The organism is Streptomyces sp. NPDC127098 (genome assembly GCF_042722465.1).
Lineage (GTDB): Bacteria > Actinomycetota > Actinomycetes > Streptomycetales > Streptomycetaceae > Streptomyces > Streptomyces millisiae.
Window position 1 is genome coordinate 1 of sequence record NZ_JBHXFJ010000064.1, and the last position, 45,310, is coordinate 45,310.

Annotated in this window: 40 protein-coding genes; 18 read left to right on the forward strand and 22 right to left on the reverse strand. The window is 74.3% G+C overall.

Features of this window, described 5'->3' with window-relative positions; genetic code table 11:
- Positions 1–103: 103 nt before the first annotated feature.
- Entirely contained in the window at positions 104–1,006 is a 903-nt protein-coding gene (locus ACFWI8_RS29415) for an NAD(P)-dependent oxidoreductase (protein WP_387097709.1), read from the reverse strand.
- A 168-nt stretch (positions 1,007–1,174) separates the two neighbouring features.
- On the opposite strand from ACFWI8_RS29415, the gene ACFWI8_RS29420 reads away from it, so the two are divergent.
- Positions 1,175–1,552 carry a winged helix-turn-helix transcriptional regulator gene (locus ACFWI8_RS29420; protein ID WP_387097814.1) on the forward strand — a complete coding sequence of 126 codons (378 nt, stop codon included), beginning with the start codon at positions 1,175–1,177 and terminating at the stop codon, positions 1,550–1,552.
- On the opposite strand, the gene ACFWI8_RS29425 is transcribed toward ACFWI8_RS29420, so the two are convergent.
- The 4 genes from ACFWI8_RS29425 to ACFWI8_RS29440 all read right to left on the reverse strand — a co-directional run bounded on the left by ACFWI8_RS29425 (position 1,539) and on the right by ACFWI8_RS29440 (position 5,590).
- Positions 1,539–2,021 (reverse strand): peptidylprolyl isomerase, encoded by a 483-nt coding sequence (locus ACFWI8_RS29425; protein WP_387097816.1) that lies wholly within the window; start codon positions 2,019–2,021, stop codon positions 1,539–1,541. The genes ACFWI8_RS29420 and ACFWI8_RS29425 overlap by 14 nt on opposite strands.
- Positions 2,022–2,379: 358 nt before the next feature.
- Entirely contained in the window at positions 2,380–3,684 is a 1,305-nt protein-coding gene (locus ACFWI8_RS29430; protein WP_387097712.1) for a hypothetical protein, read from the reverse strand.
- Positions 3,685–3,702: 18 nt separating this feature from the next.
- Positions 3,703–4,212 (reverse strand): SigE family RNA polymerase sigma factor, encoded by a 510-nt coding sequence (locus tag ACFWI8_RS29435; RefSeq protein ID WP_387097715.1) that lies wholly within the window; start codon positions 4,210–4,212, stop codon positions 3,703–3,705.
- A 130-nt stretch (positions 4,213–4,342) separates the two neighbouring features.
- Positions 4,343–5,590, reverse strand: coding sequence for a hypothetical protein (locus ACFWI8_RS29440; protein WP_387097718.1), 1,248 nt, complete (start codon positions 5,588–5,590; stop codon positions 4,343–4,345).
- 215 nt (positions 5,591–5,805) lie between these two features.
- Between ACFWI8_RS29440 and ACFWI8_RS29445 the strand changes: the two genes are divergently transcribed.
- Entirely contained in the window at positions 5,806–6,507 is a 702-nt protein-coding gene (locus tag ACFWI8_RS29445; protein WP_387097721.1) for a DedA family protein, read from the forward strand.
- 41 nt (positions 6,508–6,548) lie between these two features.
- On the opposite strand, the gene tatA is transcribed toward ACFWI8_RS29445, so the two are convergent.
- Together tatA and ACFWI8_RS29455 are read right to left on the reverse strand one after the other, a co-directional pair.
- Positions 6,549–6,839, reverse strand: coding sequence for a Sec-independent protein translocase subunit TatA (gene tatA / locus ACFWI8_RS29450; protein WP_311596546.1), 291 nt, complete (start codon positions 6,837–6,839; stop codon positions 6,549–6,551).
- Between the two features lie 148 nt (positions 6,840–6,987).
- Complete coding sequence (locus tag ACFWI8_RS29455; protein WP_387097724.1) at positions 6,988–7,428, reverse strand: ATP-binding protein; 441 nt, start codon at positions 7,426–7,428, stop codon at positions 6,988–6,990.
- A 219-nt stretch (positions 7,429–7,647) separates the two neighbouring features.
- Here ACFWI8_RS29455 and ACFWI8_RS29460 point away from each other — a divergent pair, with 219 nt between their 5' ends.
- From ACFWI8_RS29460 to ACFWI8_RS29500, 9 genes are all read left to right on the forward strand, one after another.
- On the forward strand, positions 7,648–8,409 hold the full coding sequence (locus ACFWI8_RS29460) for a hypothetical protein (protein ID WP_387097727.1): 762 nt from the start codon (positions 7,648–7,650) through the stop codon (positions 8,407–8,409).
- A gap of 170 nt (positions 8,410–8,579) precedes the next feature.
- Positions 8,580–9,353 (forward strand): YcnI family protein, encoded by a 774-nt coding sequence (locus tag ACFWI8_RS29465; RefSeq protein ID WP_387097730.1) that lies wholly within the window; start codon positions 8,580–8,582, stop codon positions 9,351–9,353.
- 76 nt (positions 9,354–9,429) lie between these two features.
- Positions 9,430–10,095, forward strand: a complete 666-nt coding sequence (locus tag ACFWI8_RS29470; protein WP_387097733.1) for an SCO family protein — start codon at positions 9,430–9,432, stop codon at positions 10,093–10,095.
- On the forward strand, positions 10,092–10,535 hold the full coding sequence (locus ACFWI8_RS29475) for a copper chaperone PCu(A)C (protein ID WP_387097736.1): 444 nt from the start codon (positions 10,092–10,094) through the stop codon (positions 10,533–10,535). Before ACFWI8_RS29470 ends, ACFWI8_RS29475 begins: the two co-directional genes overlap by 4 nt.
- 11 nt (positions 10,536–10,546) lie before the next feature.
- On the forward strand, positions 10,547–12,538 hold the full coding sequence (locus tag ACFWI8_RS29480; protein WP_387097739.1) for a copper resistance CopC/CopD family protein: 1,992 nt from the start codon (positions 10,547–10,549) through the stop codon (positions 12,536–12,538).
- A gap of 32 nt (positions 12,539–12,570) precedes the next feature.
- Positions 12,571–13,794: an iron uptake transporter deferrochelatase/peroxidase subunit gene (gene efeB / locus ACFWI8_RS29485; RefSeq protein WP_387097742.1), complete on the forward strand. Its 1,224-nt coding sequence runs from the start codon at positions 12,571–12,573 to the stop codon at positions 13,792–13,794.
- A gap of 102 nt (positions 13,795–13,896) precedes the next feature.
- Positions 13,897–14,856, forward strand: coding sequence for a prephenate dehydratase (pheA, locus tag ACFWI8_RS29490; protein ID WP_387097745.1), 960 nt, complete (start codon positions 13,897–13,899; stop codon positions 14,854–14,856).
- Between the two features lie 487 nt (positions 14,857–15,343).
- Positions 15,344–16,645, forward strand: coding sequence for a serine--tRNA ligase (gene serS, locus ACFWI8_RS29495; protein WP_387097748.1), 1,302 nt, complete (start codon positions 15,344–15,346; stop codon positions 16,643–16,645).
- Positions 16,642–17,496 carry an HAD family hydrolase gene (locus tag ACFWI8_RS29500; RefSeq protein ID WP_387097751.1) on the forward strand — a complete coding sequence of 285 codons (855 nt, stop codon included), beginning with the start codon at positions 16,642–16,644 and terminating at the stop codon, positions 17,494–17,496. Before serS ends, ACFWI8_RS29500 begins: the two co-directional genes overlap by 4 nt.
- 90 nt (positions 17,497–17,586) lie before the next feature.
- On the opposite strand, the gene ACFWI8_RS29505 is transcribed toward ACFWI8_RS29500, so the two are convergent.
- The 6 genes from ACFWI8_RS29505 to ACFWI8_RS29530 all read right to left on the reverse strand — a co-directional run bounded on the left by ACFWI8_RS29505 (position 17,587) and on the right by ACFWI8_RS29530 (position 22,745).
- Positions 17,587–18,135 carry an RNA 2'-phosphotransferase gene (locus ACFWI8_RS29505; RefSeq protein ID WP_387097754.1) on the reverse strand — a complete coding sequence of 183 codons (549 nt, stop codon included), beginning with the start codon at positions 18,133–18,135 and terminating at the stop codon, positions 17,587–17,589.
- A gap of 71 nt (positions 18,136–18,206) precedes the next feature.
- Positions 18,207–18,929, reverse strand: a complete 723-nt coding sequence (locus tag ACFWI8_RS29510) for an ABC transporter permease (protein WP_387097757.1) — start codon at positions 18,927–18,929, stop codon at positions 18,207–18,209.
- Between the two features lie 14 nt (positions 18,930–18,943).
- Positions 18,944–19,861: an ABC transporter ATP-binding protein gene (locus tag ACFWI8_RS29515; protein WP_387097760.1), complete on the reverse strand. Its 918-nt coding sequence runs from the start codon at positions 19,859–19,861 to the stop codon at positions 18,944–18,946.
- 3 nt (positions 19,862–19,864) lie between these two features.
- Positions 19,865–20,755, reverse strand: coding sequence for an ABC transporter permease subunit (locus ACFWI8_RS29520; RefSeq protein ID WP_387097762.1), 891 nt, complete (start codon positions 20,753–20,755; stop codon positions 19,865–19,867).
- Positions 20,752–21,708, reverse strand: coding sequence for an ABC transporter ATP-binding protein (locus ACFWI8_RS29525; protein WP_387097818.1), 957 nt, complete (start codon positions 21,706–21,708; stop codon positions 20,752–20,754). The genes ACFWI8_RS29520 and ACFWI8_RS29525 overlap by 4 nt, the downstream gene beginning before the upstream one ends.
- Positions 21,709–21,818: 110 nt before the next feature.
- Positions 21,819–22,745: an LLM class flavin-dependent oxidoreductase gene (locus ACFWI8_RS29530; RefSeq protein ID WP_387097765.1), complete on the reverse strand. Its 927-nt coding sequence runs from the start codon at positions 22,743–22,745 to the stop codon at positions 21,819–21,821.
- Between the two features lie 125 nt (positions 22,746–22,870).
- Between ACFWI8_RS29530 and ACFWI8_RS29535 the strand changes: the two genes are divergently transcribed.
- A complete protein-coding gene (locus tag ACFWI8_RS29535; protein WP_387097768.1) occupies positions 22,871–23,764 on the forward strand; it encodes an HAD hydrolase family protein in 894 nt (297 codons plus the stop codon).
- A 24-nt stretch (positions 23,765–23,788) separates the two neighbouring features.
- On the opposite strand, the gene ACFWI8_RS29540 is transcribed toward ACFWI8_RS29535, so the two are convergent.
- From ACFWI8_RS29540 to ACFWI8_RS29550, 3 genes are all read right to left on the reverse strand, one after another.
- Positions 23,789–24,868 (reverse strand): hypothetical protein, encoded by a 1,080-nt coding sequence (locus tag ACFWI8_RS29540; protein ID WP_387097771.1) that lies wholly within the window; start codon positions 24,866–24,868, stop codon positions 23,789–23,791.
- A gap of 198 nt (positions 24,869–25,066) precedes the next feature.
- Entirely contained in the window at positions 25,067–26,038 is a 972-nt protein-coding gene (locus ACFWI8_RS29545) for a metallophosphoesterase (RefSeq protein ID WP_387097774.1), read from the reverse strand.
- 126 nt (positions 26,039–26,164) lie between these two features.
- A complete protein-coding gene (locus ACFWI8_RS29550; RefSeq protein ID WP_387097777.1) occupies positions 26,165–27,400 on the reverse strand; it encodes a LacI family DNA-binding transcriptional regulator in 1,236 nt (411 codons plus the stop codon).
- A gap of 325 nt (positions 27,401–27,725) precedes the next feature.
- Here ACFWI8_RS29550 and hisC point away from each other — a divergent pair, with 325 nt between their 5' ends.
- The 6 genes from hisC to ACFWI8_RS29580 all read left to right on the forward strand — a co-directional run bounded on the left by hisC (position 27,726) and on the right by ACFWI8_RS29580 (position 37,844).
- On the forward strand, positions 27,726–28,844 hold the full coding sequence (gene hisC / locus ACFWI8_RS29555) for a histidinol-phosphate transaminase (protein WP_387097779.1): 1,119 nt from the start codon (positions 27,726–27,728) through the stop codon (positions 28,842–28,844).
- Positions 28,845–29,003: 159 nt separating this feature from the next.
- Positions 29,004–30,512 carry a cytochrome ubiquinol oxidase subunit I gene (locus ACFWI8_RS29560; RefSeq protein ID WP_387097782.1) on the forward strand — a complete coding sequence of 503 codons (1,509 nt, stop codon included), beginning with the start codon at positions 29,004–29,006 and terminating at the stop codon, positions 30,510–30,512.
- A 12-nt stretch (positions 30,513–30,524) separates the two neighbouring features.
- Complete coding sequence (gene cydB / locus ACFWI8_RS29565) at positions 30,525–31,520, forward strand: cytochrome d ubiquinol oxidase subunit II (RefSeq protein WP_387097785.1); 996 nt, start codon at positions 30,525–30,527, stop codon at positions 31,518–31,520.
- 13 nt (positions 31,521–31,533) lie between these two features.
- A complete protein-coding gene (gene cydD, locus ACFWI8_RS29570) occupies positions 31,534–35,502 on the forward strand; it encodes a thiol reductant ABC exporter subunit CydD (RefSeq protein ID WP_387097788.1) in 3,969 nt (1,322 codons plus the stop codon).
- A gap of 13 nt (positions 35,503–35,515) precedes the next feature.
- The gene (locus ACFWI8_RS29575; protein ID WP_387097791.1) at positions 35,516–37,066 is read left to right on the forward strand and encodes a GAF domain-containing protein; all 1,551 of its coding nucleotides are present in this window, start codon (positions 35,516–35,518) and stop codon (positions 37,064–37,066) included.
- A 25-nt stretch (positions 37,067–37,091) separates the two neighbouring features.
- On the forward strand, positions 37,092–37,844 hold the full coding sequence (locus ACFWI8_RS29580; protein ID WP_387097794.1) for an SDR family NAD(P)-dependent oxidoreductase: 753 nt from the start codon (positions 37,092–37,094) through the stop codon (positions 37,842–37,844).
- Here the strand turns inward: ACFWI8_RS29580 and ACFWI8_RS29585 are convergent.
- From ACFWI8_RS29585 to ACFWI8_RS29610, 6 genes are all read right to left on the reverse strand, one after another.
- Complete coding sequence (locus ACFWI8_RS29585) at positions 37,841–38,791, reverse strand: hypothetical protein (RefSeq protein WP_387097797.1); 951 nt, start codon at positions 38,789–38,791, stop codon at positions 37,841–37,843. The two genes, ACFWI8_RS29580 and ACFWI8_RS29585, sit on opposite strands and share 4 nt — an antisense overlap.
- Positions 38,791–39,879: a glycosyltransferase gene (locus ACFWI8_RS29590; RefSeq protein ID WP_387097800.1), complete on the reverse strand. Its 1,089-nt coding sequence runs from the start codon at positions 39,877–39,879 to the stop codon at positions 38,791–38,793. Before ACFWI8_RS29590 ends, ACFWI8_RS29585 begins: the two co-directional genes overlap by 1 nt.
- Entirely contained in the window at positions 39,876–40,634 is a 759-nt protein-coding gene (locus ACFWI8_RS29595) for a polysaccharide deacetylase family protein (RefSeq protein WP_387097803.1), read from the reverse strand. Before ACFWI8_RS29595 ends, ACFWI8_RS29590 begins: the two co-directional genes overlap by 4 nt.
- Positions 40,624–42,627, reverse strand: coding sequence for a lipid II flippase MurJ (locus tag ACFWI8_RS29600; RefSeq protein WP_387097805.1), 2,004 nt, complete (start codon positions 42,625–42,627; stop codon positions 40,624–40,626). Before ACFWI8_RS29600 ends, ACFWI8_RS29595 begins: the two co-directional genes overlap by 11 nt.
- On the reverse strand, positions 42,624–43,979 hold the full coding sequence (locus ACFWI8_RS29605) for an O-antigen ligase family protein (RefSeq protein ID WP_387097808.1): 1,356 nt from the start codon (positions 43,977–43,979) through the stop codon (positions 42,624–42,626). The genes ACFWI8_RS29600 and ACFWI8_RS29605 overlap by 4 nt, the downstream gene beginning before the upstream one ends.
- Positions 43,979–45,310 (reverse strand): exopolysaccharide biosynthesis polyprenyl glycosylphosphotransferase (locus ACFWI8_RS29610; protein WP_387097811.1); only part of this gene is annotated, 1,332 nt, incomplete at its 5' end. The genes ACFWI8_RS29605 and ACFWI8_RS29610, both read right to left, overlap by 1 nt.

Here is a 45,310-nt window from a genome sequence, read left to right on the forward strand (position 1 = left end):
CCCCTGGTGGGGGCGTTTTTGGCCCCCCCGCGGGTTGGCGGGGGCCGGGGGGGTTGGGGGGGGGGGGCGGGGCCCCCCCGGGGGCCCCCGCCCGCCGGCGCGTTCAGCGGCGCTCGGTGCGGAGCAGGGTGCCGAGGGCCGGGACGTCCCGGTCGCCGTGGCCCTCGGCGACCGCCCGCCGCAGCAGCTGCTCCATGGGCCGCAGCAGCAGCGGGTCGACGCCCGCCGCCTCGCTGGTGTCGAACAGGTTCCCGAAGGCGGCGGCCTGCATGGCCAGGTTGGAGTTGGCGGAACGGGAGTCGAAATCGCCGGTGTCGAGCTGGCGGGCGAACTCCGGCACCGAGGCCATCATGGCCTGGAGCCAGGGGAACAGCAGCGTCGAGGTGAACTCGGTGGCCCTGCCCTCCCCAGGGCCGACCAGGGCGATGGCGTGCAGCGCGCCGCCGAACAGGCCGTACATGGCGCTGAGCAGGGCGATGTCGTAGAGCGGCGCGGCCCCCGGGTCCTTGTCGAGGTAGGCGGCGACGCCGAACCGCTCCAGGGTCCGCTGGTGGGTGTCGAAGGCGGCCCTGGAACCGCTGTAGAGCAGGGTGGCGCCGGGGTGGCCGATCATCGGCGGGATGGCCATGATGCCGCCGTCGAGGTAGTCGGCGCCGTGTCCGGTCGCCCAGGCGGCGGTCTCCCCGGCCTGGGCGGGGGTGCCGTTGGTGAGGTTGACCAGCGTGCGGCCGGCCAGGGCGGCGGCGGCCGGCTCCAGGGTCTGGCGTACGGCCGCGTAGTCCAGCACGCAGACGATCACCAGGGGGTTGGCGGCGGTCGCCGCCTCGGGGGTGTCGGCGACCGTGGCACCTTCGGCCGCCAGCGCCTCGGCCCTGGCCCGGGTCCTGTTCCACACGGTCACCGGGTGGCCGGCGGCCAGCAGTGTCCTGGCCAGGGCGGTGCCCATGGCGCCGAGCCCGAGCACGGTCACGCCTCCGGCCGCGTCGGCGGATGTGCGCTCACTCATCGTGTTCTTCTCTCCTGCTTCGCTCTGCGTCGTTCGGAACTGAGGGGTGAACGCGGGCCCGCGCCGATGTCCAGACTTCTCCAGCGCTTTACGATCGGCAAGTACCGACAAAAAAGTGCGTACTGACCTACAGGTCAGTACGGGCGAAGGGAGGTTCGGGCCGTGGGCATGGCGAAGGGCCCCTACACGTGCGGCATCGACGCGGCCATCGACGTCGTCGGGGGCAAGTGGAAGGTGTTGATCCTGTGGGCGCTGCACGAGCGGGCGTGGCGCTTCGGCGAACTGCGCCGGGAGCTGCCCGGGGTCAGCGAGAAGGTGCTGATCCAGCAGCTGCGGGAGTTGGAGGCCGACGAGATCGTGCACCGGGAGGTCTACCGTGAGGTGCCGCCGCGGGTGGAGTACTCGTTGACCGAGTTCGGCACGTCGCTGAACGACGCGCTGCGCCCGCTCGGCGCCTGGGGCAGGGAGCACATGGCGCGGATCGTGCGGATCCGCGCCACGGCGGGCGACGCCCCGGAGGAGGCGGAGCGGGTCAGCCGACGCTGACCGACTCGATGACCACGTCCTCCACGGGGCGGTCCTGGGCGTCGGTCTCGGTGGTGGCGATGGCGTCGACCACGGCCCGGCTCTCGTCGTCGGCGACCTCGCCGAAGATGGTGTGCATGCCGTTCAGCCAGTCGGTCGGGGCGACGGTGATGAAGAACTGCGAACCGTTGGTGCCGGGGCCGGCGTTGGCCATGGCCAGCAGGTAGGGCTCGTCGAAGGTGAGGTCGGGCACGATCTCGTCCTCGAACTGGTAGCCGGGCCCGCCGGTGCCGGTGCCCTCCGGGTCGCCGCCCTGGATCATGAACCCGTCGATGACGCGGTGGAAGATGGTGCCGTCGTACAGCGGCGTCTCCTCCTGCTGGCCCAGCCACTCCAGCGAACCGTCCGCCAGGCCCACGAAGTTGGTCACCGTGAGCGGCGCCTGCTCTGGGAAGAGGGTGACCGCGACGTCGCCCTCGCTGGTGTGGATGGTGGCGCTGGTGGCGTCCGAGACCTCGGCGGCCGCGGGCCCCGCCGGTCCATCGGCGGGCGTCTCCTCCGCACCTTCGGCGTCCTCGGCCGGCTCGGTGACCTCGGCCGCGCCCTCGGGCGCCGCCGTGCTCTCCTCGACGCTTTCGGAACCACAGGCCGTCAGTGCGAGCCCGAGGCAGAGCAGTGCGGTCGCGAGGCGCCGGGAGGAGCGGGTCATGTCAGATGCCTTTCCGTATGCCCGTATGCGGAATCGCAAGCAGCCACATCATGCCCCACGGACACCACGAATGCTCCCCCGCCCACCGCACTAGGGGAGGCGGGGGCGGGGGAGGCGGATCGGTGGCCGGTGGCGGCCGTCAGCCGAGCAGGTCCAGCCACTCCTGGCTGCCGGCGATCTCGCTCAACTCGTCGGCCGTCAGGGGCGACTCGGCCCCGTCGGCCGGGTAGACGCTGATGTCGACCGAGGAGCCGCTGGCGTGGTACACGTCCGCGTAGAGCTGGGGTTCGTAGTCCTCGGTCGCCAGCCAGTCGCAGAGGTAGACCCGGGTGTCCTCCCCGAAACCGTCGACCGGGTCGCACTCCGGGTCGATCGGGCCGTCGCTGTAGTCGTAGGAACCGGTGGCCCAGGTGTTGATCTCCACCAGGGCGGACACCTCACCGGCGCTGGCCTGGAAGGTGACGGACCCCCGGGACTCGTCGGCGATCTCGCCGATCTCCAGGCCGGTGGGCGCCAGCTCGTCGAAGAGGGCGCGCAGTTCCTCGGCGGGGATGGCACTGGACATGCTCATCTCGTCGATGGACTCCTCGGGCGCACCGTGCTCGGCGTCCGCGGCGGCCAGCACCTCCTGCCAGACGGACGCCCGCGCGATCTCGGCCAACTGGCCTTCATCGAGCGGGGGTTCGAAGTCCGGGTCGAGAGGCTCGTCGGTCATCGAGGTCACCGTGGCGTTGATCTGCCACAGCCCCTCCTCGCCCGGGCCCCAGCTGGCCGGCATCGCGAGCTGTGCGTTCCAGGACGCGAAGTAGGTGTCCCCCCACTCCTCCACGTCCTGGAGGTCGGACTCGGCGAACTCCGTGCCGGGGTCCACCACCGGCGACTGGTCGTACCGCACGCTGCCCACCGAGAGCACCGAGCCGTCCTCCAGCTCGGTCTCCTCGCACCGGTCGGAGTCCTCCCAGTCGTACGAGCCGCAGCCGACGGCGGAACGCCAGTCCTCGGCCTGCCAGCGCAGCATGGACACGTCGAGGGTGAGGGAGTCATCGCCGGTGCCGAGCGTGAGCGAGACGCCGGGGTCGCCGCTCTCCTCCGGCGTGATGGCGTAGGAGTCGGTGCCGGAGACGCCCTCGGGCAGCATGGCGGTCAGGGTCGCGATCAGCTCCGACTGGCTCCGCGGCGCGTCCGCGACATGGAGCGCGTCGTCGCCCTCCCCCCCGCCGCCCCCGGGCAGTTGGACCGCGGCCACGGCGACGGCCGCCACCGCGGCGGCGCCCGTGACCATGGCGGCTCTCCGCCGCCACAGCCGGACCTTGCCGCGCCGCAGCCCTGCCTCGGCGAGCGCCTGGCTGTCCGGCTGGAACCCCCCGCCGGCCTGACGGAGCATCGCGCCGAACTGCTGCTCGAACTCGGTGGGCCCGTCTATGTCGTGCATGTCGTGTGTCATCGGGATCCTTCCCCTGCCCTAGGCCCTGGTGAGTTCGGCGAAGCCCGAGCTGCCCAGCATGGTCCTGAGCTTGGCGAGGGCACGGCTGGATCGGGAACGGACGGCGCTCGAACTCGTCCGCATCGCGTCCGCGGTCTGCTCGATGCTGAGGTCCTCCCAGAACCGCAGCACCAGTACGGCCCGGTCCTTCGGCGGCAGCTCGCCGAGGGCCTGCAACAGCGTGACACGCAACGAGGAGTCCGCCATCTCCACGGGCCGCTCGGGGAGCCGCAGCGCCGGCTGCTCGCCGCTGCTGCGCCGCCGACGGTGGGTCAGGTAGGCGCGGACCAGCACGGTCTTGGCGTAGGCATCCGGATTGTCTATGCACTTCCTCTTGTGCCACACCGTGTACATCCGGCTGAGGGTCTCCTGCACCAGATCCTCCGCCAGGTGTGTGTCCCCGCTGGTCATCAGGCACGCCGACCGGTAGAGCGCCGCGCTCCGGCTCACGGCGAACTGCCGGTACGAATCCTCGTCGCGCCGTCCCATCCGTCCCCCTCGAATCCGCTTGAAGCCCCCCGCACTCGTTCAGACGCGCGAGTGGGTCGAGATTGTCGCACCGGGCGGTGCCGCACACCTGTGCGGCACCGCCCGCGCGGTCAGATCAGCGAACCGCCGATCAGCCGAAGAGCGCGCGCCACTCGTCGGCGGTCGCTATCTCGGCCAGCTGCTCGCCGGTGAACGGGGCGTCGGCACGGCTCGGCTCCGCGTCCCAGTCGGCGACGTTGTACGCCGTGATGTCCAGCGAGGAGCCGTCGGGGTAGGTGACGACGGCCCAGTTCATGGCGGTCGGGTCGTCCTCACTGGCCGGCCAGTCGCAGACGCTCACCACGGTGCCGTCCTCCAGGGTGGTGTCCTGGCAGTCGGGGCCGTCCGCGACCTCGCCCTCCGCCAGGGCCACGCCCTCGTCGAAGGCGTACTCGCCGCTCAGGAAGCCGTCCTCGCCCTCGGACCCGGTGGCCTCATAGGCGGTGATGTCCACCAGGCCGGCGCCCTGACCGTCGTCCACGCTGAGCTGGGCCCAGCCCGTCTCCTCGGTCTCGACGTCGACGATCTCCAGGCCCTCGGGGGCCAGCGCGCGGAAGGTGTCCCTGAGGTCGGAGGCCGGGATGTCACTGCTGGCCGGCACCTCCTCCTCCCACTCCTCGGGGCCGCCGTACTCGGCGTCCGCCGCGTCGAGCACGCTCCCCCAGACCGGCGCCTGGACGACCTCGGCGAGCTGGTCGAGGTCGAGCGGCGGGGTGTACGCGTCCGGGTCGGCCGCGTCCGTCAGGTCCTTGGACTCGGTGAGGACGACGGCCCGGCCACCGGGCTGCTCCAGGTCGGAGCCGCCGGGACCCTCCAGCCAGACCTGCCAGTCACGGCTGCGGTAGGTCTCCCCCTCCTCGTCCTCGTACTCGTACTCGCTGGTGACCAGCGAGAGGATGGAGCCGTCCTCCAGGGTGGTGTCCTCGCAGGTGAAGCCCTCCTCCGGCTCGCCGAAGCCCTGGCAGCCGGCGATGTCGTGCCAGTCGTCCGTGGCCCAGCGGGAGACGCTGAGGTCGAGGGAGACGCCGCCCGCGCCGTCGTCCGCGACGAGCGAGACCGAGGTGTCGGGCCCCTCCTCCAGGCCGGTCGCGTAGGACTCGGTGACCTGGAGGCCGCCGGGGAGGAGGCCGGTCAGCGCCTCGATCAGCTCCTGCTCCGTCCGCGGGACGTCCGCCGCGTCCGCCGCGTCGGCGGCGCCCGAGGTGGCCGCCGCGGTCGGCTCGGCGTAGCTCGGCGAGGCCGCGACCATCGACGCCATCGCCGCGGTGGCGATCGCGGCGGTCAGCCCGATCCGACGCTTCCAGAGCGGCCGGTTCGCCTCGCCCTTGCGTGTGCTCATGTCTGCTTTCCCCTTACTTCGGCTCGGGCCCCGCTGGGGGCCCCGGCGAGCCGCGTCCCCCGCGTTCTCGCCCCGTCACAGATAGGGATGCGTGAGCCCCCGAGGGATGTCGCAGACTTCTTCGAAGAATTTTTTCCCGGCCGGGTCGGAGCGGATAGCCTGGCGGTAACGCCCGGGCGGCAGGCACTCGGGCCGCGCCTCAGGAGTCCCCCTTCATGGAAGCTCTCGCTCTCGGGCCCAGCTGGCTCGACCCGGAGTACCTCATCCAGAGCTTCGGCCTCGTCGGGATCCTCGCGGTGGTCTTCGCCGAGTCCGGCCTGCTGATCGGCTTCTTCCTGCCGGGGGACTCGCTGCTCTTCACCACCGGGCTGCTGGTGGCCACCGACCAGTACCTGCACTACCCGCTGTGGTTGGTGTGCCTGCTGATCGTGCTGGCCGCGGTCGCGGGCGACCAGGTCGGCTACCTCTTCGGGCGCAAGGTCGGCCCGGCCCTGTTCAGGCGGCCGGACTCCCGCCTCTTCAAGCAGGAGAACGTGGAGAAGGCGCACGCCTTCTTCGAGAAGCACGGCCCCAAGTCACTGGTGCTGGCCCGCTTCGTGCCGATCGTGCGCACCTTCACGCCGATCATCGCCGGCGTGAGCACCATGCGTTACCGCTCGTTCGTCACGTTCAACATCGTCGGCGGGGTGCTGTGGGGGGCGGGCGTGACCCTGCTGGGCGCCGCGCTCGGCCAGATCGACTTCGTGCACGAGCACATCGAGCTGATCCTGATCGCGATCGTGCTGCTGTCGGTCGTCCCGATCGTCATCGAGTACCTGCGGGCCCGAGGCTCCTCGGCCGGGGACGGCCAGGCCGGCGCCCCCGCGTCCGGCGGCGCGGCACCCGCGCGCGGGCAGGGCCGCCACGCCAAGCGATAGGCGGTGGCGGCCCGGCCCAGGCCGGCGGCGTCGGGCAGCGCTCAGCCGCGCGGAGCGGCGTCGTGCGGCTCCTGGGCCGGACGCACGGTGCTGACGTCGACCGGGGCGGCCTTGATGGTGCGGGGCTCGGAGCCGGCCTGCTGGGGCTCCGGCTGCGGCTGGGCGGGCGGGTTGGCCGCCGCGCCCTCGGCCTTCATCGCGGCCGCCTCGCTCTTGAGGATGCGCGCCGACTTCCCGAGGGAGCGGGCAAGGTCCGGGAGCCGCTTGGCGCCGAACACCAACAGCACGATGATCGCCAGGACCACAAGCTCTCTTAGCCCGATCTGACCCATGGTTTCCACCTCCAGAGGGAACGTCCGGGTGCATCCCCCTCAGAGCGCCACGGTACCGGGTCCCGAGTAAAGAGCCCAGAAGTAAATTCCTGGGAAATCCCAGGCCAAGGCCGGGGCGCCGGGGCCCCCCTCCGGTCGGCAGTGGTGGCTAGGAGGCTCTGAGCAGCGCCGCGTCCTCGCGCCATTTGAGGATCTTGTCGAAGGTGACGACGGCTCCGCCGCTGCCCGGTTGGTTGCCGATGCGGAGGCGGTCCGAGAGGGCCTCGATCAGCCGCAGGCCGCGCCCGCCGGGCAGCAGCTCGCGGGGCTCGGCCATCGGGATGTCGGCCCCGTCGGGGAATCCCGGGCCGCAGTCGGTGACCTCGATCCGGCACATGTCGCCCAGGATCGAGGCGGTCACCCGGTAGACCTCGGAGCGGTCGCCGCCGTGCTGGACGGCGTTGGCGCAGGCCTCGGAGAGGGCGATGGAGAGCTCGTGGGAGATGTCCGCGTCCACCCCGGCCGTCTCCATCGCGCCGAGCAGCAGGCGCCGGGCCAACGGGACGCTGGCCGCTTCCCGGCGCAGTTGGAGAGACCACCAGATGCTCATGCTCCAGCCTCCTGGCCGCGGCTCGACATATCTGTAGGTATTGCCTACCGGCACGACCGGTAAGCGCGGACGCCACCCAACACCCCCCGTTCAGCGGATGTATCAGGACACGGGCATCGATATGGCGACACCTCGGCACGAGTGAAGGTACGTATTCGCGTGCGAGAATCCGGCCCCGCGCCCATGCGGCGGCGGGGCCGGTGAGATGATGACGCCGCCATGCGTGCCGGAGCCGATCTGCGACTGCTGCGAGCCGCGGTCTTCGCCGCGGCCTGCGCCACGCTGGCCGCGGCCGGTCACCTCTCGGCCGGCGGTCCTGCGATAGCCGGCTGGGCGCTGGCCGCCGGCTGGCTCGCCGCCTTCGCGTTCGCCGCGCCACTCGCGGGCCGCGAACGCCGTTCCTTCCCCGCCATCGCCGCCGCGCTCGGCGCCGGGCAGCTCGCCCTGCACGCCCTCTACGGCCTCGGCCAGCACGGCTCGACCGGCGGCGGACACGCGGCCGGCGGGAGCGCCGTCGAGCAGGCCAGGCGGCTGCTCTGCAACGACCAGCTGATGGCCCTCACCGAGGCCAGGGCGACGCGGATCGTCTCGGCCGCCGGCCTCAGGACCGACGCGCACCCGGGCGGCGCGGCCGTGGCGCACGACTGGCTGCCCTCCTGGCCCATGCTGCTCGGCCACCTGGTGGCCGCCGTCCTCGCCGGCTGGCTGCTGCGCCGCGGCGAGCGGGCGCTGTGGCGGCTGATCGGCCTCGCCCGGTTCGGCGGTGCCGCACTCGACGTGCTCGCCCCGCCGCTCAGGCGCGCGCTGCGCCTCGCCCGGCTGCTGTGCGCCGGCGCGCTGCCGCAGCCGCCCGCCGCGCGCCGCCCGCGCCCAGGACACCGTCCGCAGCCCGCCGTCACCGGCATCACGCTGCCGCCCGCACTGACCAGGCGCGGCCCGCCGCGCGCCGGGGGCGCGGCGGAACTGGCGCTCGCGGCCTGACGCACTCCCCGGGAAGGACCGGGCAGGGTGCGCCGACGCCGTGCGCCCGGGGCCGCCCACCACCGCGCGCGTCGCGCGGGTCACGCCCCCTCGCCTGCGCCTGCTCTCTCCTTTCCTTCCTTTCTCACTCTCCGCGCCCCCGTGGCGCGGGGACTCACCGTGGAGTGCTCATGAAGCGCACGCGCATGGCCGCCTGCTCGGCGATCGGCGCGGCGGCCGTCGTCCTGACCGTCGCCGCCCCCGCCGCCCAGGCCCATGTCAGCATCGACCCGAGCGAGGCCGAGCAGGGCGGCTACGCCGTCCTGACCCTCCGGGTGCCCAACGAGAGCGACACGGCCTCGACCACCAGGCTCGAGGTCCACCTCGACCCCGAGCACCCGCTCGCCTCGGTCCGGCCGCAGCCGGTCCCCGGCTGGGACGTCGAGGTCCAGACCGCCGAGCTCGACGAGCCGATCGAGCTGCACGGCGGCCAGGTCACCGAGGCGCCCACCACCATCGTCTGGAGCGGGGGCGAGATCGAGCCCGGGATGTTCCAGCAGTTCCCGATCTCCGTCGGCCCACTGCCCGAGGACACCGACCAGCTCGTGCTCAGGGCGCTGCAGGAGTACGACGACGGCGAGGTCGCGCGCTGGATCGAGGAGCCCACCGAGGACGGTGTGGAGCCCGAGAACCCGGCGCCGGTCCTGACGTTGACGCCGGGCGAGGGCGGCCACCACGGCGCCGAGTCGGGCGACGGGGCCGACGCGGCGGCCGCCGACGCGGCGGCGCACGACGCCGCAGAACAGGCCACGGCCGACTCCTCCGACGAGGCCGGCACCGACACCACGGCCCGGGTACTGGCCGGCGTCGGCATCGCGGTCGGCGTCGCCGGCGTCGCCTTCGGCGTCCTCGCCGGCCGCCGGCGGAGCGCCGGCGACGGCGCGGAGCGCACCACCGCCCCCTGACCATCCGAACCGTGAGACCACGCGGGGCGGAGTCGTCCTCCGCCCCGCGCCACGACCACCACACCAGGAACACTCGATGCACCTGCGCAAGATCAGCACCACCGCCGTGGCCCTCGGGGCCGCGCTCGTCCTGGCGGCCTGCGGCGGCGACTCAACGGGCGGCGACGGCGAGGGCGACGGGGCCGCCGCCGAGGTCCACGGCGCCCAGGCCGCGGACGAGGGCACCGTCCTCGACACCCCCTTCGACAAGCCGGAGCTGGTGCTCACCGACACCAACGGCGAGGAGTACGACTTCGTCGAACGCACCGCGGGTCGGGCCACGCTCCTCTACTTCGGCTACACCCACTGCCCCGACATCTGCCCGCTCACCATGAGCAACATCGGCATCGCCAGCGCCGGCCTGACCGAGGAGCAGCGCGACCGGCTGGACGTCGTCTTCGTCACCACCGACCCGGAGCGCGACACCCCGGAGTCGCTCGGTCCCTGGCTGGAGTCCCAGGGCCCCGACTTCACCGGGCTCACCGGCGACTTCGAGACCATCCAGGAGGCCGCCCGCTCCCTCGGCGTCCACATCGAGCCGTCGACCGAGGACGAGAACGGCGACATCGTCTCCACCCACGGCACCCAGGTGGTCGCCTTCCTGCCCACCGACGACCGGGCGCACGTCGTCTACACCGAGGGCGTCACCAGCGACACCTTCGCGCGCGACCTGCCAGGACTGATCGAGGGGGAGCTGCCGTGACGCGCCGGTCGGCGGCGGCCCTCCTCGCCGCCGCGCTGACGCTCGGCCTCGCCGCCTGCTCGGACGGCGAGGGGAGGCCCGAGCTGCGGGCGAGCGGCGCCTACGTGCCGCAGCCGCCCACCCAGGAGGTCGCCGGCGCCTTCCTGACCATAGAGAACACCGGGGACGCCGACGACACCCTCGTCTCGGTGCGCAGCGACGTGGCCGGCACGGTCGAGATCCACGAGACCGTGGACAACCGGATGCGGCAGGTCGACTCGCTGCCCGTGCCCGCGGGCGGCCGGCTCGACCTCGCCCGCGGCGGCAACCACGTGATGCTGCTCGACCTCTCCCGCCAGCTCGTCGAAGGCGAGACCGTGAGCCTCGAACTGCGTTTCGAGACCTCGGACCCCCTCACCGTCGACGTGCCGGTCGAATCGGCCACCCACACCGGGGAGTGAGACCTGACGCCATGAGAGCCACGACCACCCTTCCCCGCCCCCTCGTCACGCTGCTGCTCGGCGCGCTGGCCACGGTCGCCGCGCTCGCCGGCCTGCTCGCCGGCGCCGGCCCCGCCGCGGCCCACGCGGCGCTCGACGACACCACGCCGGGGGACGGGGAGGTGGTCGCCACGGCACCCACCGAGGTCTCCCTCACCTTCACCGAGGGCGTCTCGCTCGCGCCGGACGCCATCCGGGTTCTCGACCCGGACGGCGAGCGCGCCGACGCCGGCGAGACGACCGGCTCGGGGCGCACCCACACCGTGTCGCTGCGGCCCGGACTCGCCGACGGCACGTACACCGTGGCCTGGCAGGCCGTCTCGACCGACAGCCACCCCATCTCGGGCGCCTTCACCTTCTCCGTCGGCGCCCCCTCCGAGACGTCGGTCAGCCCGGCGGAGGTGACCGCCACCGGCGACGACGGGCTCGTCGGGCTGCTGTACGACGTCGGGCGCTACGCCGCCTACACCGGATTCCTGCTGCTCGTCGGCTCCTGCGTCTTCGTTCTCGTGTGCTGGCCGGCGGCCGCCGGCCGAAGGGCCGCGCAGCGGGTGACCCTGGCCGGCTGGATCGTGCTGACCGGCGCCACCATCGCGCTGCTGTGGCTGCGCATCCCCTACACAGGCTCCGGCGAGCTGGCCGACGCCCTCGACGCCGGCGGCCTGCGGGACGTCGTGGCCACCAGGACCGGCACCGCGCTGGTCACCCGGCTGCTGCTGGCCGCGGCGGCCGGGCTCTTCATCGCGCTGCTCTACGGCTCCTACGCCCGGCTGCGGACCGCCGCACGGGGGGAGGCGGAGGACGCCGAGGACACGGAGGACGCCGAGGACCGCGCCGCGCGGCTGCGCGACCTCACCTTCGGTCTCGGCATCGGCGGCGTGATCATCGCCGTGGGCCTGGCCGCCACCTGGGCCACCTCGGAGCACGCCGCCAGCGGACGACAGACGGCCCTGGCCATCCCCGTCGACGTCGTCCACCTGCTGGCCGTCGCGACCTGGCTCGGCGGCCTGGCCACCCTGCTCGTCCTCCTGCACCGCTCGCCCGGCGGGCCGCCGCGGGCCGCCGTCCGCCGCTACTCGGCGCTCGCCTCCGGCAGCGTCGTCGCGCTCGCCGGCACCGGGCTCTACCAGTCCTGGCGGCAGGTCGGCCTGTCCTGGACGGCGCTCACCGACACCTCCTACGGGCGCCTGCTGATGGTGAAGGTCGGGCTGGTCGCCGTGCTGCTCGCGGTCGCCGTGGCCTCCCGGCGCTGGACGGCCCGGCTGGCCGACACCGCGGAGACCACCGAGACCACCGAGACCACCGGGACGACGGAGACCGCCGAGCCCGTGGCGGTGGGCGCCGGCGACAGCGGCGAGGCCGCCGAGGGCACCGACCCGGCGCGCGCCCGGCAGCTCGCCAGGCAGCGCGCCGCCGTCGAGCGGACGGCCCGCCTCCGGGCCCGCGACGCCGACCAGGGCCGCTCAGGACTGCGCCGCTCCGTGCTGGCCGAGGCGGCCGTCGCCGCCGTGCTGCTCGGCGTCACCACCGCGCTCACCACGACCACCCCGGCCCACACCGCGGCCGCCCAGGCGGCCGCGGACGACGCGACCGGCGGCGGCGCCGAGGACCGGCCGGCCGGCGAGCCCCTGTCCCTCTCCCTCCCCTACGACACCGGCGGCGAGCTCGGCCGTGGCGAGGCGCGGCTCGACCTCTCACCGGCCCGCACCGGCGACAACACCCTGCACATCCGGCTCACCGACCCCGACGGCCTGCCCACCACGGCCGAGGAGGTCCGGATCGCCCTCACCCTGCCGGCCGAGGACCTCGGCCCGCTGCGCTACGAACCCCTGCACGTCGACGTCGGCCACTGGACCGTCACCGACCTCCAGCTGCCCCGCCCCGGCACCTGGGAGCTCGCCCTGACCGTCCGCACCTCCGACATCGACCAGGTGACCGAGACCGCCTCCCTCACCGTCGACTGACCCCGACCCGACCGAACAGTGACAGACAGACCATGACTGACATCTCCCGCCGCCGCCTGCTCACCACCGCCGGCACCGCGGGCGCCGCGGGACTCGCCCTCGGCACCGCAGGCGGCGCCGTCGCGCACGCCGCCGTCGCCGCCCCCGACGCCCCGGCGCTCACCACCCTCGGCACCACCGCCCACCCCTTCCACGGCGCCCACCAGCCGGGCATCACCACCCCGGCCCAGACCCACGGCCACCTCGTCGCCCTCGACCTCGCCCCGGGCGCCGGCCGCCGCGAGGCCGCCGACCTGCTGCGCCGCTGGTCCACGCTGGCCGCCCGGCTGATGGCGGGCGAGGCCCCGCCGGACGACACCGACGTCGCCCGGGACGCCGGGCCGGCCGCCCTCACCGTCACCATCGGCCTCGGCCACGGCTTCTTCGACGCGACCGACCTCGCCGACGCCCGCCCCGCCGCCCTCGCCCCACTGCCCGTCTTCTCCAACGACGCCCTCGACCCTGACCGCTCGGACGGCGACCTGTGGCTCCAGGTCGGCGCCGACGACGCGCTCGTCGCCTTCCACGCGCTGCGCGCGCTGCAGCGCGCCGCGGCGGGCACCGCCGCCGTCCGCTGGCAGATGACCGGCTTCAACCGCAGCCCGGGCGCCACCTCCCGCCCCATGACCAGCCGCAACCTGATGGGGCAGGTCGACGGCACCAACAACCCGAAGCCCACCGACGACGACTTCGACCAGCGCGTCTTCGTGCCGGAGGGCGGCGACCCCGGCTGGATGGCCGGCGGCTCCTACGTCGTGGTGCGCCGGATCCGGATGCTGCTCGACGACTGGGAGCGGGTGAGCGAGGCCGAGCAGGAGCGGGTGATCGGGCGCCGGAAGTCCGACGGCGCCCCGCTCACCGGCGGCGACGAGACCACCCCCGTCGACCTGGAGGCGACCGACGCGGACGGCGGCCCGGTGATCGCCGCCAACGCCCACGTCAGGGTCAGCACGCCGGAGACCAACGGCGGCGCGGCGATGCTCCGCCGCCCCTTCTCCTACCACGACGGGTTCCTGGCCGACGGCAGCCCGGACGCCGGCCTGCTGTTCGTCTGCTGGCAGGCCGATCCGCTGCGCGGCTTCGTGCCGGTGCAGCGCAAGCTGGACCGCGGGGACGCGCTCTCGGCGTTCGTCAGGCACGAGGCGAGCGCGCTGTTCGCGGTGCCGGGCGGCGCCGCCGAGGGCGAGTACGTGGGCCAGCGGCTGCTCGATGGCTGACCGGGGAACGGGGGGCCGAACGGGCGGGCCGAGGGGGCGGGCCGACGTTCGAAGGCTGATACCGCGGCGCGATCGGCCGCGCGCCGCGGCTACCGTTGCGTCATGACAGCAGCGAGTCGCTACACCTACCTGGGCCCCGAGGGCACCTTCACGGAAGCCGCCATCCGCACCCTGCCGGAGGCGGCCACCCGCGAGCTCGTACCGATGATCTCCGTGCCGGCGGCCCTGGACGCGGTGCGCTCCGGGGAGGCGGCGGGCGCGCTGGTGCCCATCGAGAACTCGGTGGAGGGCGGGGTCGTGGCCACGGTGGACGAGCTGGCGTCCGGCAAGCCGCTGATGATCTACCGCGAGGTGCTGCTGCCGATCGCGTTCGCGCTGCTGGTCAGGCCGGGCACGAGCATCGAGTCGATCAAGACGGTCACCGGGCACCCGGTGGCCCAGCCGCAGGTGCGGGGCTGGCTCAGGCGCTACCTGCCGGAGGCGCAGTGGGAGTCGGCGGCGTCCAACGCGGACGGCGCGCGTCTGGTGCAGGAGGGGCGGTACGACGCCGCGTTCGCCGGCGAGTTCGCGGCCGCGATCTACGGGCTCGAGCCGCTGGTCACCGACATCCACGACGCGCACAACGCCACCACCCGCTTCGTGCTCGTGGGCCGGCCGGCGCGTCCCGCGGCGAGCACCGGAGCCGACAAGACCTCGGTGGTGCTGTGGCTGCGCGCGGACCACCCGGGCGCGCTGCTCGAGGTGCTCCAGGAGTACTCGGCGCGCGGGGTGAACCTGACGCGGATCGAGTCGCGGCCCACCGGCAAGGGGATCGGGCAGTACTGCTTCTCGGTCGACTGCGAGGGGCACATCTCGGACCGGCGGGTGGGCGACGCGCTGATGGGGCTCAGGCGGCTCTGCCCCGACGTGCGCTTCCTCGGCTCCTATCCGCGGGCCGACCACGTCGAGCCCACGGTGCGCGCCGGCACGACCGACGAGGACTTCCTGTCGGCCGCCGACTGGCTGACCAGGTGCCTGGACGGCCGGCCGGGCGAGGCGGAGCGGACGGCGTCGGAGCGCTGACGTCCGGGTGTCCGGTGGGTGCCCGAGGGGTTATCCACGAGTTATCCACAGGACACCCTCCGTGCCTGTGCATAAGTCGACATGACCAATCGGACATCGTCGACATATCGCCCTGACGGGCATCAAGTCGTCCACAGCCCGCGGAACCCCTTTCCGTCACCCAAAACGACGGGCATCCCTCCGGCGAGTGAGGCAATTCTCTTCGATTTCCCTCGGAAGAGAGTGTGAGCGGGGTTTGAGTGGGGAATTCTACGGCCCCACGCGGAGCCCTCCGAGAAGCCGTCACGTTATCCACAGGGGTGGACGAAGCCCTGTGGATAACCCGGTGGACAACCCGCTGACCTGTGGATTTCCCCGGCTCCGCTTTTCGGTGGATTCCAGTGAATTCCCGGCGAAACAGGCAAAACGCACATCGGCGTGGGTGGCGGCGCGAGGGGACGCCTTATTCGGATGCGGTGCCGCGGAGCGCCCCCGGTAGCCTGGTGCCGTGATCGACCTACGGCTGCTTCGCGAGGAACCGGACCGAGTGCGCGCCTCCCAGCGCGCCCGTGGAGAGGACGTCGACCTCGTCGACGCCCTGCTCTCCGCCGACGAGCGGCGCAGGTCGTCCAGCTCCCGCTTCGACGAGCTGCGCGCCGAGCAGAAGCAGCTCGGCAAGCGCGTCTCCCGAGCGAACGGGGAGGAGAAGGCGGAGCTCCTCGCCAGCGCCGGCGAACTGGCTGCCGCGGTCAAGGCCGCCGACGCCGAGCGCGACGCGGCAGCGGCCGAGGCCCAGGCGCTGCTGCTGCGGATCGGCAACCTCGTCCACCCCGACGTGCCGGTCGGCGGCGAGGACGACTTCGTGGTGCGCGAGACGCACGGCACCGTCCGAGACTTCACGGCCGAGGGCTTCGAGCCCAGGGACCACCTGGAGCTCGGCCAGGCGCTGGGCGCCATCGACACCGAGCGCGGCGCCAAGGTCTCGGGAGCGCGCTTCTACTACCTGACCGGCGTGGGCGCCCTGCTCGAACTCGCGCTGGTCAACGCCGCGATCGCGCTGGCGACCGAGGCCGGCTTCGTCCCCATGCTGACCCCGGCGCTGGTCAAGCCGCGCGCCATGGAGGGCACCGGCTTCCTCGGCCAGGCCGCGCAGGACGTCTACCACCTCGAGAAGGACGACTACTACCTGGTCGGCACCTCCGAGGTGCCGCTCGCCGCCTACCACATGGACGAGATCCTGGACGCCGGCGAACTGCCGCGGCGCTACGCCGGCTTCTCGCCCTGCTTCCGCCGCGAGGCCGGCTCCTACGGCAAGGACACCAGGGGCATCTTCCGCGTCCACCAGTTCGACAAGGTGGAGATGTTCTCCTACGTCGCGCCGGAGGACGCCGAGGCCGAGCTGGCCAGGCTGCTGGAGTGGGAGAAGCAGTGGCTCACCTCCCTCGAACTGCCCTTCCGGGTGATCGACGTGGCCAGCGGCGACCTGGGCGCGTCCGCCTCCCGGAAGTTCGACTGCGAGGCGTGGATCCCCACCCAGGGCAGGTACCGGGAGCTGACCTCCACCTCCAACTGCACCGAGTTCCAGGCACGCCGGCTGGGCATCAGGACGCGCACCAAGGACGCCGGGGTGCGCCCGCTCGCCACCCTCAACGGCACGCTGTGCGCGGTGCCGCGCACCATCGTCGCGCTGCTGGAGAACCACCAGCGGGCCGACGGCTCGGTGCGGGTGCCCGAGGCGCTGCGGCCCTACCTGGGCGGGCGTGAACTGCTGGAACCGGTCGCCGGGCCGACCGCGGGGGCGGGCCGGTGACGCTGCCGACCACCTTCCCCTACCGGCTGGTCGCCACCGACCTGGACGGCACGCTGCTGCGCGGCGACGAGACGATCTCCCCCAGGACCCGCGCGGCGCTCACCGCCGCGCAGGCCGCCGGGGCCGAGCACATCGTCGTCACCGGCCGCAGCGTCGCCTGGACCCGACACATCCTGGACGACCTCGGCTACCGGGGCCTCGCGGTCTGCGGCCAGGGCGCGCAGCTCTACCACGCGGGCGAGCATCGGCTGCTGACCTCCGTCACCCTGGACCGCGAGCTGGCGCGCGCCGCCGTGGCGCGTCTTGAGAAGGTGCTCGGCCCGCTGCACGTCGCGGCCAACCGGGACGGCCTCGACGGCCAGGTGGTGATGGAGGGCGGCTTCCACGAGACGGTGGGCAGTACCTACGGCACCCGTGGCGACGGCAGCCCGGTGCCGGTGCGGGTGGACGAGCGCGCCGAGCTCTTCGCCGAGCCGGTCATCAAGCTCTACCTGCACCATCCGGAGCTGTCGGACGACGAGCTGGCCGCCGCCGCGCTCGACGAGCTGGGCGACGTGGTGGGCGTCGTCGTCTCGGGGGAGCGGCTGGTGGAGATGCTGCCGCTGGGCCTCACCAAGGCGACCGGCCTCTCGCTCGCCGCGCGCCGGCTCGGGGTCAGGGGCTCGGAGACCATCGCCTTCGGCGACATGCCCAACGACCTCCCGATGTTCGACTGGGCCGCGCACAGCGTCGCCATGGCGGGGGCGCACCCCGACGTCAGGGCCAGGGCCGACGAGGTCACTGCGGGCAACGACGAGGACGGCATCGCACTGGTCCTCGAACCGCTGCTCGCCCAGGGGGCCGACGCCTGACCTCCCCAACGAGCCCGCCACGCCGGTGAGTTATACACAGGCTGTGGATAACTCACCGTGCGGTGAGGCCCGTTGGGCTCGGTCGTGGAATCAGCCGGGGAAGCGGAGGAACGCGGCCGGCACGGCCTCCGTGAGCCACACCCCGTTGTCGCTGCGCCAGAACACATGGCCGGCGGCGTGCATCTCGCCCGCCTCGACCGGGAGCACCACGGGCCGGCCGCGCCTGGCCCCGACCCGGGTGGCGGTCTCCCGGTCCGGCGAGAGGTGCACATGCTGCCTGCGCATGGGGCGCAGGCCCTCCACCCTGATGCCAGGCAGGCTGGCGGCCACCGTGCCGTGGTAGAGCCGGGCGGGCGGCGCCAGCGGGGTGAGGCCCAGGTCCACCTCGATGGTGTGGCCCTGGCTGGCCCTGATGCGCCGGCCGGTGGGGTCGACGGCGAAGCGCCGCTTGTCGTTCCTGGCGACCACCTCGTCGAGCTGGGCCCGGCTGACCCGCATCCCGCGCCGCCCACAGGCGGCGAGCAGCTCGTCGATGTCGGCCCAGCCACCCTCGTCGAGGACAAGGCCGATCCTGCCGGGATCGTGCCGCAGGTGGCGGGCGAGGTACTTCGAGATCTTCTTGATGGTTCGTTCGTCCATTACGGCCAGGATGGCGCGTGGGGCGGCGGCCGGTCTCCCGGTTTTCCGTGGGCGGCCGCCGCCCGGTGGGTTCAGCGCTCGCCGGCGATGGTGAGCGCGGCCAGCCGCCTGGCCGAGTACCAGGTGCCGAGCGCGGTGGCCGCGGCCAGCAGCACCAGCGCGGTGCCCAGTGAGACGTCCGAGGTGATGTCGGCGCCGGGCCCGGCTATCCGCTCGGCGATGGCCGTGGCCCACTGCTGGATGCTCAGCGTCCGCGCGCCGGGCACCACGTTGCCGAACAGCGTCTCCCAGATCAGGGCGTAGACCAGGCCGAAGACCACCGCGTTCCTCGACACGGTGCCGAGTAGCAGGAACACGGCGCTGTACGCGACGGAGGCGACGGCCGCCGCCACCGCGTAGGCGCCGGCGATGGTCTGGCTGTTGCCGTTGAGGATGAAGCCGGCGAGCAGGATCGGCACCGTGGTGAAGGCCAGGGTGACGCCGATGGCGACCAGCAGCTTGGTGGTGATGATGGTGCGCCGGTTCAGCGGCTTGGAGAGCAGGTAGACGATCGAGCCGTCGTCGATCTCCGGGGCGATCGCCCCGGTGCCGGCGATCACGCCGATCAGCGGCACCATCGAGGCGAGTGCGAAGCCGCCGAGGATCTCGGTGGCCGCGCGGTCGTCCGCGCCGTTGAGCAGGCGCACCGCGACGGCGATGACCAGCAGCAGCGCCGGCAGGGCGCTCAGGATCAGCGCGCGGCGGCGGCCGAGCAGGGCCCGGTAGGTGAGCCGGGCGACGGTCGGGTTGTACATCGCGATCGGGCTCCTTACGCGCTGACCAGGTAGGAGAAGACGCTCTCCAGCGACTCGTCCGAGGGCGAGACGGTGAACAGCCGGACGCCGTGCTCGCGGGCGAGCAGCGGGAGCCGGGTGGTGAAGCGGAGGAAGTCGACCGCCTGCACCCGCAGCGCGTTCTCCCCGGGGTCGAACTCGATACCGCTGGTGGACGGGTCGGCTATGAGCGCCGCCGCCAACGCCCGGTCGTCGCTCGACCGGACGAGGTAGCGGTGCGGGCGGTCCGTCATCAGCCGGCGGATCCGCCGGTAGTCGCCCGAGGCCGCGTGCCGGCCGGCCACCACGACCTCGATGTGGGTGGCGAGCTGCTCGACCTCCTCCAGGATGTGCGAGGAGAACAGCACGGTGCGCCCCTCCTCGCCCATCCGCCGGAGCAGCTCCATCAGGTGCATGCGCTGCCGCGGGTCCATGCCGTTGAACGGCTCGTCGAGCAGCAGCACCGACGGCTGGTGCACCAGCGCCGAGGCCATCTTGACGCGCTGCCGCATGCCCTTGCTGTAGGTGGAGACCCGGCGGTCGGCGGCGCCGGTCATCTCGACCGTCTCCAGGGCGGCGCGGGCCGCCGCGCCCGGGTCTGGCAGGCCGTGCAGCTCGGCGTTGGCCAGCACGAACTCGCCGCCGGTGAGGTAGTCGTACATGCCCTCGCGCTCGGGGACCAGACCGATCTGCCGGTAGGCCTCGGGGTTGCGCCAGATGGGCCGGTCGTCGAGCGTGACGGCGCCGGCCGAGGGCGCGAGGAAGCCGCTCATCATGTGGATCAGTGTCGACTTGCCCGCGCCGTTGGGCCCGAGCAGGCCGGTGACGCCGGGGGAGATGTCCATGGTGATGTCGTTGACCGCGACCACGTTGCCGAACCAGCGGGAGGTCTTGGAGATGTGAATGGTGGTCATGGCCTACAGACCGGCCTTCCGGTAGCGGCGGACCAGCAGCACGTAGCTCAGGGCCGCGAGACCGACGGTGACGAGGAGGTACGCGACGCCGGCCGCGGTGGACGGGTCCTGCTCGCCGGGGAAGCCACTGCTGCCACCGAGGAACGTGGACTGCAGGCCGTCGATCAGGGTGCCGGGCGAGAAGAGGCCGAGCCAGCCGACGGCCTCGGACTCGCCCTGCTCGCTCGCGATCGCCTGGACCGCCGTGACGGCGACGAAGGGGATGGTCAGCACCGCGATGATGGCCGCCACGCCGAAGCCGCGCCGCGGGGTGCGGGCGGCCACCACGAGGGCGAGGCCGGCGTGCGTGACGGCCAGCACGGCGGTGGTCACCAGGCCCAGCAGGTAGCCCTCGGTCTGGTCGGCGAAGCCGAGCTCGGCGAGCAGGCCGCCGGCGTAGGCGATGGTGAGCGGGACCGCGACGAAGAGGAAGAGGGCCGCGGAGAGCGCCGCGAACTTGGCCCGCACGTAGTCGGTGGGGGTCATGGGGCGCGAGAAGTAGAGCGGGATGGTGCGGAACCGCAGGTCGAGGGAGACCATCTGGGGCGCGGCGAGCGCGATGTAGAGGCCGAGGATCGGCTGCAGGGCGAGGCCGTACCCCTGGTACTCGATGGGCATCTCGTCGAGCCCGGAGAGCGTCGCGACGGCCACCATCACCACGGCGGGCATGCACATCACGGCGAACAGGCTGAACGGCAGCACCTTGGAGCGGGCCGAGCGGCCGAGGCCGAAGGCGCCGCGCAGCGAGTGCGAGAAGAGCGCGAGCCGCGCGTGGCCCGGGCCGAGCCGCTCGCCCTCGTACCGGCGGTAGCCGATGTTGTGGATCCGCGCGTCCTGCGCGGCGGACGGGGTCACGGCTGTGCCTCCTGGAAGAGCTCGGCGATGCGGTGGCGGCGCTGCTCCATGCGCACCAGGCCGAGGCCGAGCTCGGCCACGGCGTCCCGCACGGTGTCGTAGACGTCCTCGTCGGCGGCCTCCACCAGCAGCAGGTGGCCGGGGGCCGGGGCGGCGTCGAGGCCGCGGGCGGTCAGCGCGGCGCGCAGCGCGGCCGCGCCGTCCGGGTGGGTGTCGGAGTCGGTGACCTCGACGGCCAGCGAGGCGGTGGCCTCGGTGAAGCTGGCCGTGGTCTGGGAGCGCAGCAGCCGGCCGCCGTCGATGACGACGATGTGGTCGCTGGTGCGCTCGAGCTCGCCGAGCAGGTGGGAGGTGACGAGGACCGAGATGCCGAAGTCGCTGTGGATGCGGCGGATCAGGCCCAGCATCTCGTCCCGGCCGGCGGGGTCGAGCCCGTTGGTCGGCTCGTCGAGCAGGACGAGCCGGGGGTCGTGCACCAGCGCCTGGGCGAGCTTGACGCGCTGCTTCATGCCCGTCGAGTAGCCGCCCATGGGTCGGTACCGCTCCTCGTAGAGCCCGACGTGGCGGAGCGTGTCCGCGGTGCGCTCGCGGGCCGCCGTGCGCGGCAGCCCGGACATCCGGCCCATGTGCACCACGAACTCGGTGGCCGACACGTCGGGCGGGAGGCAGTCGTGCTCCGGCATGTAGCCGACCTGCTCGCGGATGGCCCCGCCCTCCGACTCGGCGTCGTGGCCCAGCACCCGGGCGGAGCCCTCGGTGGCCGGGGCGAGGCCGAGCAGGATCTTGATCAGGGTCGACTTGCCCGCGCCGTTGGCCCCGACGAGGCCGGTGACCCCCGGGCCGATGTCCACCGAGAGGCCGTCGAGGGCGGTGACCTTGGGGTACCGCTTGGTCAGGCCCCTGGTGCTGATGACGCTCGCCCCGGCCCCGCTCACCGGGCCGGCGGTCCCCATACTCGTAGTCACGCTCACGGGTAAGAAACTAGTGGGCGTCGCCGGGTGCGCGCGTCACCCTTTGGTAGCTCTTTCCCCCTACCTTGTGCATAGGCCGACCGGGTGAGCCCCTAGGGGACGCTGACCTGGGTGACGATCCGCTCGAAGACGGCCTGGTCGGTGGCGAAGACCGAGTCCGGCACGGGCCAGTGCAGCACGACCTCGGTGAAGCCGAGCCGGGCGCAGGTGCCCGCGTACTCCGCGAACGCGTCGACCGAGGCGAGCGGCGAGACGCCGTGCGGCGCGAAGGCGCTGGTGTCGAGCAGCACCCGGCCGAGCGTCGACGGCTCACGCCCGACCTCCTCGCAGACGCTCTCCAGGCGCTCGACCTGGCGCGCCAGCGACCGGTAGAAGCCGGCCGCCGTGGAGCCGACCGAGGCCGGGTCGCCGGTGGTCACCCACGCCTGGCCGTGCCGGGCGGCGAGCCGCATGCCGCGGGGTCCGGTGGCGGCCACCGCGAAGGGCAGCCGGGGGCGCTGGACGCAGCCCGGCACGTTGCGGACCTCGTGGGCGGCGTAGAAGTCGCCCTGGTACGAGACGCCGCCGCTGCCGCCCTCGCTGAGCAGCAGGTCGAGCAGGCCGACGAACTCCCCGAACCGGTCGGCGCGCTCCCGCGGCGCCCACGCCTCGTTGCCGAGGGCGGTGGCGTCGAAGCCGGTGCCGCCCGCGCCGATGCCCAGCGTCACCCGGCCGTCCGAGACGTCGTCCAGCGTGATCAGCTCCTTGGCCAGGGTGACCGGGTGCCGGAAGTTGGGCGAGGTGACCAGGGTGCCGAGGCGGAGCCGCTCGGTGGCGGCCGCGGCGGCGGTGAGCGTGGGTATGGCGCCGAACCAGGTGCGGTCGCGGAAGCTGCGCCAGGAGAGGTGATCATAGGTGTACGCGGTGTGGAACCCGAGTTCCTCGGCGCGCTGCCAGGTCCGCCGGCCCTCGGTCGACCAGCGGTACACGGGCAGGATCACGGTGGACAGTCGCAGGGGAAGCGCCGACGAGACAGCCATGAGCAGCAAGCGTAGGCCCTTTCACGCCAGCCTTGCGCCGCTTCCCGACAGGTTCCGGGCGCGGCCGGAGCGTCTCACATCCGAGTGAGCCGTCGCACGAATGTGCCTGCATATGCTGATGGACTGTGCCCACACCCTCCCCCGCGCCCTCGCCCGCCCTCCGCCACGCCCAGGGCCCCGCGCCCACGATCCCCCGGATACCGGCGGGACTCCGCCCCCGGCTGATCGCCACCGACCTCGACGGCACGCTGCTGCGCGAGGACAAGACCGTCTCGCCCCGCACCGTCGCCGCGTTGGCCGCCGCCGAGGCCGCCGGCATCCACGTCCTCTTCGTCACCGGCCGGCCCGCCCGCTGGATGGGCCCCGTCCGCGACCACGTGCCGGCGCACGGCCTGGCCATCTGCGGCAACGGCGCGGCCGTCGTCGACCTGCGCCGCGGCGGCGAACTCGTCGCGACGCGCCCGCTGCCGCTCGACAACGCCCTCGCCATCGTGCGGGCCCTGCGCGCCACCACGCCCGGGGTGGCGTTCGCCGTGGAGCGCGCCGGCGGCTTCCACCACGAGCCCGGCTACGCGCCGATGGTCACCGACCCCGCGTCCCGGGTGGCGCCCGCCGAGTCGCTGCTCGCCGACGACCCGGCGTTCGGCGGCCAACCGGTGCTGAAGCTGCTCGCCCACCACGGCGACCTCGACCCGGACGAGTTCCTGGCGCTCGGCCGCGCGGTGGCCGGCGAACACGGCGAGTTCACTCGCTCCAACCCGAACGCGCTGTTGGAGATCAGCGGCCCAGGCGTCAGCAAGGCCAGCACGCTCGCGGGCCGCTGCCGCGAGCTGGGCGTCGACCCGACCGAGGTGGTGGCCTTCGGTGACATGCCCAACGACCTGGCCATGCTCGGCTGGGCGGGCACCGCGTACGCCATGGCCAACGCCCACCCGGCGGTGCTGGCCGCGACGCCGCACCACACGCTCTCCAACGACCAGGACGGCGTGGCCCGGGTGATCGAGGGCTTCCTGTCCTGAGGCCGCCGCCGCGGGGGCCGGACCCTAGTCGGGGTCCCTGGGCCCACCGCGGTCGGGACGGGTGCGACCGGGCCGGGCGGAGGGATCCTCGTCCCGCCCGGCCGGCCCGGAGAAGCCAGGACCCGCGAAGCCAGGACCCTCGAAACCGGAGCCCGAGAACTCGGGGCCGGAGAACTGGGGACTGGAGAAGTCCGGGCTGTCATAGCGCCGTTCGCGGGACTCGTCGTCCTCGCCCGCGGCCGGGCTCGTGAAGTCGGGGCTGCCGAAGTCCGGGCCGGAGAACTCCGGGCTCGCGAACCGCGGATCGGTGAGCTCGTCCTCGCCCTCCGCCGGGCTGGTGAACGCCGGGCTGCCGAACTCGGGCCCGGAGAACCGCGGGTGGCCGTAGCGCGGCCGCGGCCGCGGCGCGGCGCCGGTCGAGCTGGAGAAGTCGGGGCTCGAGAAGCGCGGGCTGGAGAACCGCAGGCGCGGCGTGCGCCCCTGCGGGTGGTGCTGACCGGCGGCAGCGCGCACGAACGGCACCACGCCCCCGTCGTGCAACGCGCGCCGCCACTCCTCGCGCGCCCGCGCCAGCTCCTCGGCCGGCGCCGAGGCCCGGATCGCGGTGGACGCGCCGTTCCGCGCCGCGGCGACCACGAGGCCGCCGAGCGCCACCAGCAGCCCGAACCCCGCCACCGTCGCGAACACCCAGCCCACCGCGCGCATCCGCTCGGCGATGCCCGGCTCGGGCTCCGCGAGCCGCAGCGCGTAGCCGAGCAGCAGGAAGACCACGGCGGCGATCGCGGACAGCACCGGCACCAGCGTGGTGACGACGGCCACCAGACCGACCCCGGCGGAACGTTCCTCCCCGCCGGGGGACGACGGTCTCGGACCCGGGCCGCCCCCGCCGGGCACTCCCGACGACCGGCGCAGCGCGACCAGTCGGCGGTGCTCCTCCTCGGCGGCCGAGGCGATCTCCGGCAGCGCGTCCATCGCGAGCGACCGCACCCGGTCGACCTCGAAACGGTCACCGCCGGCCGCCAGACGGGCAGTCCGCAGCGCCTCGTCGAGGATCCGCTCGAAATCGGCCTGATCCTCCGGTGACAATCCGTCAGCGCTGTTCATATGCGTCCCCAGGGCCTCATGGGCAGCAAGCTGGTGAGCGGACCCCGATGGTAGAGCGCATCCGGCCTCTGTGACAGGGAATTCCGGAATTCGCCAAGACAATCGCGCCGCCCACCCCGACAGCTCTCCTCTGCCCGGCCACGCGGCCGAACACGCGGGACAACGCTCGGTGAAGCCGGGGGAAACAGTCCCCGCCGGTTACTCGGGCAACGGCAGCCTTGCGACCAGCAGCTTTCCGGCCATGGTCACTCCGCCGTCCATGGCGATGGCGAGCGAATCGGCGTACACGTGCGGACCGCGCACGCCCGGCGTGCTTTCCTCACCCTCCGCGCCCTCCGACTCGGCGTCCGCGCCCCCGAGTCCCTCGCCCGTCAGGTACGGGATGGGGCTGTGGCCGTGCACCACCCGCTTGCCGCCATAGGTGTCGAGCAACTCCCGCACCGCCTGCGGCCCGTCCTCGTCGCGAAAGGCGAACCGCTTGGTGAACTTGCGGAACAGCTCCCAGGTCTCCTCCACGCTGTTGCGCTGGAGCGCCTGCCAGATCGCGTCGTTGACGTCGTCGACGGTGCCGCCGTAGTCGAGATAGGCCGTGGTGTCCGAGTGGAGCAGCAGGTGACCGTCGGCCAGGGCCATCGAGTCGAGCCTGGACATCCACTGGACGTGGTGGTCCTGCAGCCGCTCCATGTCGGTGCGCTGACCGCCGTTCAGCAGCCAGGCGGCCTGGAACGAGGCGGTGCCGGCAGCCGACTCGACGGGGGTGTCGCCGAACCGGCTGGCACCGATCAGCAGCAGCTCGTGGTTGCCGAGCAGGGCCTTGCAGTAGCCGCCTGCCGCCGCGGCCTCGGCGGAGAGCCGCATCACCAGGTCGAGCACGCCCACGCCGTCGGGGCCGCGGTCGGTGAAGTCGCCGAGGAACCACAGCCGGGCGTTGCCCGCGGCCCAGTTGTCCGAGGCGTCCGTCAGGCCGGCCTCGCGCAACGCGGCGCGCAACTCGTCGAGGTAGCCGTGGACGTCACCGACCACGTAGAGCGGACCCGCCCCCTCGATCACGGGGAGGTCCGGCTCCGTGGGCGTGTAGAGATCATCCTCCGGACCACCCACGCGACCCGGGTCCGCGGGCTGGTCCACGCCGTGCCACTCCTCCGGTGCCTGGCCGGCCCCCTGAGTCATCGACCCCTCCACCACTACGCGCCGTCTTCACCGCCTGCAGGGCCTGCCTGGCGGGCCAGGTCCCGGTGCCGTTCGCCCATCATAGGAATCCGGGCCCCCAGTTGTGACACACCTGTCTATCGGAATCTACTGGTCAGCGGCAGGGGGTGTGCGAGGGGCCGTCACCCTGACGGCGCCCACGCGGTCGCCCGGGACCTGGAGCTGACGCCGGGGCGGGCGCGCGGGCGAGGGGGACGCGGTGGCGGACGGCGCCGGCGCGGGCACCCGCCGGGCGGCCGGGCGTTGGGACGAGGTGCGCACGATCAGCTCGGTCGGCATCACACGGTGGACCGCCTCGGGCGCGGGCGCGGCGGCGGGGGCGCGCCCGGCGGCGCTCTCGATGGCGTCGATGAGCAGTTGGATCACGGTGGTGCCGATGCGGCCCGGCTTGAGCGAGAGGGTGGTGACGGGCGGCTCGGTGCTGGCGTAGACGCTCGACTCGCTGCAGCAGATGATCAACAGGTCGTCGGGGACGCCCAGGCCGTAGCGGCGGGCGGCGGCCAGCAGGTCGGTGCCGTTGGGGTCGAAGAGGCCGTAGACCGCGTCCGGCCGGTCGGCGCGGGCCAGCAGCCGGTCGGCGGCGACGGCGCCCGCGCAGGGGTCGTGCGCGGGGTACGCCTCGTAGACCGGGTCCTGGCCGTTGCGCTCGCACCAGTTGAGGTAGGCGGTGGTGGAGAGCCGTGTGTAGGTGTCGGTGCTGGTCCCCGTGAGCAGGCCGATCCGGCGGGCGCCGGCGGCGGCGAGGTGGTCGAGCAGGTCGGTGACGGCGGCCTCGTGGTCGTTGTCCACCCAGGCGGTGACGGGCAGGCTGCCGCCGGGCCGGCCGTCGGAGACCACCGGGATGCCCTGCCTGACCAGCTCGCTGACCACCGGGTCGTGGTCGGAGGGGTCGATGACCACGGTGCCGTCGAGCGCGACGTTGGACCAGACGTCGAAGTCGCGGTGCTGGGAGGCGGCGGGCAGGATGACCAGCGCGTAGCCCCGGGCGAGCGCGGCCGAGGTGGCGGCCCTGACCATCTCGGCGAAGTAGGCGAACTCGGTGAAGGTGAACGGTTCTTCGCCGTAGGTGGTGACCGTGAGCCCGATCAGCCCCGACTTCCCGGTGCGCAGGGTGCGGGCGGCGGCTGACGGCCGGTAGCCGAGGCGGTCGGCCACGGTGCGCACGTGGCGGCGGGTGACCTCGGGGAGTCGACCCTTCCCGTTGAGCGCGTCGGAGACAGTCGTGATCGAGACACCGGCGGCCGCGGCGACCTCTCGGATGCCGGCCCGCCTGCTTGTCCGGCGACCGGATGACCGGCTCACCTGATGCTTCGCTGCTGTCATGGCGACCTGATGTTAGGCCCGGGCCGGGGTGGGTGCCGCTGGTCGCAGCGAGCCGCACGACGGCACGATTCAGCAAGGACGAAAGGGATATGAGCCTTCGTTAGCCAGGCCATCGGGCCGCCCGAGGACGCCTTTACCGGGTGCGAGGGGGCGCGTTCACCGGCGCGAGCGGGAAATTCAACAGGCCCCGCATCACCCTCACGGGGAGGGCGCGCCAGGGCGCTCGCCACGGGCGCGAATCCGACGCCGAGCGCGCCTGGGCCCCCGGGATCCCCCTTTCGAGGGGTCTCCTCAAAAGATCGAGGGGCCTCATAGGGTGGGAAGCGTGACGACCGCATCTTCTCAGGACCCCGCCGCCTCCCGGCCCGCAGGACCGCGGCTGCGCCCGGCGCTGGACGGCATCCCGGCCTATGTGCCGGGCCGCGCGGCGGGACAGGGCTCGGTCTCGTTCAAGCTGTCCTCGAACGAGAACCCGTACCCGCCGCTGCCCGGGGTGCTCGAGACCGCCGTGGCCGCGGCCGGCTCGCTCAACCGCTACCCGGACATGACGTGCTCGGCGCTGCTGGCCGAGCTGGCCGAGCGGTTCGACGTGCCGGTGTCGCACCTGGCCACCGGCACCGGCTCGGTGGGGGTGGCCCAGCAGCTGCTGCAGGCGACGGCGGGCCCGGGCGACGAGGTCGTCTACGCGTGGCGGTCCTTCGAGGCGTACCCGATCATCACCCAGATCTCGGGGGCGACGTCGGTCCGGGTCCCGCTGACGGCGGGCGAGGAGCACGACCTGGACGCGATGGCCGACGCGATCACCGAGCGGACCCGTCTTGTCTTCGTCTGCACGCCCAACAACCCCACGGGCACGGCGCTCTCCCGGGCGGCGCTGACGCGCTTCCTCGACCGGGTGCCGAGCGGCGTGCTGGTGGTGCTCGACGAGGCGTACCGGGAGTTCGTGCGGGACCCGGCCGTGCCGGATGGGATCGAGCTGTACCGGGACCGGCCGAACGTCTGCGTGCTGCGGACCTTCTCCAAGGCGTACGGCCTGGCCGGGCTGCGGGTGGGCTTCGCCGTGGCGCACGAGCCGGTGGCGGCGGCGCTGCGGAAGACGGCCGTGCCGTTCGGGGTGAGCCAGATCGCGCAGGACGCGGCGATCGCCTCGCTGCGGAGCGAGGCGGCGCTGCTGGAGCGGGTGGACGCGCTGGTCGGCGAGCGGGAGCGGGTGACGGCCGAGCTGGCGGCGCAGGGCTGGACGGTGCCGCCTTCGCAGGCGAACTTCGTGTGGCTGCGCCTCGGCGAGGCGACGGCGGAGTTCGCGGCGGCCTGCGAGGGGGTGGGCATCACGGTACGCCCGTTCGCCGGCGAGGGAGCCCGCGTGACGATCGGCGAGCGGGCGGCGAACGACCTGCTGCTGCGCACGACAGCGGCCTTCCACAGCGGGCGCGTGCCGGACTGATTCCGGTTTGGGGACCCCGGCCGCAGGGCGGTCGGGCGCGTGTTCCATAATGGCTTGTGAATGTGAATACGTTCACAAGGTCGGGAGTACTGGTCGCCCGGCCCTGGAGCTCGGCCCGCGCGCGGCAGGCGCCACGCGCATCGCGGAGGAGAAAGAACCGTGGATCTCGCTCTCGCACCGGAGACGCTGGCGCGGTGGCAGTTCGGCATCACCACCGTCTACCACTTCCTCTTCGTCCCCCTCACCATCTCCCTGGCCTCCCTCACCGCCGGGCTGCAGACCGCCTGGGTGCGCACCAGGAACGAGAAGTACCTCAGGGCCACCAAGTTCTGGGGCAAGCTCTTCCTGATCAACATCGCGATGGGCGTGGTCACCGGCATCGTGCAGGAGTTCCAGTTCGGCATGAACTGGTCGGACTACTCCCGCTTCGTCGGAGACGTCTTCGGCGCGCCGCTCGCCTTCGAGGCGCTGATCGCCTTCTTCTTCGAGTCCACCTTCATCGGCCTGTGGATCTTCGGCTGGGACAAGCTGCCGCCCAAGCTGCACCTGGCCACCATATGGACCGTGGCGGTGGGCACCGTGATCTCGGCCTACTTCATCCTGGCCGCCAACTCCTGGATGCAGCACCCCGTCGGCTACCGCATCAACGAGGAGTCGGGCCGGGCCGAGCTCACCGACTTCTGGCACGTGCTGACCCAGAACACCGCCGTGGCCCAGTTCGCGCACACCATCACGGCCGCCTTCCTCACCGGCGGCGCGTTCATGGTCGGCATAGCCGCCTACCACCTGATGCGCCGCCGGCACACCGCCGTGATGCGCACCTCGCTGCGGGTGGGGCTGATCACCATGGTGGTCGCCGGTCTGCTGACCGCCGTCTCGGGCGACCGGCTCGGCAAGATCATGTACGAGCAGCAGCCGATGAAGATGGCCTCGGCCGAGGCCCTGTGGGACACCGAGGCGCCCGCGCCGTTCTCTATCTTCGCCATCGGCGACGTGGACAAGGGCCACAACGTGGTGGCGTTCGAGGTGCCGGGGCTGCTCTCCTTCCTCGCCCACGACAACTTCTCCGACCCGGTGCCCGGCATCAACGACACCAACGAGGCGCTCCAGGAGCAGTACGGGCCCGGCGACTACCGGCCCAACATCCCGCTGGCCTACTGGAGCTTCCGCTGGATGATCGGCTTCGGCATGGCCTCCGCCACGCTCGGCGCGGCCGGACTCTGGCTCACCCGCCGGCGCCTGTGGCTCGACGAGAGCCTCCGCACCGGCGAGGACGAACGGCCGCGGCTCGCGCTCACCAGGAAGCGTGAGCTCCCCCACCTGCTGACCCGCTGGTACTGGCGGCTCGCGCTGCTCACCATGCTCTTCCCGCTGATAGCCAACGCCTGGGGCTGGATCTTCACCGAGACGGGCCGACAACCGTGGGTGGTCTACGGACTGCTGAAGACGGAGGCGGCGGTCTCGCCCGGGGTCTCCCAGGTCGAGGTGCTCATCTCGCTGCTGGTCTTCACCACCCTCTACGCGGTGCTCGCGGTGATCGAGGTGCGGCTGATGGTCAAGTACGCCAAGGCGGGGCCGCCCGAGCTCACCGAGTCCGACCTCAATCCCCCCAGCAGGATCGGCGGGGACGACCCCGCCGCCGACCGCCCCATGGCGTTCTCGTACTGAGGAGTTGGCCCGATGAGTCTTCCCGAACTCTGGTTCGTCATCATCGCCGTGCTGTGGGTCGGCTACTTCTTCCTCGAAGGCTTCGACTTCGGCGTCGGCATCCTCACCGGCACCCTGGCCCGGAACCGCGCCGAGCGGCGGGTGCTGATCAACACCATAGGCCCGGTCTGGGACGGCAACGAGGTCTGGCTGATCTCCGCCGGCGGCGCCACGTTCGCGGCCTTCCCCGAGTGGTACGCCACCCTCTTCTCCGGCTTCTACCTGCCGCTGCTGGCCATCCTCGTCTGCCTGATCGTGCGCGGCGTGGCCTTCGAGTACCGGCACAAGCGGCCCGAGGAGTCCTGGCAGCGCAACTGGGAGCGGGCGATCTTCGTGACGTCCCTGACGGTCGCGTTCCTCTGGGGCGTGGCCTTCGCCAACATCGTGCGCGGGGTGCCGATCGACGCCGACTTCGAGTACGTCGGCGGCCTCCTGGACCTGCTCAGCCCCTACGCGCTGCTGGGCGGCGTGCTGACCGTGGTGCTCTTCACCTTCCACGGCGCCGTGTTCACGGCGCTCAAGACGGTGGGGGACATCAGGACCAGGGCCCGCCGCGCCGCCGGCCTCCTCGGCCTGGCAACCGGCGCGCTGGCCGCCGTCTTCCTGCTGTGGACCCAGGCCGACAGCGGCAACGGCCGCAGCCTGGCGGCGCTGGTGGTCGTGGCCGCGGCGCTGGTCGCCGCGCTGCTGGCCAACGCGGCGGGCCGGGAGGGGTGGGCGTTCGTCTGCTCGGGACTGCTCGTCGTGGCGGCATTCACCGCGCTCTTCCTCGCGCTCTTCCCGAACGTGATGCCCTCCTCGCTCGACGCCGGCTGGAGCCTCACGGTCGAGAACGCCTCGTCGGCCCCCTATACCCTGCGCATCATGACCTGGTGCGCGGTCCTGGCCACCCCGGTGGTGCTGGTCTACCAGGGCTGGACCTACTGGGTGTTCCGCAAGCGCATAGGCACCCAGCACCTCGCCTCCTGAGAGCCACACGACCATGAGACCGATCGATCCCCGCCTGCTGCGCCACGCCCGGGCCACCCGGAGCTTCCTGGCCGCCTCGGTGGCGCTCGGCCTGGCGGGAGCGCTCCTGGTGATCGGGCAGGCGGTGCTGATCGCCGGCATCGTCACCGACGCCTTCGTGGACGGGCTCGACGTCACCGAGCTGCGCACCCCCCTGCTGCTGCTCGCGGCCACGGCGCTCGGACGAGCGCTGGTGAGCTACCTCACCGAGCTCGCCGCGCACCGGGCCAGCGCGGCCGTGAAGTCGGAGCTGCGGACCCGCCTGCTCCAGCACGCGGCGGCGCTCGGCCCCGGCTGGCTCGCGGGCCGCACCACGGGCGAGCTGACGACGCTCGCCACCCGCGGGATCGACGCGCTGGACGGCTACTTCGCCCGCTATCTGCCGCAGCTGGGACTCGCGGTCGTGGTCCCGGTCGCGGTGCTGGCCAGGATCGTGACCGACGACTGGATCTCGGCGGCCACCATCGCCGGCACGCTGCCGCTGATCCCGCTCTTCATGGTGTTGATCGGCTGGGCGACGCAGGCCCACATGGATCGGCAGTGGCGACAGCTGACCCGACTCTCGGGCCACTTCCTCGACGTGGTGGCGGGCCTCGGCACGCTCAAGGTCTTCGGGCGGGCCAAGGCCCAGGCCGAGAACATCCGCGCCATCACCGCCGACTACCGACGCGGCACGCTGCGCTCGCTGCGGATCGCGTTCCTGTCCTCGTTCGCGCTGGAGCTGCTGGCCACCATCTCGGTGGCGCTGGTCGCGGTGAGCATCGGCATGCGGCTGGTGCACGGCGAGCTCGACCTCTACACCGGTCTTGTGGTGCTGATCCTCGCTCCGGAGGCGTATCTGCCGCTGCGCCAGGTGGGCACCCAGTTCCACGCGGCGCAGGAGGGCCTCTCGGCGGCCGAGGAGGTCTTCGCGGTGCTGGAGACCGAGCCGCCGGCGCGTGGCCGCGAGCCGGTGCCGGGGGAGGCGGCGGTCGAGATCGCCGTGGACGGCCTGGCGGTGCGGTACCCGGGTCGGACGGTGGACGCGCTCGCCCCCACCAGCCTGGTGGTCTCCCCCGGCGAGACGGTGGCCCTGACCGGCCCCTCGGGCGGCGGCAAGTCCTCGCTGCTGGCGGCCGTGCTCGGGTTCGTGACGCCGGCGGAGGGGCGGGTCCTGGTCGGCGGCCTGGACCTGACCACGCTCGACCTGGCCGAGTGGCACCGGCGGATCGCGTGGGTGCCACAGCAGCCGCGGCTGTTCGCCGGCACGATCGCGGAGAACGTGCGGCTGGCCCGGCCGGAGGCGGACGACGCGGCGGTGGCGGCGGCGCTGCGGGACGCGGCGGCCGGCGACCTCGACCCGGGCCGGCGGCTCGGCGAGGGCGGGGCCGGCCTCTCGGCCGGCCAGCGGCAGCGGGTCGCGCTGGCCAGGGCCTTCCTCGCCGACCGGCCGATCCTGCTGCTCGACGAGCCGACGGCAGCGCTGGACGGCGAGACGGAGGCGGCGGTCGTCGCCGCGGTGCGGCGCCTGACGGAGGGCCGCACGGCGCTCCTGGTCACCCACCGCGAGGCGCTGCTCGCCGCGGCCGATCGAGTGTTTCACGTGGAACCAAGCGCCTGGCCGGCCGGTTGCCTGCCGGCGGCCGAGCCAGCGCCCGGCGGCGCAGCCGTCGCGGGCGCGGCGGGCAGCGCCGGTGCCGCCGCCCTGGCGGCGACGGCCGCCGACAACCGGCCTGCGGCCGGCGGGGCCGGCGGGGCCGGCGAACTGGCCGAAGGCTTGCGTCAGCCGACGCTCGGCGCGGGGGCGCCGGGTGGCGCCTGCCAGCCGCCCGCGCAGCGGGCGGACGTGGTGCCGGCACGGCGCGCCGGCGAGACACCGCGTGTGTCGAGTGACGTCGGTCCGCTCGACGCCACGCCCCATGACCTCGCCGCCGGCCAGGCTGGCGACGATGGTGCCGCTCCGCTGCCCGCGCAGCGGGCGGACGCAGGCGGCACGACCGACCGGGCCGGCCATGGCTCGCGCGAGGGCGCCGAAGACGCCGACGCGGTGCCGGCGCGGCGCGCCGGCCAGACGCCGCTCGCCGACACAATCGATGGCCCCCCGGCCGGCGGGCCCGGCGCCGGCGGCGCCGCTTCGCTGCCCGCGCAGCGGGCGGACGCGCCGTCAGGCGAGGGCGCTGACGCGGCGCCCCCGGCGCCCGTGTTGGCCTGGGTGCGGGCCACCGCGAAACCGCAGGGGGGTCGGCTGGCGCTGGCCATGTTTCTCGGGGCGCTCGCGTTGGGGAGTGCCGTCGGGTTGATGGCCACGTCCGGCTGGCTGATCTCGCGGGCCTGGGAGCAGCCGCCGGTGCTCTATCTGATGGTCGCCGTCACCGCCACCCGCGCCTTCGGCATCGGGCGGGCGGTCTTCCGGTACGCCGAGCGGCTGCTCAGCCACGACGCGGTGCTGCGGATCCTCGCCGAGCTGCGGGTGACCGTCTACCGGCGTCTCGAACGGCTCGCGCCCGCCGGGCTCGGTCCGGCCAGGCGCGGCGACCTGCTCTCCCGGCTGGTCGCCGACGTCGACGCGCTCCAGGACTACTTCCTGCGCTGGCTGCTGCCGGTCGCCGCCGCCGTCACCGTCGGCCTCGGCGCCGTCGCGTTCACCGCCTGGCTGTCGCCCGCGGCCGGCGTCGCCCTGGCCGTCGGGCTGCTGGCCGCCGGGCTCGGCGTCACCGCCCTGGCCGCCGCCCTCGCGCGGCGCGCCGAGCGGCGGCTGGCGCCGGCCAGGGGCGAGCTCGCCACCCAGACCGTCGACCTGCTCACCGGCGCCGCCGAGCTGACCGTGGCCGGCGCGCTGCCCGCCCGCCAGGCGGCGCTGCGCGCGGCCGACCGCGAACTCACCGCTCTCGCGGCCCGTTCCGCCGCCGTCACCGCGTTGGGCGCCGGGCTCACCACCCTGTTCACGGGCCTGACCGTCACTGCGGCCGCCGCGCTGGCCGTGCCCACCGTGGCGGACGGCGTCTGGCTGGCCTCCGCCGTCCTGGTTCCGCTGGCCGCCTTCGAGGCCGTCGCCGGTCTGCCGGGCGCCGCCCAGCAGCGGCAGCGGGCGCGCCGGGCCGCCGAGCGGATCCGTGAGATCACCGAGGCGCAGGACCCGGTGCGGGAGCCGGCCGAGCCAGCGCCCGCGCCGGAGGGCCCCTTCCCGCTGCGGCTGCGTGGGCTGACCGCCCGCCACCCGGGCGCGGCCGAGCCCGCGCTGCGCGACGTCGACCTGGAGCTGACCCCCGGGCGCCGGATCGCCGTCGTCGGCCCCTCGGGTGCCGGCAAGACGACCCTCGCCCACTGCCTGCTGCGCCTCCTCGACCCGACCGCCGGCGCCTACACCCTCGGCCGGGACGACGCCACGACGCTGGCCGGCGACGACGTCCGCCGCCTGGTCGGCCTGTGCGCCCAGGACGCGCACATCTTCGACAGCACCCTGCGGGAGAACCTGCGTCTCGCCCGCCCCGACGCGGACGACCGCGTGCTGCGCGACGCGCTCGCCGCCGCCCGGCTGCTCGACTGGGTCGACGCCGAGCTGCCGGACGGCCTCGACACCCTGGTGGGGGAGTTCGGCGCCCGGCTCTCCGGCGGCCAGCGGCAGCGCCTCGCGTTGGCCAGGGCGCTGCTCGCCGACTTCCCGGTGCTGGTGCTCGACGAGCCGGCCGAGCACCTCGACCTGCCCACCGCCGACGCGCTCACCACCGACCTGCTCACCGCCACCGAGGGCCGCACCACCGTCCTCATCACGCACCGGCTCGCCGGCCTCGACGGCGTGGACGAGGTGCTCGTGCTGGACGGCGGCCGGGTGGTGCAGCGCGGTCCGCACGCCGAGCTGGCGTCGGTCGACGGCCCGTTCCGGCGGATGCTGGAGCGGGAGGCCGCCACCCGGCCGGGCCCGGCGGGCGCCCTGGACACGAGTTTCGCCCTGGTTCGGGAGTAACTATCCTCGGCTCATGCGGGAGCTGCCCCGCCTGCTGCGGGCCGTGGAGGCCATCGGCGGCGACATCGCGCCCCAGGCCGTGCCGGACCGGATCGTGCGGGCCGCGGCCGAGCTGGCGGACGCCCGCTACGCCGCCCTGGCCGTCCTCGACGAGGTGGGCGGCGCCGTCGGCCGCCTGGTCACGCACGGCGCGACCGCGCCAGACGACCCGGCCGGCCGCACCGAACCCCTGGTCGACGCCCTGCTGAACGGCGGCCCGGCCCCGCCGCTCTCCGTCCCGGTGCCGGTCCACGGCGCCACCTACGGCCTGCTCCAGGTGGCCGGCAAGCGCGGCGCCACCGCCGACGGCTTCACCGCCGAGGACCGGCAGCTGCTGCGGGTGCTGGCCACCGAGGCGGGCGCGGCCCTCGGCAACGCCCGCCTCCACGAGGCCGTCCGGCAGCAGGCCCGCTGGATGGACGGCAGCCTGGAGCTCACCGCCTCGCTGCTCTCCGCCGACGAGGACAACGCGCTGGCCGTCGTCGCCGAGCAGGCCCTGCGGCTGGCCGGCGCCGCCACCGGCGTCGTCCTCGTGCCGGCGGCCGACGACTCACGCGACATCGAGGCGGTGGCCGCGAGCGGCGAGGCCGCGGGCGGCGTGATCGGCACCACCGTCCCCGCCGACGCGCCGGCGCTGCGGCGGGCGCTGGGCGGCGAGCCCGTCGTCCTGGAGGAGCCAGCGCCCGCGGAGCTCCCGCTGATCGCCGCCCTCGCCGACCGGCAGGGCCCCACCATGTTGCTGCCGCTGGCCAGCGACGGCACCACGCTGGGCGCGCTGGTCATCTCCCGCGCCCCGGGGGCCCCCGCCTACTCGGTGCCGGAACGCGCCCTGGCCACCCAGTTCGCCCAGCAGGCCGCGCTCGCCCTGCTGCTGGCGCGGGCGCGCCGGGACCGCGAGCAGCTGGCCGTTCTGGAGGACCGCGACCGGATCGCGCGCGACCTGCACGACCTCGTCATCCAGCGGCTGTTCGCGGTCGGCATGGGGCTCGAGGGCGCCCGGCGGGCCGGTGACCGTGAGGAGGTCGCCCGGCGCATCGACCGCGCCACCGACGAACTCGACGCCACCGTCCAGGAGATCCGCACCACGATCTTCGCCCTCCAGCAGCCGCCCGAGGAGGCGCCGGCGGCCCTGCGCACCCGCGTGCTGCGCGAGACCGGCACGGCCGCCGCCATCCTCGGCTTCCCGCCGTCCGTGACGTTCACCGGGCCCGTCGACGCGCTCGTCGGCGAGGAGACGGCGCGCCACCTGATCGCGGCGCTGCGCGAGGCCCTGTCCAACGCCGCCAGGCACGCGGACGCCGGCCGCGTCGACGTGGTGGTCGACGTCACGGCCCGGCTGCCTGACGGGCGGGACGCGGTGCGGCTGACCGTCGCCGACGACGGCCGGGGGCTGCCGGCCGGGCGGCGGCGCAGCAGCGGGCTGCGCAACCTCACGCGGCGCGCCGAGTCCCTCGGCGGTTCGGTCACCCTCGGCCCGGGCCCCGACGGTGCGGGCACCGCGGTGACGTGGCAGGCCCCACGGTGAGGCGCGAGGCGATACGGTCAGCGCCATGGCAGGACGCACAGTGGTGATCAGCGGGGGCGGCACGGGAATCGGCCTCGCGACGGCGCGCGCCTTCGCGCGGGACGGTGACACGACGGTACTGATCGGCCGGCGTCGGGAGGTCCTGGACCGGGCGGCGGCCGAACTGCCGGACGCGGTGCCGCTCTCCGCCGACCTGACCGAGCCGGCCCAGGTGGCGCGGGTCGCGGCCGAGATCGGTGACCGCTTCGGCACGGTGGACGTGCTGGTGCACAACGCCGGCGGCAACGGCAACCTCGAACCCGGGCCGCCGGCCGACGTGGAGCCGCTCGCCGCGACGGCGCACCAGTGGGCCGTGAACTTCCGCACCAACACGCTGACGGCGGTGCTGCTCACCGAGGCGCTCAAGGACCGGCTCGCCTCGCCCGGCGGCCGGCTGCTCTTCCTCAGCTCCATCGCCGCCCACCGGGGCTCGGGCTCCAGCGGCTACGGCGCGAGCAAGGCGGCGCTGCACCCCTACGCGTTCGCGCTGGCCCGCGAGCTCGGCCCGCGGGGGGTGACGGTGAACGTGGTGGCGCCGGGCTTCATCGACGACACCGAGTTCTTCGGCCCGAGCATCCCCGAGGAGCGGCGCCGGGCGCTGATCGCCGAGACGGCCAACGGCCGGGCCGGCGAGCCGGGCGACGTGGCGGAGACGCTGCACTGGCTCGCCTCGCACGCGGCCGGCCATGTGACGGCCCAGGTCGTCGCCGTCAACGGCGGCGCGGAGCGCGGCCGCTAGCCGCTGGGTAGGGCCGGTGCGGGGTTGTTCTTCTCCGTCAGTGGGGCGGCGCCGCCCACAGGCGTGTCGGCCTCGCCCGCAAGGCGGGCGGCCGGCACGGGATCCTCGGCCGACGGAGGCGGCTCCACCGCCGACGAGCACTCACCGACCGGCTCGAACACGCAGACCGGCAGGAACACCTGCGCCGACGGCACCTCAGCCGGAACGGTGCCCGCGGCCGATGCGCGCTCCTCGACCGGATCGGACTCCTCGGCTGGCGGGGCGGCCTGGGCCGGTGGTGCCTCGGTCCGAGGCAGCGTGCCCGCCGCCTCGGACGCACCAGCCGGAACGGCCCTCCCAACCGGCACGGACTCACCGCCCCGACCCGGCTCCTCCGTCGGAACCGGTTCGCCGGCCGAGGCAGGACGGCCGGCGGCCGGGGCCCGGGCCAGCTGGATGACGGTGCCGAGGAGGGCGCCCGCGCACGTGCCCACGGCCAGGGAGAGCAGCGGCGCGGGGGAGACCGGCGTGGCCGGCGCGCGGGCCGGCATCAGCTCGACCAGTTCGGCCGCCGTCTCGGGCTCCGCCTCCGCCGCGTAGCCGATCAGGGCACGCGCCACCGCGTTGGCGGCCCGCGCCGCCGCCTCGGCACCCGGCGCGCGTCCGGTGATCTCGATCACCGGCGCGTCCGGCGACGTCGCCGCCCGCACCCGGCCGCGCAGTTCGGCCGCCGAGCCGCCGGCCTCCTCCCGGGCCGCGTCCAGCACCGCCTCGCTGGTCGCCATCCGCCCGTACGACTGGGCGAGGCCCACCGCCGCCGCCGGATCGGCCTCCCCCGCCGCCCGCACCACCACGTAGCCGCTGGCCGCGTACTCGCGCTCGGCCAGCAGCGCGTACCCCGCGCCGAGCAGCGCGCCGAGCAGCACCGGAAGGGCGAACGGCCACCAGCGGGCCAGGACCCGTCGCATCAGCGACGCACCTCCTCGTAGACGGTCATCAGCTGCGCCACGGCCCGGTCGATGTCGTAGCGCCGCACCACCTCGGGCACCGGCAGCCGCCGCACACCGAGCGCCAGCTCGGCGCGGAGCGCCCTGGCCAGGTCGGGCACGGTGGCCTCGACGCGTCGCGCGCCCGGCGCCTCCTGGCGCGGCAGTTCGTCCACCGCCGGGCAGCTGACGTGCAGCACCGGCAGCCCGGCGGCCAGCGCCTCCAGCACCGCGAGGCCGAACGTCTCCTCGGTGGACGGCGAGACGAACAGGTCGAAGGCCGACAGCAGCCCCGGCATGTCGGGCCACTCGCCGACCAGCGCCACCCGGCCCGTCATGCCCAGCCGCGCCGTGAGCCGGCGCAGCCCCGCCCGTTCTGGGCCGGCGCCCGCCAGCACCAGCCAGACGTGCTCCGGCAGCTCCGCGACGGCCCGCAGCAGCACGTCGAAGCGTTTCTCCGGCACCAGGCGGCCGACCCCGCCCACCACCACGGCGCCCTCCGGCAGCCCGAGCCTGGCCCGGACCGCCGCCCGCGCCTCCTCGTCGAAGGCGAAAGTGGCCGGCTCGATGCCGTTGGGCACGACGTGGATCCGGTTCGCCGGCACGCCCCAGTCCCGCAGCCGGCCGGCGACCGTGCCGGAGACCGCGACCGTGGCCGCGCCGAGCCGCTCGCCGGCCAGGTAGAGGGCGCGGGTGGCGGGCGTCAGCGGCCGGCCCTCGATGCGGTGGGCGCCGAGCGAGTGCTCGGTGGCGACCACGGTCCGCACGCCGGCCAGCCGCGCGGCGAGCCGGCCGTAGACGCAGGCCCGGTAGAGGTGGGTGTGGACCAGGTCGTAGTCGCCGCCCCTGATGAGCCGCACCAGCCTGGGCAGCGCGCCGACGTCGCGGTTGCCGCGCATCCCGAGGTCGGTGACGGCGACCCCGTCGGCCCGCAGTTCGGCCGCGACGGGGCCGGCGTTGGTGAGGGTGACCACGTCGCAGGCGAGTGGCAGCCGGCGCAGCAGGGACCGCAGCTGGCGCTCGGCGCCGCCGACGCCGAGCCCGGTGATGACGTGCAGCGCGCGCTTCAACGGGCCACCACTCCGGCCGGCGGTGCCTCGAGCCGGACGCCGCGGCGGCGCAGCGGGTGCAGCCGCCGCTTGAGGCGCATCCGCAGCGGCCCGTCGGACTCGCCCATGTGGATCCTGGGCAGCGCGTAACGGCCGGTCAGCGAGCCGGGCTTGACGGCGCAGGCGTAGGAGTAGCCGGCGGCCCGCACGGCGTCGGCGACCCGGGTGTCCACGGCGCCGTAGGGGTAGCAGAACCCGGCCACCGAGCGGCCGGTGATCTCGCGCAGCAGGTCCCGGCTGTGGGTGATCTCGCGTTCGAGCGCGGCGTCGTCGAGGCTGGTCAGCGCGAGGTGCCGCAAGCCGTGCGAGCCGATCTCCATGCCGGCCGCCGCGGCGGCCCTGATGCCGTCGGCGTTGAGCAGCCGCTTGCGCGGGCCGTCCGCGTCCCAGGCGTTGCTGCCGTGCAGGCGGCCGGGGAGCGCGAAGACGGTGGCGGTGCAGTTGTGGCCGCGCAGCAGCGGGACGGCGTAGTCGAGGAAGTCCTTGTACCCGTCGTCGAAGGTCAGCCCGACCAGCCGCTCGGCCCGGCCGAGCTCGTGGGCGCGCAGCAGCTCGCTCACCGACACGCCGCGCAGCCCGCGGCGGCGCAGCCACGCCAGCTGCTGGTAGAGGCGGTCCGGGGTGACGGTGATGCGGTACGGGTCGGGGCTGGTGTAGGCCACGGAGTGGTACATGAACAGCCACAGCGGCGCGGGGGCGTTGGCGTCATGGGCCATGGGTGAGGTGCCTCCTGGTGAGAGCGGACGGGAGACGGGCGAGTCCGGGAATCCGGGCGAGCAGCTCGCGGGCCTCGGGCACGCGCAGCGCGTGCGCCGTGGCGGCGAACACGGCGGGCACGAGGACGGCGCCGGTGGCGAGCGCGGCGGGCGCGGGCAGCGTCGCCGCCGCGTCGGCGGCCGCCCAGCCGGCGGCGGTGGCGACGGCGGCGGCCAGCGCGAGGCGGCCGACGCGGCCGAGGACGCGGCGGGGGTCGACGGGGATGGTGCGGGACGCGAGTCCGTGCAGCAACAGCGCCGCGGTGACGGTGATGCCGGCCGCGTTGGCGGCGGCGATGCCGGCGGCGCCCCAGCGGGGGGTGGCGACCAGGCCGCCGCCCACGGTGACCAGCAGCCCGGCGGCCATGGCGGCGAACGGGAACCAGGTGGGCCTGGCGGCCGAGAAGAACGGCCTGACCAGCGCGCCGGTGAGGGTGTGGCCCAGCAGACCGACGGCGTACACCCGCATCACGGCAGCGGTGGCCGCGGTGTCCTGCGCGTCGAACGCGCCGCGCTGGAAGAGGAGTTCGATGATCCGTGGGGCGTGGGCTACGACGTAGGCGGCGCCGACCAGCACCACGACGGCGGCCACCACGAGATCGCGCTCGACGCGCAGCCTGGCCCCCGCCAGGTCCCCACGGGCGACCGCGCCGGCGACCATGGGGAGCGTGACGGTGCAGACCATCATGGCCAGCACCATCGGCAACTGGGCCACCTTCTGGGCGTAGTTGAGCCACGAGATGGCCCCGGACGGCAACGACGAGGCGAGAAACCGCTCGACCAGCACCTGCGCCTGCCGACTCAACGCGAAGAGCACCACCGGCACCACGAGCTGGCCTGGCGGCCTGAGCGCCACGCGGCCTGGCGGCCTGAGCGCCTCGAAGGTTCCTCCGGCAGGCCCCTCACGGAGGCGGGCGGCCACGGCCGAGCTCCGCCGCACGGCCGCCCCCGGCGGCGCCGTGCCGGCCGCCGCCGCGGAACCCGGCCGGCCCGGTTCCTCCGCACTCCAGGACTCGCCACCGGCCGCCGCCCCCGGGCTCCCCTCATCGATCAGCCAACCCGCCGCCGGCAGGCGCGCCGCACCCGGCGCCCCGCCGCCGGCAGGTCCGCCCCCCGGTCCCCCACCACCCGCCGACCTGCCCGCCGCAGGCGGCACACAGCACCCGGCCACCGGCCGCTCCGGCGCGCCGGCGCCGGCGCCGGCGGCAGCGTGGTCAGCCACCGCCACCGCGAACCGACCGCCGTCAGGTCCAGCCTCCGCCGGCAGGCCCACCGCGGGCGGCCGGTGGGTGGTGGGGGTCGCCTTCTGACCGGGCGCCGGCAGGCGCAGCCGGTGGAGGAAGAAGGGGAGTTGCAGGAGGACCATCAGGAGGCCGCCGAGGGCGACGCCGGTGGCGGCGGCGCGGATGCCGTAGGTGGTGTGGAGGAGCAGCGCCGTGGCGACGATGCCGACGTTGTAGGCGACGTAGATCGCCGCCGGCGGCAGGAAGTCGCGGTGGGCGCGGAGCGCCGCGCTGAGGTATCCGGCCAGTCCGAAGGTGAGGATCGTCACTGCCGTCAGCCGGGTGCAGTCGACCGCGAGGTCCCGGTCGGCGAGGCCCGGGGCGAGGAGCCTGACGAGCAGCGGCGCGCCCGCCGCCAGGGCGGCGCTCGCCGCGGCGAGCGCGAGCAGCAGCCTCGGCAGCGTGGCCGCGACCAGCGCCCGCGGCGGTCGGGCGCCCCCGCTGGCCAGGGCCAGGCTGAAGGCCGGCACCAGGACCAGCGCCATCGCCTCCTCGATCAGCAGCGTGGCGGCGAACTCCGGCACGGTCCAGGCGACCAGGAACGCGTCCGTCGCGCCGCCGGCTCCGTACAGCGTCGCGATGATCTGGTCCCGCAGCAGCCCGCACAGCGCGCCGGCCGCGGTCAGCGCCGCGGTGAGGCCGGCGGCCCGGGCCACGAAGCGTTCGCTCACGTCGGCCCCCGCTCCTCGAGCGCCGCCGGGGAGAGCGCCCACCAGGCGGTGAGGCCGAGGGCGACGGCGGTCAGCACGGTGGTGGGGCCGCCGATGTCGGCGTACAGGAAGTTGACGAGCTGCCAGACCAGGAGTCCGACGGCGGCCAGGCCGGCCGCGCTCGGCCGGCCGTCGCCGGCCCGCCGCGCCCGGCGCAGGGCGAGGACCAGCAGCGCCGCCCAGCAGCCGAGGACCGTCGCCGTGCCGAGCAGGCCGATCTCGCTGAGCAGCAGCAGGTACATGTTGTGCGGGGAGAGCAGTTCCTGGCGTTGGAACGCGGCGCCGGCGCCGCCGGTGTCGCTGCCGGCGGAGAGCGCGAGCGACGCGTAGCTGTCGCGGTGGTCGGCGAAGCCGCGCGGGCCTGTGCCGGTCCACGGGTGGTCCTGCCACATGCCGAGGGCCGCCTGCCACATGGCGTACCGGTCGACGACCGACTGGTCGGGGGTGCCGGTGACGTCGCCGATGCTGCTGAGCCGGTCCGCGACCATGCCGGAGCCGAGCGCGGCCCCACCCACCAGCAGCGTGCCGGCGGCCAGCAGGGCGAGCAGCGTGCGCCGGGCACGCCGTCCCGAGCCGAACGCGGCGAGCAGGACCACGGTGAGCACGGCCACGCCGCTGGCCAGCCAGGCGCCCCGGCTGAACGAGACGGCGAGCGGCAGGGTGAGAAGCGCGGCGCAGCCGAGCGTGACGGGCCGCCACCAGCGCGGGGCGGTGCGGTGGGCGGCCAGGCCGAGGCAGAGGGCGGTGACCAGGCCGTGGGAGACGGTGGCGGCCATGCCCATGATGTGGAGCGGGCCGAAGGTGCCGACGGCGCGGACGTTCTGGCCCATGTAGGAGGCGCCCGAGCCGGTGGCGTACTGCCAGCAGCCGAGCCCGCCCTGGGCCAGCGCGAGCGCCACGAGTGCGCCGGCGACGAGCCGGAAGTCCCGGGCGTCGCGCAGCAGCAGCACCAGGCAGAGCGGCACCACCACGAAGGTCTGGAGGAGGCGCAGCAGTCCCGGCAGGGCGGCGGCCGGGTCGGCGGCGGTGACGGTGGCGACGGCGAAGGCGAGGATCGGGGCGCCGAGCACCACCGCGGCGCGCTGCGGCAGCGGCGGCCGCCGGCCGCGGGCCAGCAGCACCGCGCAGCAGCCGGCGAGCGCCACCGAGGCCAGGTCGGCCGGCGTGGCGGTGGAGCCGGCCAGGCTGAGGCCGCCGACCGGCACGGCGAGCAGCAGCACGGTGGCCAGCAGCGGCAGCAGCCGCCAACGCCCTGCCGGCGCGGCGGGGACGAGCGCGGGCCCGCGGTGCGCGAGCGCGGTGGTCGCGGGCATCAGCTGCCTCCGAGGCGGAGGCAGGCGGCGGCGGTCCGCAGCATGATGCGGATGTCCTGCCAGAGCGACCAGGTCTCGATGTAGAGGTTGTCGAAGCGGGTGCGGTCCTCGATGGAGGTGTCGCCGCGCAGGCCGCTGACCTGGGCGAGCCCGGTGAGCCCGACGGGCATCCGGTGGCGGTCCGCGTAGCCGGGGTAGACCCGGCTGAACCGCTCGACGAAGTGCGGTCGTTCGGGGCGCGGGCCGACCAGGCTCATGTCGCCGCGCAGCACGTTCCACAGCTGCGGCAGTTCGTCGAGCGAGGTGCGGCGCAGCAGCCGGCCCACCGGGGACATCCGGCCGTCCTGGCTGATGTTCCAGCGGGTGGCGGCCTCCCGGTCGTCGGCCGGGCGCAGACTGCGGAACTTGAGGATGACGAACGGCCGGCCGTCCTCGCCGATCCGCTCCTGCCGGAAGATCACGCCTGGCCCGTCGGCGATCCGGACGGCGAGGGCGCACAGCAGCAGCAGTGGGGCCACGGCGACCAGGGCCGCGCCGGCGACGACGACGTCGAGGCCGCGTTTGCCCCAGCGGGCGACCCGGTGGCGGCGCGGCGGGTCGAGGCGGCGGCAGGTGTAGCCCCACACGTGGCTCTCGCGCGGCGCGCCGGGGGCGCGGGCGCCGGCCGGGGCGGGCTCGATCCACCAGACGGCGCAGCCGCGTTCCCAGAAGAGCCGCAGCAGTCGGCGCTGCGGCTGCCGGGCGAAGACGACGTGCCGGACGGCTCCCGGCGGCACCGCCCGGCCGAGGTCGTCGCCGAGCGGCAGCACGGGCAGCCGGGTGCGCTCGGGCAGCCGTTCCGGCATCGGGCCGACGAGGGCGACGGGGCGCATGCCGAACTCGAGGTGCTGGGCGAGCATGGCGGCGACGCGCTGGGCGTGCGGGCCGGTGCCGACGATCAGCGTGGGGCGCGGGCAGCGGCGCGCGGCCCGGCGGCGGGTGGCGTGGACGGTGCCGCGCGCCGCGACGGCCAGGAGGGTCTGGGCGGAGACCAGGGCGAGGGTCCTGGTGGGCTCGTGCCGCTCGGCGAAGAGCGCGGCGGCGGCGCACCAGGCGAGGGCCGAGTGGCCGAGCAGCGGCGGGAGTTCGTCGAGGGCGCCGCCGGAGAGGGTGGGCCGGTACAGGCCGCGGGCCCGGTTGAGCGCCGCGAAGACGGCGCCCACGAGGGCCAGGGAGAGCAGGGCGAGGGCGGCGGGCTGCCGGGACGGGCCGGCCACCACCGGCGCCGCGGCGGCGGCCAGCGCGTCGCAGGCGAGCAGCCAGTGGGCGCCGCCGACCGCGCCTCGCCGGCC

Excerpts from the sequence above, each read along its gene's own strand:
- ACFWI8_RS29510 (WP_387097757.1), bottom strand. The coding sequence starts at position 18,929 with ATGTACAACCCGACCGTCGCCCGGCTCACCTACCGGGCCCTGCTCGGC.
- ACFWI8_RS29540 (WP_387097771.1), bottom strand. The coding sequence starts at position 24,868 with ATGAACAGCGCTGACGGATTGTCACCGGAGGATCAGGCCGATTTCGAG.
- tatA (WP_311596546.1), bottom strand. The coding sequence starts at position 6,839 with ATGGGTCAGATCGGGCTAAGAGAGCTTGTGGTCCTGGCGATCATCGTG.
- ACFWI8_RS29545 (WP_387097774.1), bottom strand. The coding sequence starts at position 26,038 with ATGACTCAGGGGGCCGGCCAGGCACCGGAGGAGTGGCACGGCGTGGAC.
- cydD (WP_387097788.1), top strand. The coding sequence starts at position 31,534 with ATGAGACCGATCGATCCCCGCCTGCTGCGCCACGCCCGGGCCACCCGG.
- ACFWI8_RS29440 (WP_387097718.1), bottom strand. The coding sequence starts at position 5,590 with ATGAGCACACGCAAGGGCGAGGCGAACCGGCCGCTCTGGAAGCGTCGG.
- ACFWI8_RS29550 (WP_387097777.1), bottom strand. The coding sequence starts at position 27,400 with ATGACAGCAGCGAAGCATCAGGTGAGCCGGTCATCCGGTCGCCGGACA.
- ACFWI8_RS29580 (WP_387097794.1), top strand. The coding sequence starts at position 37,092 with ATGGCAGGACGCACAGTGGTGATCAGCGGGGGCGGCACGGGAATCGGC.
- ACFWI8_RS29465 (WP_387097730.1), top strand. The coding sequence starts at position 8,580 with ATGAAGCGCACGCGCATGGCCGCCTGCTCGGCGATCGGCGCGGCGGCC.
- cydB (WP_387097785.1), top strand. The coding sequence starts at position 30,525 with ATGAGTCTTCCCGAACTCTGGTTCGTCATCATCGCCGTGCTGTGGGTC.
- ACFWI8_RS29605 (WP_387097808.1), bottom strand. The coding sequence starts at position 43,979 with ATGCCCGCGACCACCGCGCTCGCGCACCGCGGGCCCGCGCTCGTCCCC.
- ACFWI8_RS29515 (WP_387097760.1), bottom strand. The coding sequence starts at position 19,861 with ATGACCACCATTCACATCTCCAAGACCTCCCGCTGGTTCGGCAACGTG.
- efeB (WP_387097742.1), top strand. The coding sequence starts at position 12,571 with ATGACTGACATCTCCCGCCGCCGCCTGCTCACCACCGCCGGCACCGCG.
- ACFWI8_RS29525 (WP_387097818.1), bottom strand. The coding sequence starts at position 21,708 with ATGGGGACCGCCGGCCCGGTGAGCGGGGCCGGGGCGAGCGTCATCAGC.
- ACFWI8_RS29430 (WP_387097712.1), bottom strand. The coding sequence starts at position 3,684 with ATGACACACGACATGCACGACATAGACGGGCCCACCGAGTTCGAGCAG.
- ACFWI8_RS29470 (WP_387097733.1), top strand. The coding sequence starts at position 9,430 with ATGCACCTGCGCAAGATCAGCACCACCGCCGTGGCCCTCGGGGCCGCG.
- ACFWI8_RS29575 (WP_387097791.1), top strand. The coding sequence starts at position 35,516 with ATGCGGGAGCTGCCCCGCCTGCTGCGGGCCGTGGAGGCCATCGGCGGC.
- ACFWI8_RS29420 (WP_387097814.1), top strand. The coding sequence starts at position 1,175 with ATGGCGAAGGGCCCCTACACGTGCGGCATCGACGCGGCCATCGACGTC.
- ACFWI8_RS29455 (WP_387097724.1), bottom strand. The coding sequence starts at position 7,428 with ATGAGCATCTGGTGGTCTCTCCAACTGCGCCGGGAAGCGGCCAGCGTC.
- pheA (WP_387097745.1), top strand. The coding sequence starts at position 13,897 with ATGACAGCAGCGAGTCGCTACACCTACCTGGGCCCCGAGGGCACCTTC.
- ACFWI8_RS29585 (WP_387097797.1), bottom strand. The coding sequence starts at position 38,791 with ATGCGACGGGTCCTGGCCCGCTGGTGGCCGTTCGCCCTTCCGGTGCTG.
- ACFWI8_RS29415 (WP_387097709.1), bottom strand. The coding sequence starts at position 1,006 with ATGAGTGAGCGCACATCCGCCGACGCGGCCGGAGGCGTGACCGTGCTC.
- ACFWI8_RS29595 (WP_387097803.1), bottom strand. The coding sequence starts at position 40,634 with ATGGCCCATGACGCCAACGCCCCCGCGCCGCTGTGGCTGTTCATGTAC.
- ACFWI8_RS29435 (WP_387097715.1), bottom strand. The coding sequence starts at position 4,212 with ATGGGACGGCGCGACGAGGATTCGTACCGGCAGTTCGCCGTGAGCCGG.
- ACFWI8_RS29460 (WP_387097727.1), top strand. The coding sequence starts at position 7,648 with ATGCGTGCCGGAGCCGATCTGCGACTGCTGCGAGCCGCGGTCTTCGCC.
- ACFWI8_RS29445 (WP_387097721.1), top strand. The coding sequence starts at position 5,806 with ATGGAAGCTCTCGCTCTCGGGCCCAGCTGGCTCGACCCGGAGTACCTC.
- ACFWI8_RS29505 (WP_387097754.1), bottom strand. The coding sequence starts at position 18,135 with ATGGACGAACGAACCATCAAGAAGATCTCGAAGTACCTCGCCCGCCAC.
- ACFWI8_RS29530 (WP_387097765.1), bottom strand. The coding sequence starts at position 22,745 with ATGGCTGTCTCGTCGGCGCTTCCCCTGCGACTGTCCACCGTGATCCTG.
- ACFWI8_RS29480 (WP_387097739.1), top strand. The coding sequence starts at position 10,547 with ATGAGAGCCACGACCACCCTTCCCCGCCCCCTCGTCACGCTGCTGCTC.